The sequence below is a fragment of the Nonomuraea sp. B19D2 genome, assembly GCF_040137845.1.
Taxonomy (GTDB): Bacteria; Actinomycetota; Actinomycetes; order Streptosporangiales; family Streptosporangiaceae; genus Nonomuraea.
This window is the reverse complement of the sequence record NZ_JBEFAK010000002.1, coordinates 451,712-506,326: the sequence shown is the minus strand read 5'-3', so window position 1 is coordinate 506,326 and position 54,615 is coordinate 451,712. Positions and strand designations below refer to the sequence as shown.

Below are 54,615 nucleotides of genomic sequence, written 5' to 3'. Positions count from 1 at the left end.
ACGCTGTCCCGCGAGCGGCGGGCAGAAGGTGCGGAACTTGCGCGCAGGTTCTTCGTGGCCGCCGAGAGCGGCGATATGGAGGCCCTGCTCGGCATGCTCGCACCTGACGTGGTGCTCCACGGGGACGGGGGCGGCAAGGTGCGGATCTTCGGAAGTCGGCTGGCCGGGCGGCTGGCTGTCATACGGCTGCTCCTCGGCGTGTTCCGCCGGGGTGGGACCCTGGGCGTCTCCCTCCGGCCGGCCTGGATCAACGGCCGTCCGGGCGCTGTCAAGTACGACTCCGAAGGTCGCGTGATCGGTGTGGTCGAGCTCGACATCGCCGACGGTGTGGTCTGCGCGATCCACGCGGTGGCCAACCCCGACAAGCTTGCCCATATCGGGCCGGTATCCGATCTAGGGCGGCTGCCGGAGTAATGGCGCACCTCACGATCATCAGCAGGCCGCCTCAAAGGCGACTCGCCACATCTCTGGCAAGAGGGCGGCTGGGTCTTCACCCACGGCGACAGGCCAGCCCGTGAGTCCGTACACCGACTATCACGAGTGGAAGGCCCTGCCCAAGGTTGCTGGCCTACGGGACGGTCGTCTTCATGACGCCCGGCACACCGCCGCCACGGTGTTGCTCATTCTCGGCGTGCCAGAGCGCACCGTCATGGCCATCATGGGGTGGTACGGCTCTGGGATGGCAGCGCGGTATCAGCACGTGACAGATGGCATCCGGCAGACCGTGGCCAGGCAAATCGGGGGTCTCATCTGGGAGGCAGAAGGGGGCCTTGGAGAAGCCGACTGAGACCCGGCATAGCAAAAGGGGCCGACTTGGATGGGGTCGGCCCCTTTGCGTTTACTGCCTCAACCAGGCGCGGAGGATAGGGGATTTGAACCCCTGATAGGTTGCCCTATACACGCTTTCCAAGCGTGCGCCCTCGGCCACTAGGCGAATCCTCCGCCGACGAGCTTACCGGACTTCTGGACGTGCGCAGACCACCTTTTCCGGGGTGGAGCGAGCACTGCGGCATCCGGCTAGACTGTGGAAGGACCCCTCGCGCGGCGTCATCCTGTGAACCTCCCCAGGGCCGGAAGGCAGCAAGGATAAGCGGGCTCTGGCGGGTGTGCGAGGGGTCTCTTCGTTGGGAGCCCCCTCGCAGGCGGGATGGTCGCATGAGCCTTGCGCTTTACCGCAAGTACCGGCCCGGGACGTTCGCCGAGGTCAAGGGTCAGGAGCACGTCACAGACCCGTTGCGGCAGGCGTTGCGTACGGGCCGGATCAACCACGCCTATCTCTTCAGCGGCCCCCGCGGGTGTGGCAAGACCTCCAGCGCCCGCATCCTGGCGCGCTCCCTCAACTGCGAGCAGGGCCCGACGCCCGATCCGTGCGGCGTCTGCGAGTCGTGCGTCGCGCTCGGCCCGACCGGGCCCGGCCACCTCGACGTCATCGAGATCGACGCCGCCTCGCACGGAGGTGTGGACGACGCGCGCGACCTGCGCGAACGGGCATTCTTTGCCCCCGTCTCCGCGCGTTACAAGATCTACATCATCGACGAGGCGCACATGGTGACCCGCGAGGGGTTCAACGCGCTGCTCAAGCTCGTCGAGGAGCCCCCGCCGCACCTGAAGTTCATCTTCGCGACGACCGAGCCGGAAAAGGTCATCGGGACGATCAAGTCGCGTACGCACCACTACCCGTTCAGGCTGATGCCGCCCGCGACGCTCCGCGGGTTGCTGGAGGAGATCCTCACCTCCGAGAACGTGCCCTTCGAGCCCACCGCGCTGCCCCTCGTCGTGCGGGCGGGCGCGGGCTCCGCGCGTGACTCGCTCTCCATCCTCGACCAGCTCCTCGCCGGGGCCGAGGACGACGGCATCACGTACGCCAAAGCCGTCTCCCTGCTCGGCTACACCGACGGCGACCTGCTCGACGAGGTCGTCAACGCGTTCGCGGCACGTGACGGCGGACAGGTGTTCCACGCGGTCAACCGGGTGATCGAAGGCGGCCACGACCCCCGCCGCTTCGCCTCCGACCTGCTCGAACGCTTCCGCGACCTGGTAATCCTGGCGAACGTCCCCGAGGCGGCCTCGAGCGGCCTGCTCGACCGCCCCGCCGACGAGCTCGAACGCCTCGTCCAGCAGGCCGCCTCGATGGGTCCGGCCGAGCTGACCCGCGCGGCCGAGGTCTTCAATGCCGGTCTCACCGAGATGCGCGGTGCCACGTCGCCGCGGCTGCTGCTCGAGCTGATGTGCGCCCGCGTGCTGCTTCCCGGCGCCGCGCAGGGCGAGGAGGCTCTGCTCGCCCGCCTCGAACGCCTCGAACGCGGCGGTGCCGTCGCCCAGATGGCCGTCCGGGCCGCTTCCGGCGCATCCGTTCCGGCCGCCGCACCCGCTCCTGCCTCGGTGCCCATCCCGCGACCGGGCACCTCGTCGTCCGGCCAGGTCAGCACCCGGGTCCCAGCGGGGGCCGCCAACGATCCGGCCGGTGAGGACTCCCACGGTCCGGCCACGCAATCTGCCGCCGCTCCGGCTGCGCAGCCACACGCCGGTTCCGCCGCCCAGTCGCACGCCGGTTCTGACTCGGCGAGTGCGGGTGCGGGTGTGAGTGCGGGTGCCGGTGTGAGCTCGGGGGCTGATGACTGGCCTGAGCCCGTCCGCCCCGGCTCTCCGTCGGCGGGCGCATCAGGCGCTACGCAGACGGCCCCGGCGATGGGCGGCGCGCCGCAGACGTCCCAGGCGGGGAGCGGGGCACAGCAGGCTCCTCCGGTCGCCGGTGCTCCCGTGGGGAGTGGAGCCGGCGCCGTACAGGCGCAGTGGGCTGCCGTGCTCGCCGCGCTCAAGCAGCGCAGCATCGTGGTCTGGGCGAACGTGAGCACCAACGCCCAGGTGGTGGGCGTGGAAGGCAATATCGTCACGCTGGGCTTCACCCAGGTCGGCGCGATGAAGAACTTCACGGGCGGCGGCAAGGACGCCGTGGTGGCCGGGGCGCTCGGCGACGTGCTCGGCGGCACGTGGCGGGTCGAAGCAGTCGTCGGCGGCTCCCCGCCCCCTCCCCGAGGCTCTTCTCGTCCCCCTTCGCACAGCGGCCCGGCCGCGAGTCACGGCGGCCCGGCGGGTGGTCACAGTGGCCCGGCTGGTGGTCACGGTACGGCGGCGGGCGCAGCCGGGCCTCAGGGGGCGGCAGGCACACCTGCCACGTCCCAACCCCAGGGCCGTACGGCGTCGCACGGCGGTTCCCACGAGGACCGCGGCGCCCAGGAGCCAAGCCCCGGCCAACCTCCGGCCGCATCCCCTGGACACCAGACCACGGACGAGTCCTGGCCCGACGCTCCCGACGACTTCGGCCCCGGCTCCCCACCGAGCCCTGACCCGACGCACACCATGCCCGCCACACAACACGCCGCCGCACCGGCCGGGGGCTCCCCGGGAGGCGGCACGGGCTTGGCCGCCGCGAGGTCGGCGGCGCGAGCCGCCGCGCAGGCGGGACCCCGCGTCCCGTCCGCCCGTGGCGGTGCCGCGGCCTGGCCGGAGACGGTTCCCAGCCGCAACAAGGTGCCGGATTCGGACGACGTCGACCCGTTGAACGACGCGGACGCCGACGTGGACGCGGTCTCGGGCATGGCCCTGCTGGAGCGCGAACTGGGCGCTCAGGTGATCGGCGAAATCGACCACACCTGACCTGGCCGGGCCCTCGACGAGGCGACCCGCCGCCTGCTCTACGACGCCACGATGGGCCTGGGGAAGAGCGCGACGTCACAGCCTGAACTCGTGGCGAAGTGAGGGCCGCAGTGACGACGTCCCCTGAGAAACGGCCGTAAAGGGCTCAGACGCGCAGGCGGGAGCGCGCGGTGGCGGAGCGGGGGTCGGTGGCGGGGAGGGCGGCGAGGCGCTCCAGGACCTCGTAGTCGTCGTGGCCGTTGCAGGTCTGCGCATACGCCCACAGCTCGTCCGGCGAGCCGTGCCGCAGCAGGCAGGCCCGCACCTGGGCCTCCAGCTCGTCACGTTCGCGGCGGATCTCCGGCGACTCCGAGCGCAGCAGCAGCGGACCCGGGTAGGCGCGAGCCAGGGCGCGCGGGTCGTTCACCGACAGGTGGCGCCGCACCTCCAGGAAGTCGGCCTCCAGCGGGCAGGTCAGCCGGTAGGGCTTGGCCGCGATGGCCTCCCCGAGCTGGGCCCGCAACCGGTGGATCTCCGCCCTGATCGTCACCGGGTTGCCCTCGTCCCCGTAGAGGTAGAACGAGAGCTGCTCGGCCCTCAGCCCGTGCGGATGCAGCGCCAGTAGGGCCAGGATCTCCGCGTGCCGGAGCGACAGGGGCCGTTCGAGGTCGCCGAACGTGGCTCTGGGCGGCCTCTCGCCGAGGAAGGTGAGAGTGAGGGCGGCAGGCGCGGCGGACGGCGTGGGCCGCAGGAGGAAACCGTCGGAGAACGGCTCGACCAGGGCGACGGACCCGTCGGCGAGTATCACCCGGCGGCCGGTGAGGCGCAGGCGTTCGCCCAGGTCGCCCGCCGGGTCACCCAGAAGGACGCGGCCGGTGGACGACAGCAGCACCCCGGGCTGTCCGCGCAGGGACTCGTAGCGGCGGCGCAGGCGTTCGTCGCGCTCGTGCATGCGCAGCGCGAGCTGGGTCTCCGCGAGCTTGGCCGTGGCGGCGACCAGGGCGACGGTGGCCGGGTGCAGGCTGCGTGAGGTGCCGCTGACGTCGACGCAGCCGATGACCAGGCCAGAGTCGGGATCTGTGATGGGGGCGGCGCTGCACGACCAGATGTGCAGCACCCGCATGAGGTGCTCCTCGGAGTAGACGTGCACGGGCCGGCCGGCGGCGAGCGCGGTGCCGATGCCGTTGGTGCCGACGCTGTCCTCGGTCCATTGGTGTCCGTCTGCCAGGCCGATCTGGTCGGCGCGGCGCATGATCGTGTGGTTGCCGTCGCGCCACAGGATCCGGCCTTCACCATCCGTGACGATCAACACCTCGTCGGCCAGGCCGGTGAGCGTCTGCGCGATCAGCGGCACCAACGGCCGCAGCGGGTGGGCCTGGCGAACGTCCTTTATACGCGATACGTCGTAAATCAGGGGTGCACCCTTGCTTTCCGGGTCGATGCCGGCCTCCAGGGAGCGTTCCCAGGATGCGGTGATCAGGCTGCGGGGCAGCTCCGGCCAGGTGCGTCCGGTCGCCGCCGCTTCGTGTGCTCCGCGCAGAAGACGGGAGTACGCGTTGAGATGGCCGTAACTCATCGGTCACTCCAAGTAGTCAACTAGAGCATCCGTCTTGCGGGCGTTCCGCGCAAGTCATTCGGGGGGATTGCGGAGGGTGATTGAACGAACGCAACCTGTGTGCAACGTTCGGCTCGTTAGTGTCCTGGCTCAACGCGTCGGCGTGGTGCGGCCGCTCCGCCGACGTGGTGGCCGGGTCTCGGACGCTGGAGGGGGGCCGAGATCCGGCCAAAAACATCCCATAGGCGGGGCACCCCAGTACATGACGCCGCCCAAACCCCGTAGGCTCGTGGAGTCAAGAATGCGGAGCCACGAGGAGCGCACCACGGTGAACCCAGGGGATGTCAACCTGCAGCAGCTGCTGGAGCAGGCCCAGCTCATGCAGCAGCAGCTTGTGAGCGCCCAGCAGGAGCTCAACGACGCGCAGATCGAGGGCTCGTCCGGCGGCGGGCTTGTCACGGCCGTCGTCAACGGTTCGGGCGAGCTGCTCGAGCTCAAGATCGACCCGAGCGTGATCGACGCCGGGGACCCGCAGGACACCGCCGACACGATCGCCGACCTGGTGATCGCGGCCGTCCGCGACGCCGTACGCGCCGCTGCCGACCTGCAACAGGAGAAGCTCGGCCCGCTGGCCCAAGGGCTGGGCGGCGGCGGCCTCGGACAGTTGCCAGGGTTCTAGGCATGTACGAAGGGGTCGTCCAGAACCTGATCGACGAGCTCGGCCTGCTGCCCGGCGTCGGTCCCAAGAGCGCGCAGCGGATCGCGTTCCACCTGCTGGCGGCCGATCCAGCCGACGTCAAGCGACTGGCGCACGCGTTGCTGGAGGTCAAGGAGAAGGTCCGCTTCTGCCGGGTCTGCGGAAACGTGGCCTCGGAGGAAGAGTGCCGTATCTGCCGCGACCAGCGCCGCGACACGCACGTGATCTGCGTGGTCGAGGAGTCGAAGGACGTCGTGGCGATCGAGAAGACGCGCGAGTTCCGCGGCACCTACCACGTGCTCGGCGGCGCGATCAGCCCGATCGACGGCATCGGCCCCGATGACCTGCGCATTCGCGAGCTCATGACGCGCCTGGCCGACGGCCGGGTCACCGAGCTCATCCTCGCCACCGATCCCAATCTCGAGGGTGAGGCGACTGCTACCTACCTCGCCCGTCTGGTCAAGCCAATGGGCATCAAAGTGACACGACTGGCCAGCGGTCTGCCTGTGGGCGGTGACCTCGAGTACGCCGACGAGGTCACCTTGGGCCGCGCGTTCGAAGGACGGAGGCTGCTGGATGTCTGACCAGTGGAGCGCCCTTGCCGAAGAGATCTCCGGGCACGCGCAGGACTACGTCGACGGCCTGACCAGGGTCGCGGGCGGCGAGGGCGGCGACGCCATCTGGTCGCTGCTGCTGGTGGAGGTCGCTCAGGTGAGCCTGGCGGGCGCCAAGCTCGGGGCCAACCGCGACGTGATCCTCGCGGGCAACAACGAGCCGCCGATGAGCGAGGACCCCGACATCGACGGCGTGCGCACCGCGCTGGCCGAGCGGCTGGAGGCGGTCGACGACTACGCCGAGGTGTTCGACCCGTACAAGGACACCGCCGTCACGCCGTACCGGCTCTCCGACGACCTGACCGCGGTCGCCGCCGACCTCATCCACGGGCTGCGCCACTACCACGCGGGGCGCCCTTACGAGGCGCTCTGGTGGTGGCAGTACTCCTACTTCAACACCTGGGGCAACCACGCGGGCGCCGCGATGCGCGCGCTGCAGGCGCTGGCCGCGCACTCGCGCCTCGACGTGGCCGAGGAGACCACCGCGGTCTGATCATCCATATTCTGGAACGCCCCATCGGGCGCATGAGAGGCCCCCAGTAGACTGACAGCTCACAGTCCAAACCGGGAGACTCTCGTGGCGCTCGTTGTGCAAAAGTACGGTGGTTCGTCCGTCGCCGACGCGTCCTGCATCAAGCGGGTCGCGCAGCGGATCGTCGCGACGAAAAAAGCCGGCAACGACGTGGTCGTGATCGTCTCCGCCATGGGCGACACGACGGACGAGCTGCTCGACCTGGCCGAGCAGGTGTCGCCGCTGCCTCCGGGCCGCGAGCTCGACATGCTGCTGACCTCGGGCGAGCGCATCTCGATGGCCCTGCTGGCGATGGCGATCGCCAACCTCGGCCACGAGGCCCGTTCGTTCACCGGCTCGCAGGCAGGTGTGATCACCGACTCCACCCACGGCAAGGCGCGCATCATCGACGTGACGCCCAGTCGCATCCGTGAGGCGATCGACCAGGGCCACATCGCGATCGTGGCCGGGTTCCAGGGCGTCTCGCAGGACACGAAGGACATCACCACGCTGGGCCGCGGCGGGTCCGACACCACGGCGGTGGCGCTGGCGGCGGCCCTGCAGGCCGACGTGTGCGAGATCTACACCGACGTCGACGGCGTGTTCACCGCCGACCCGCGCATCGTGCCGGCGGCGCGGCAGATCCCCAGGATCTCGTACGACGAGATGATGGAGATGGCCGCCTGCGGCGCGAAGATCCTGCATCTGCGCTGCGTGGAGTACGCCCGCCGGTTCGACCTGCCGATTCACGTCCGCAGCTCGTTCAGCACCAGGGAAGGCACGTGGGTCGTCTCCGACCCTTACACCGAAGGAACCGAGATGGAGCAGCCGATCATCTCCGGCGTCGCGCACGACCGGAGCGAGGCCAAGATCACTGTTGTCGGGGTCCCCGACAAGGTCGGAGAGGCTGCCTCGATCTTCAAAACGCTGGCCGACGCCGAGATCAACATTGACATGATCGTGCAGAACGTCTCGGCCGCGGCCACGGGCCGCACGGACATCTCCTTCACGCTGCCCACGGCGGACGCCCAGACGGCGCTGTCGGCGCTGAAGAAGATCCAGGGCCAGATCGGCTACGAGTCGCTGCTCTTCGACGACCAGATCGGGAAGGTGTCGCTGATCGGCGCGGGCATGCGCTCGCACCCCGGCGTCACGGCGACGTTCTTCGCGGCCCTCGCCGACGCGGGGGTCAACATCGAGATGATCTCCACCTCGGAGATCCGCATCTCAGTGATCGTCGAGCAGGACGGCGTCGACGCGGCCGTGGCGGCCGCCCACCGCGCGTTCTCGCTCGACGCCGACCAGGTCGAAGCCGTGGTGTACGGAGGTAGTGGACGATGAGCAGGCCCACTCTTGCCCTGATCGGGGCGACCGGTGCCGTCGGCACCGTCATGCGCGACATCGTGTCGTCACGTGCGGACATCTGGGGCGAGATCCGTCTCGTCGCCTCGCCCCGCTCGGCGGGCAAGGTGCTCCAGGTACGCGGCGAGGACGTCGTGGTCCAGGCCCTCGCGCCCGAGGTCTTCGACGGCATCGACGTGGCCATCTTCGACGTGCCCGACGAGGTGTCGGCGGTGTGGGTGCCGATCGCGGCCGAGCGCGGCGCGATCGCGATCGACAAGTCGGGCACGTTCCGCATGGAGCCGGACGTGCCGCTGGTCGTGCCCGAGGTCAACCCGCTCGACGCGCGCAACCGGCCGCGCAACATCATCTCGACCCCCAACTGCACGACGCTGTCGATGATGGCGGCCATGGGGGCGCTGCACGCCGAGTTCACGCTCACCGAGCTGGTCGTCGCCTCCTACCAGGCGGTGTCGGGCGCCGGTGTGGCGGGCTCCGCGCGGCTCTACGACGAGGTCGAGGCGCTGGCCGGCGACCGTACGATCGGCCAGGCGGCCGGTGACGTGCGCAAGGTGCTGGCCAACAAGCTGCCGGAGGAGTCGCCGTTCCCCGCGCCCATCGCGTTCAACGTGGTGCCGTGGGCGGGCTCGTACAAGGATGGCGGCTGGGCCTCCGAGGAGCTCAAGCTCCGCAACGAGTCCCGCAAGATCCTCGGCATCCCCGACCTGAAGGTCTCGGCGACCTGCGTGCGCGTGCCGGTGGTCACGACCCACTCGCTGGCCGTGCACGCGCGGTTCGAGCGCGAGATCACGGTCGCCGACGCGCACCGCGTCCTTGAGGCGGCGCCGACGGTGGTGCTCGTGGACGACCCGGCCAACGGCGTGTTCCCGACGCCGCTCGACGTCGTGGGCACCGACCCGACCTACGTGGGCCGCATCCGGCAGGCGATCGACTTCCCCAACACGCTCGACCTGTTCGTGTGCGGCGACAACCTGCGCAAGGGCGCGGCGCTCAACGCGGCGGAGATCGCCGAGCTGGTCGCGGCCGAGCTGTAGTCCGTCTGATGGTGTGACGCCGTGCTTCCCAGCGCGGCGTCCGCCGTCTTACGGCCGTGTCACCGGAACATAATGTCCCAGTGGTCGCTCTCGTCGGCGAAGATCGTGCCTGAGTCGGCGCGGTACAGTCGCGCACCGTCGCTGCGCGTTCCGGCCTTCTCGTGATTTTTCGTGATGTACGGGTCGATGCAGCTGTTGTGGGAAATGTCGAGCTTGTAGCCGTTCCCGTGGCTGTAGACCCCAGGAGCGTGGCCCGCTTCCGTGCCTCCGGTGACCATGATCGGGCAGCCGCTCTCGCGCTTCAGGTCCATGATGCCGGCGATGGTCCCGGTCCGCACCGAGTCGAGCGAGGTGCAGTTGTGGACGTGCTTGCTCGTGCAGTTGCCGCTCGACTTCGTCTTCACGCCCCCGCTCTTCAGCCACCCGGCGGCGGTGGTGTGGGACATCTGTATGGCCCCCTGCCGCGGTAGGACGCGCGTCAGATCGACGCGAGCGTGCTTGCCCGTCAGGTGTGGCCGCGCCCGGGGGATTCGCGCCACCCGGACGTGTGCGGGCCTCCTGGCGGGCTTGACGGCCGCAGGGCGCGGCTTCCGCGGCCCGATCGGGCGCTCCATGGGCCAGCCCCGCGTGTCGGCCGATTCGCTCATCGGCGCGTCCAGGAAGGCCGCCAGCTCCTCGCGGTCCGTCATGAGCTGTTCGAAAGCCCATGGCTCGCCCAGGTGCGGTCCGACCTCGTAGTCCCAGTCGGTAAGTCCGGCCGTGTTGCGGCTGCTCGGCGCCGGCGACCCTCCGGGGTGGGAAGCGGCTGAAGCGGCCGAGGCCAGCGCGATTATGGAGATCTCAACGCCGATGAGTGCGACTACTGTGAGGCGCACTGTTCCACGTATCCACATGTCAATGCCTTTTCGCGGAAATAGCCCTTCCGCCTGAAACGACAATCCCACCATTCACGGGAGATAACTCATGCCGCGGTCGCAACTTTGCCCTGTGGCGGCGATCACCGTGCGGCTCCATGACCTACGAGTGGAAAACCACGTAAAGTGACGAACGTGTCCGAAGCCCGAAACCGAGGATCGGAGAGCACCCGAGAGGTCATCGTCGAGACGGCACTGCGGTTGTTCAGGGAGCGCGGCTTCGACGCGACCACAATGCGTGCCATCGCCGCCGAGGCCGGGGTGTCCGTGGGCAATGCCTACTACTACTTCGACAGCAAGGAGGCGTTGATCCAGGCGTACTACGACCGCGCCCAGGCCGAGCACGAGGAGGCCTGCGGGGAGTTCCTGGCCACCGAGACATCGTTCGCGGCCAGGCTGAGCGGAGTGCTACGCGAATGGGTACGCGTGTCCGAGCCGTACCACGAGTTCGCCGTCAAGTTCTACAAACACGCGGCCGAGCCGACCAACCCGCTGAGCCCGTTCAGCGAGCAGTCCTCACCTGCCAGGGAGGCCTCCATCGCGATCTACCGGCAGGTCGTGGAGGGGTCGCGCGACCGCATGAACGCCGAGCTGCGGGAGGAGCTGCCCGAGCTGCTCTGGCTGCTGTCCATGGGCATGGTGCTGTTCTGGGTGCACGACACCTCGCCGGGTTGTGCGCGTACGTACCGGCTGATCGAGGTGACGGTGCCGCTGGTGGACCGGCTGGTCGGACTGTCACATCTGCCGGGTTTGAGGGGGATCACGAAGGACTTCATCGCGGCGGTCCACGAGCTGCGCGCCTAGAAGCACATACCGGTCGGTTGGTACGGTGCGTGAATGAGTCAGAACTGGGGCATGACCATCCCGTTCTCCGATCGCTCGCTGTCGAAGTCGCAGGAGCTGATCGCGGAGCTGTCCGGGCTCGGCTACACCGACGCGTGGTCCGCCGAGGTCAACGGGGCCGACGGGTTCGTGCCGCTGGCCATGGCCGCGCAGTGGGCCCCGGGGATCAGGCTGGGCAGCGCCATCGTGCCCGTCTCGACGCGCGGTCCCGGGCTGCTGGCCATGTCCGCGGCCACGCTGGCCGACCTGGCGCCCGAGCGGTTCGTGCTGGGCATCGGCGCGTCCTCGCCGGCGATCGTCGAGCGATGGAACGCTGGGCGGTTCGAGCGGCCGTACGCGCGCACGCGGGACACGCTGCGTTTCCTGAAGAAGGCCCTGGCGGGGGAGAAGGTCTCGGAGGCGTACGAGACGTTCGAGGTCAAGGGGTTCAAGCTGGAGCGGGTCCCGGAGATCCCGCCCAAGATCGTGCTGGCCGCGCTGCGGCCCAGGATGCTCCGGCTGGCCGCAGAGGAGGCCGACGGCGCGATCACGAACTGGCTCTCGCCCGACGACGTACGCAAGGTGCGCGCCGAGATAGGCGAGGGCACGGAGCTGATCGCCCGTTTGTTCGTCTGCGTGAGCGAGGACGTCGACCGGGTGCGCGAGATGGCCAGGTGGATGCTGGCCAGTTACCTGACCGTCCCGGTGTACGCCGCCTTCCACGACTGGCTGGGCCGGGGCGAGGTGCTGCGTCCCATGCATGAGGCGTGGCGGGCCGGCGACCGGCAGGCGGCGCTCAAGGCCATCCCCGACGAGGTGGTGGACGCCCTGATCGTGCACGGCGACGCGGCCACCTGCCGGGCCAGGATCCAGGAGTACGTGGACAACGGGCTCGACACCCCTGTCCTCGCGCCCGTCCCGGGCGGAGAGGTCTCCATCGAGCAGGCCGTGCGGGCGCTGGCCCCCGGGGCATAGGAGCGGGCATGGACGACGTACTCGGGCTGGACGCGGTCGGTCAGGCCCAGGCGGTCAGGGACGGGCAGGTGTCGGCGCGGGAGCTGGCCGCGGCCGCCATCGCGCGCATCGAGGCCCACGACGGCGAGCTGAACGCGGTCATCCACCGCCGGTTCGAGCGGGCGCTGGCCGAGATCGACTCCATCCCGGAAGACGCGCCGTTCCGCGGCGTGCCGATCCTGCTCAAGGACCTCGGCTGGCGGCAGGCGGACGAGCCGTACAGCGCGGGCTCGAACGTGCGTGACGGCGTCGAGCCGGGCATGGACGGGTACGGCGTCGTGCGCCTGCGCGAGGCCGGCTTCGTCATGCTCGGGCGGACGAACACCCCCGAGTTCGGCAGCACGATCACCACGGAGCCGGTGGCGTTCGGGCCGACGCGCAACCCGTACGATCCCGCGTACTCGCCGGGAGGCTCGAGCGGCGGGTCGGCGGCGGCGGTGGCGGCCGGGATGGTGGCGCTGGCCACCGCGAGCGACGGTGGCGGCTCGATCCGCATCCCGGCGTCCCTGTGCGGTCTGGTGGGGCTCAAGCCGTCGCGCGGGCGCGTGAGCGCGGGGCCGGCCATGGGCGAGGGGTGGAGCGGGTTCTCGTGCGCGGGATTCGTCAGCAGGAGCGTGCGTGACACGGCGGCGGCGCTCGACGTCGTGTCCGGCATGTACCCCGGCGACCCGTACGACGCCCCTGCCCTGCCCGGCCCGCTGGCCGCCGAGGTGGGCAGGGAGCCGGGGCGGCTGCGCGTCGGGTTCCTCACCAGTCATCCCAACAGGGCCGTGCCCGACTCGCCCGAGCTCACCGAGGCCGTCACCAGGGCCGCCGCGCTGCTGGAGTCGCTCGGTCACGACGTGGCGCCCGGCGGTCCCGAGGCGCTCGCCGAGCCGAACTTCGCCCAGCAGTTCGGCGCCATCGTGGCGAACAACCTGGCCGCGCACGTGGCGAGCCTCGGCGAGCTGCGCGGCAAGCCCGTGCAGCCGGAGGAGCTGGAGCCGCGCAACGCCGCCATGCTCGCCGCGGCGGTCAAGCACAGCGCGGCCGACCACATCCTGGCCACCCAGTGGGTGGACGGCTTCCGCCGCCGCATGGCCGCGTGGTGGAGCGCGGGCCACGACCTGCTGCTGATGCCCTCGCTGGGCGTCGCGCCGTTCCCGCTGGGCTGGATCCCGCCGGACGACCTCAGCACCGCGTTCGGCAGGACCGGGCACGCCGTGTCGTACACCTCGCCGATCAACGCGACCGGACAGCCGGCCATCTCGCTGCCGCTGCACACGACCGATGCGGGTCTGCCGGTGGGCGTGCAGTTCGTGGCGGCGGCAGGGCGGGAGGATCTGCTGATCAGGGTGGCCGCGCAGATCGAGCTGGCCAGGCCGTTCGTGCACGCGGCCATGCGCTGATCGCCAGGAACTCGTGGCCCTGCTGACGCGTTATGTCGTGAGAGGTCGGGGGTAGGGGGTTTCTCATGATGGCGAAGCCAGCACGGGCAGCGGCGGCGTGGCGGACGTACCGCGAGGTGACCAAGCCAGGCTCGCCCAGCCTGATGACCAGGGTCAGGGCGATTCCGCGGATGATCGGCGCGGTCATGCGCGGGCAGTACGAGGGCATGGGAAAGGGCAGGCTCGCCCTGCTCGGGCTCGGGGTGGTCTACATCCTGTCGCCCGTCGACGTGGTGCCCGACTTCCTGATGCTGATCGGCGTGGCCGACGACTTCGGCGTGTTCCTGTGGCTCGTCGCCTCGCTGCTCGGCGAGAGCGGGCGCTACGTCGAGCACGAGCGGCACGTCATCCAGGGGCGGCTCCTGGAGGAGGAGGCCTAGATCTCCTCCATCCGCAACCAGGCGCGTGAGGGCAGCGGGTGGCCGAAGAGGCGGGCCGCGTTGCCGTAGGCGACCCTGGCGATGTCGGCAGGCGGGAGCGTCCCGAGGTTGCGCGCCACGGACTTCTGCGTGTCCGGCCAGGTCGAGTCGGAGTGCGGGTAGCCGCTCTCCTGCAGCACGTGGTCGAGCCCGACCGCGAGGCGCACGCCCGACAGCGCGTGGTCGTCGAGGGTGCCGAAGAAGAAGTTGCGGCGCAGCACCTCGCTGGGCTTGAGCCCGCCCTCCCAGGACGCCTCGCCGGCGACCGGGTGGTCGAGGGCGTAGTCGGCACGCTCGGCGAGCATCGGCAGCCAGCCCACGCCGCCCTCGACGATGAGGATGCGCAGCGCGGGGAAGCGCAGCGGCACCCCCGACCAGAGCCAGTCGGCGCAGGCGAACATGGCGGTGGTCGGCATCAGCGTGGTGATGGCCTCGATGGGCGTGTCGGGAGAGGGCACGGGAGACCACGAGGAGTCGCCCGCGTGCAGGGCGATGACCGTGCCGGTCTCCTCGCAGGCGGCGAAGAACGGGTCCCAGTGGCCGGAGTGGATCGACGGCAGCCGGAGCCGGGTCGGGAACTCGGGGAAGACGACGGCCTTGAAGCCGCGGGCGGCGTTGGCGCGGATCTCCTTGGCGGCCACGTCGGGGTCGGGCAGCCACGGCAGCTGCAGGCCGATGATGCGCTCGGGGTAGGTGCCCGCCCAGACGTCGATGTGCCAGTCGTTCCACGCCTTGACCAGCGCCAGACCGAGCTCCTGGTCGCGCGTCCTGGCGAACGGCATGCCCGACTGCCCGGCCAGCATGCCGGGGAAGCACATCGCGGCCCAGATGCCCGCGATGTCCATGTCCTGGATGCGGGCCTCGATGTCGTGGCAGCCGGGGCGCATGTGCTCGAACCTGACCGGCTCGAGCGTGCGCTGCTCGCGGGGCAGCCCGGCGCCCACGTCGATGCCGGCGCACGGGTAGGTCGCCCCGCCGTAGCGCCAGACCTGATGACCCGCCTCCGTCTCCACGACCTTGGGCGCGACCTCGGCATATTTCTCCGGCAACCGGCCTTCGAACAAGTCGGGAGGCTCGATCAGGTGATCGTCGGCGGAGATGATCACGTAGTCGCGCCGCCTCGGGTCAGGGTCGGGGAGCAGCGGCGTAGTCACGCAGGTAACCGTACGACGGCGGGATAACGTCGAACAAGCTGCGACGTATCCGTTGGGTCTCCAAGATTTTTGACCCGGGACCGCCGGGAGGGGGATGGCGGGCGGTCCCAGGCCCGGGATGGGCCGCTCGTCTGGACGCAGCAGACGGGACCCGGCCTGCCACTACCCGCTTGTCCTCGGTTCAGTCAGCAGGTGGTCGCGCAGTTCGGCGATGGTGGCGGGGGAGACGTTCAGGACCTGTGTGACGTACCTCTCGATCGAGCCGTGCCGCGCCGACAGATCGGTGAGGAAGAACCGCATCGCCTCCGCGGGCGCCGCGCCGAACCCCGGCCAAAGGGACGCGTCGGGATGCCTCCTGCGCCAGTCGGCGATGAAGGCCTCGGTGGCCAGGCCGGTGAGCGCATAGTCCGCCACGATGTCGTCCTCGCCGACGCCCGCCAGCGACAGGACCAGCGCGGTGAGCACGCCGGTGCGGTCCTTGCCCGCGGCGCAGTGGATCACCACGGGGGCGTTCTCGGCCCGCGCGATCGTCTCCAGCGCGGTCCTGAGGTTCGCGACGCCGTCCTCGCTCACCTCGAGGTAGCGGTCGGCGAGGTATCTCCCGACCCCGATCTCCTCGCGGTACGGCGTGCGCTCCCAGCGGCGTCCCTCGATGGGCAGGTTGTGGTAGTGCTGTCCCTCGGTCTCGGGAACCCGTCCCGCCTTCTCGATCTCGAACGAGTGCCGCAGGTCGATGACCGTGCGCACGCGTAAGGCGCGGAAGGCCGCGAGATCGTCCCCGGCCAGCCAGCCCAGCGAGTCGGCCCGGTAGAGCCGCTGCCATTGGACGGTGCGCCCGTCCTGGGTGGCATATCCACCTACGTCGCGAAAATTACGGATACTGGCGAACTCAATGTGGCGGATCACCCTCAATACCTTAATTGGCGGCGGCTACGGAGTCCTTGGAGTGCTCCCCGGCCTTCCGCTCGGCCACCTCGCGCCGGATCAGCAGGATCCACCCGGCCACGGCGATGCCGATGAACAGCCACCACTGGATCCCGTATGCCAGGTTGAGTCCGCCTCCGGCGCCCACGTCCGGCTCGGGCACCGGCGCCGGCGCCGCGGCGGGCCTGGGCGACTGCTCGGTCAGCTCCACGTAGCCACCCACGAGCCGGTACGGCAGCCCCTGCCCGATCTTGTCGGCGTTGATCAGCAGTACTTGGCCCGGCGGCAGCCCGGAGCGCTCTCTGATGCCGCTGGACTCCTCGGTCTCGCTGAGCCGTAGCCGTCCGGTGACAGTTACCTGCCCGGTGGGCGGAGCGGGCACCTCAGGGGCGGCGTCGGCGGTGGCGCCTGCCTTCACCCAGCCCCGGTTCACGATCACCGCCGTGCCGTTGCCGGTGACGAGGGGCGTCAGGACGTAGAAGCCGTTCTGCCCCTCCTGGGGGCGGCGGCGTACGAGCAGCGCGTGGGCCGGGTCGTACGCGCCGGTGACCTCGACCTGCCTGAACCGGTCCGCCTCACGGACGGGCTGCCCAGGGGTCGCCAGCTTCTCCAGCGGCACGGGCCCGGCCTCGATGTTGGCGGTGACCCGTTCGCTGTTGGCCGATCGCTCCTCGAAGCGCCCGAACTGCCACCGCCCGAGGAACACGAAGGCGGGGATGACCAGCAGCACCACCACGTGGAGCGCGAGCCATCTGGGCGTCAGCAGGAACCGGTACACGCTCTCAAGACTAGGCACCAGCAGGGGTGCCCCCGCACCCGACTACGCGCTCCTGAGCTCGGCGCCTGACCCCGGAACCGGGGTCACCTCGCGTGGCCCGCCCACCTCGTGGCCGTCGGCGCACCGGAAGTGCTGCTCGATGGGGGCCCCGCAGTCGCGGTGGGTGAGCACCACGGCCGGGCCCTCCTCGTCGGCCAGGTATTTGTCGCCCCAGTGCATGAGCGCGACCAGCAGCGGATAGAGGTCCCGGCCCTTTTCGGTGAGCCGGTATTCGTCGCGCTGCCGCTGCCCCGGCTCGCGGTAGGGCTCCTTGCGCAGCAGGCCCTCGTCGACCAGCCGGGCCAGCCGGGCGCTGAGCACCTGACGGGGGGCGCCGGTGACCGCCTGCATGTCGGCGAACCTCCGCACGCCGCTGAACGCCTCGCGCAGCACCAGGAAGGTCCACTTCTCCCCGACGATGTCCAGGGTGCGCTCGATCGAGCAGTTGTTCACCCGGAAGTCCACCCGGAAGGGAACGTTCATCTTTGTATTATACCTGAGTTCAATTGACAGACTCAGCCTCTGCTGGGAGTCTGAGTCTATGTGTGGAACTCAGATCCGCCCCGCACGCGTGGGCGACGAGGAGCGGATCAGGCGCTTCCTGGCGGGGCTGTCGCTGCACACGCAGACGCTCCGGTTCTTCACCGGCGTCAGCACCCCCGCAGCCGGGCTGGTGCGCACATTGCTCGCGACGGACGAGCGCCGCGACGCGCTCGTCGCCACCACCGTGGAGTGCGGCGAGATCGTCGGGCACGCCATGAGCTTCAAGGGCGACTGCGCCGACGTGGAGATCGCCGTGGTCGTGGCCGACCGGTGGCAGGGGCGAGGGATCGGGCCCCGGCTGATCGACACGCTGCTGCTGCGGGCCTCCGTGCGGGGCGCGATGACCGTGGGCATGGACGTGCTGGGCGAGAACCGGCGCGTGCTCAGGCTCATCCGCAGGTTCTGGCCGGACGCCCGGATGGCGGTCTCCTCCGGATCGGTGGAGGTGACCGCCAGGATCGATCCGGCCGGTCTATTTGCGGAACAAGGTTCTGGTAGCACACCATTGACAGCGTGAAGAGTGCCAAGAACGGACGCGACGGCCGGACCCGCATCATCGAGGGTGCCCTCCGCCGCTTCAGCCAGGACGGGGTGTCGGCCACCACGCTGGCCAGCCTCCGCGAGGAGAGCGGCGTCAGCGTCGGCAGCTTCTACCACCACTTCGCCAGCAAAGAGCACGTCTTCGGCGTGTTGTACGCCGAGATCCTCACCACGTACCAGGACGCCTTCCTCGCCGAGCTGGTCAGCCACCAGGAGGCCCGCGACGGCATCGAGGCCGTCGTGGCCTTCCACATGCGCTGGGCCGGCGAGCACCCGGAGAAGGCCAGGCTGCTGGTCAGCGAGCGGCCGCCGCGCAAGCACGAGCCGGGCGGCGCGGAGGTGGCCGAGGCCAGGCGCGCGTTCTTCCGCCAGGTGTCCGACTGGTGGCGGCCGCACATGAAGAACGGCCTGCTCCAGCCCGTTCACCCGACCATGTGCTACGTGCTGTGGCTGGGGCCGGCGCAGGAGATGTGCCGCCTGTGGTTCGCCGGTGCGCACACGCCCACGGAGGAGGAGATCAAGGGACTGGGCGCGGCGGCCTGGCAGAGCCTCCGCCAGCAGTGACGCCTGCCCCGTCGGTGCCGCGTGCTCCCTAGAGCGGCTGCCGTGAGGCCGGACGGCGGACGGTCAGGGCGGTCGGCCGGAGCCGGGTGGGGACGCGCCAGCTCGCACGGTCGAGCGAGATGTCCAGCCGCAGGTCACCGCGCTGCCTGCGCAGACCGGGCACACGCACCCGGGCGTGCACGTTGAACCTGCCCCGATGCGGATAGCCGAAGCCCAGCTCGCCGGGGAGCACCCGCAGCTCGTCGTGGTTGCCGCAGTGTGGGCACGTCCAGGACACGAGGTCCAAGCCGCGGTTGTAGTCGGAGCAGGCGCTGAAGTACTCGTCGGGTCCGAATCGGGCCCCACAAGCCAAGCAGGGGATCAGCATCGGTCCGCTCCTCGGGACGGTGTGGTGACTTCCCTAGAGATACCGCTCACCGCTTGTCCGCCGCTTGCAGAACGCTTGGCACCTTAGTAACAGTATGAACACGCAGCGGAGCGACGAGCCTGGGGCGGAGAGCGGCAGCTTGCGTGACCAGCGGAGCCCCGTGCGAGTGCGACCATCAGCACTGCGTTGGATCATGCGTAAGGGTTCGCAGTGAAAGGATGGGGCTGTGGAACGACTGCGCCATCACCTCCTGGAGTCCGGTTACACCATCGACGGCGTACGCGATCGGCTCGGCAGCGTGGCCGCCTCGGCGCTGGCCCGCGAGGAGCTGGTCCCGGCCCTGCGGGCGACCGCTGACGGCGATCCCCTGGCCACGTTGATCAGGTTGTGGTGGCTCGGCGTTCCCGTCCCGGCCAAGTCCGTCGCGCCGGAAGTGCTCGACTCCGGGCTGGTCAGCGCCGACGGCGACCAGGTGAGCGCGACCGTGCACCTGCAGCCCTGGGAGACCGGCGGCTACCTGGTCTCCGACCGCAAGGTGCGCCCGGGCGACCCGGCGCTGCGGCCCGACCACGTCGTCGGCGCGGGCGGCGCCTCGGCCAACCTGGCCCAGCTCGTCACCCGCCGCCCGGTGGGCCGCGCGCTCGACCTGGGCACCGGGTGCGGGGTGCAGGTGCTGCACCTGGCGGGGCGGGCGGAGCGGATCGTGGCCACCGACGTCAACCCGCGGGCCGTGGAGCTGGCCAGGCTGAGCTGGGAGCTGTCCGGCATTTCCGACGTGGAGGCGCGTACGGGGTCGATGTTCGAGCCGGTCGAGGACGAGCTGTTCGACCTGATCGTGAGCAACCCGCCGTTCGTCATCGGCCCCAAGGGCGAGCTGACCTATCGCGAGACAGGCGGCGACGGCTTCTGCCGCGATCTCGTACGCCGCACGCCCCGCCACCTCAACCCCGGCGGCCAGGCCCACTTCCTGGCCAACTGGCTGCACGTCGAGGGCGAGGACTGGCACGACCGCGTGGGCGGCTGGCTGCGCGAGACCGGCTGCGACGCGTGGGTGGTCCAGCGCGACGTGCAGGACCCGGCCGAGTACGTCGAGCTCTGGCTCAGGGACGCCGCCGAGCAGGGCACCAAGGGCTACGCCGAGCACTACGACCGCTGGCTCGCCTGGTTCGACGAGCGCAAGGTCGAGGGCGTCGGGTTCGGCTGGATCACCATGCGCAACTCCGGCACGCTCGACCCGGTCGTACGCGTCGAGCACCTGGACCACCAGGTCGCGCTCCCGGTCGGCGACTACGTGGACTCCGTGGTCGACGCCATCGCCGCCGCCCACCGGGCCAAGGGCCTGGAGGCCGCGCGCCTGCGTACCGCGGACGGACTGCTGGACGAGCGCATCGGCCTGCCGGGCGCGGAGGACCCCATCCGCATCGTGCTGCGCCAGACGCAGGGGCTGCGCCGCAGCCGGGAGGTCGGCACGGTGGAGGCCGCGCTGGCCGGCGTGTGCGACGGCGAGCTGGCGCTCGGCCCGCTGCTCAACGTGATCGCCGAGCTCGTCGGCGACGGCGAGATCGCCGACGCCGACGCGATCAGGCCCCTGATAGCCGAAGGTTATTTCCTGCTTTAATCGGCCGTTGATTCTACGTTGACGCCTCGGGTGGAGGCTCAGGCCAGGACACGGACCTGGGGGGTTCGAGGGCCGTGTCAGGTCCGGCCGGTCGTCTGGAGTGAGGCGGCTGGCCGTTACGCGGAGCATCCGGACAACCGGGCCCCCTAGCGACGCGTGGCGGTCAAAGATGACCGGCCGGGCTGCTTTCGAAAGGACAGCCTTGATCAACCATGTGTGGATGACACGTCTGGACGACGAGCTGTACTCAGGACTCGACGACGGCGGGCTCGGTGACGATCTCGGCTACGGGGATGCCGTCGAGCAGGACTTTGAGATCTCCGGCCTCGGGGGCGCCGAGCCGGGAGAAGATGTCGAACGCCTGCCGTAGGCAGTCCAGGCTCTTCATGGTGTTGCCGAGACCGTGTAGCGCCTTGCCGAGCACGGTGAGCGACAGCGCCTCGCCGTAGGGGTGGCCGATCTCGCGGGAGACCACCAGGGCCTGCTCGGCGTGGCGGACGGCTTCGGGGTGGCGCTCGGCGGCGATGAACGTCTCGGCCAGCCGGGAGCAGACCCGCTGCTCCCAGACCCGCTGCTTGCTGGCCCGGAAGAAGGCCAGGCACTCGGCGTGGTGGTGGACGGCCTCGGTGAGCCGGCCGACCCGGGACAGCACGATGCCGAGGTGGTAGCGGGCGCGGGCGGTCCCGGCGCCGCTGCCGATCTCGGTGAAGATGGCCAGGCCCTTCTCCGCCGCCGCGATCGCGTCCTCGGGGCGGCCCAGGCCCAGGTGGTCGCGGGCGGAGTAGCTGAGCACGAGAGCCTCGCCGGCCGGCACGCCGTTCTCCCGGTAGAACCGCATCGCGGAGTCGAACAGCTCGAGCGCCTCGACGTGGCGGCGCTGCCTGCCGACGACGACGGCCAGGGCATTGAGCACCTCGCCGGTGACGATCTTCTCGCCGCGGGCCGTGGACAGCTCGTACACGATCCTGAAGTGCTCCTCGGCCTCCTTCAGTCGGTTGCCGGCGAACAGGACCCGGCCCAGCACGTACCGGACACGCAGCTCGGCGGCCGGGTCGCCGAGCCCCTGCGCGGCGGCCAGCACGGCGCGGGTGGCGTGGCCGAACTCGCGCGTGTGCGTGCCCGACTCCAGCAGCGGCTCCATCGCCAGCAGCAGGTCGGCGGCGGGCAGCAGCTGCTCGGCGGTGCGGGCCGCGGCGGCGGCCTGGTTGATGGTCGCGAACAACGAGTCGCCCTCGGCTGTCAGCCAGGCCACGGCCTCGTCGGCGGAGCCGAAGGCGCGCCCGCCGCCGATCATCACGAGATTGCCGGGGATCATGCTGCCCTCGTACGCCAGCCGGTGCGCGGACTGGGCCGAGGCGAGGTAGAAGCCGAGCAGCCGGCGCAGTGCCAGTGTCCTGGCCTGCGGCCGCTCGGTCTTGTCCAGCTCGCGCCTGGCGAACAGCTTGAGCAGGTCGTGGAAGCGGTAGCGGCCGGGCGCGGGGGCCTCCAGCAGGCTCGCGTCCACGAGGAACTCCAGCACGGACTCCGCCTCGGACTCGCTCACCGCCAGCACGGCGGCGGCCGCGCCGGTCGAGACGTCGGGTCCGTTGGGCAGCGAGAGCAGGCGGAACGCACGCGCCGCGGTGGGGCCCACCTGTCCGTACCCGAGCGCGAACGTGGCCTCGACGGCCAGGTTGCCCACCCGCAGCTCGTCGAGGCGGCGCTGCTCGTCGGCCAGCCTGGGCACCAGCGAGGCGATCGTCCAGGAGGGCCGCGCGGCCAGCCTGGAGGCCACGATCCGCACCGCCAGCGGCAGGAACCCGCAGGCCGCCACCACGTCCATGGCCGCCCCGTGCTCGGCCGACACGCGCTCGGCCCCGGCCACCGACGCGAACAGCGACAGCGCCTCGCCCGGCTCCATCACGTCGAGATCGATCAGCCTGGCAGAGGGCAGATCGGCCAGTTTGCCGCGGCTCGTCACGATCGCCGCGCACCCGGGCGAGCCCGGCAGCAGCGGGCTGACCTGCTCGGCGTCGCGGGCGTTGTCCAGCAGTACGAGGATGCGGCGCTCGGCCAGGATCGACCGGTAGAGGGCGGATCGTTCCTGCAGCCCCGCGGGAATGACGTCAGGCGGGATGCCGAGCGCGCGCAGGAACCCGCCGAGCGCCGACTCGGGCGCGGTGGGCTCGTCGGCGTAGCCGCGCAGGTCGGCGTAGAGCTGGCCATCCGGATACAGGTCATCGGCCAGGTGGGCGACGTGTACGGCCAGCGCGGTCTTGCCGACGCCGCCGATGCCGGAGATCGCCACCAGAGGCACGCCCTCAGGCGTCGACAGCAGGGTACGCAGGCGTGCGGCGAGCTCCTGGCGGCCGGTGAAGTCGCTGACGGCGGCGGGGAGCTGCGCGGGGCGCGGAAGCTGGGGCGCCGGCCGTGGCTCTTGTGCTTCGGCGGGCTCCTCCTCCTCGGTCCCCCCGGAGTCGGCCGGCACAGGGGCGGCCAGCGTGGGGTCGGCGGCCAGGATGCGCTGGTGCAGCGTGGCCAGCTCCGGGCCGGGCTCGATGCCCAGCTCGTCGATCAGGGCCTCGCGCGTCTCCGTGAAGACGTTGAGTGCGTCGCCCTGCCGCCCGCACCGGTAGAAGGCCAGCATGAGCTGGGCACGCAGCTTCTCGCGCAGGGGGTGGTCGGCGGTCAGCGCGATCAGCTCCGAGACGATCTTCGCGTGGTTGCCCAGCTCGAGGTCCACGTCCATGAGCGTCTCGACGACGTTGATGCGGCGCTCGACCAGCCGGTCGCGCTGGTGCTCGGCGTACGGGCCGACGGTCCCGGCCAGCGGCTCGCCCTCGAACAGCGACAACGCGGCCCGCAGCGCCCGGGCGGCCTCGGACAGCCGGCCGGCCTTGCGCGCGCTCTCGGCCTCCTGGACGCCGCGTTCGAAGCGGACCAGGTCGAGCGAGCCGTCGGGCAGTCGCAGCGCGTAGCCCCTGCCGATGGACGTGAGCAGCTCCGGGCGGGAACGGGCGGGCCTGTCCGGCTCGAGCACCGTGCGGAGCCTGGAGACGTAGGTGCGCAGCGCGCCGAGGGCCCGCGGTGGCGCTTCCTCGCCCCACACCGCGTCGATCATCTCGTTGGGGGTGACCGCATGGCCCTCGCGCAGGAGCAGCATGCCGAGAATGGAACGCTGCAGCGGGGTGCCCAGATCGAGCTCCTGGCCGTCACGCCACGCGCGGACAGGACCGAGCACGGCGAACCTCAGTCCGCCCTCAACGCTCTGACCAGCCATGCCGTATGTCTCCAAGCCAATGGATCGTTTTGTGGCCAAATGATAGATCCAATGTCGTTTGTCACCTAGATTCGGACTGATCGTTAAATGTGCCGTTAATCCGTCTTTGATCTGGTGTTGAGCGCGCCCCTGGATGGTGAAGGTCGGCTACGCATGACTCACACCGCGGGGGCGTGTCATGTAGAGCACCTGCAGGCAGGAAAAAATACGGCCCCGCCCGAACTTTCTGGGGCGGGGCCGTGGTGGACGTGTTCTCAGGCTGCCTCGACCAGTCCGAGCCGCATGGCCAGCCGCTCGCGCACTGCCGGCCATTCGGAGTTCAGGATCGAGTAGAAGGCGGTATCTCGGACCGTGTTGTCGGCGCCTCGGCTATCCGCTCGCCGCACCCCGTCGAAGTGTGCGCCGAGGGCCTCGATGGCGGCCCGGGATCTGGTGTTGCGTACGTCTGCCTTGAGAGTGATGCGGTGGACGTTCCATTCCTCGAAGGCGAGCGAGAGCATCAGGAACTTGCTCTCACGGTTGACACCCGTGCCCTGGGCGCCGGCGCCCAGCCAGGTGTAGCCGATGTCCGCCACGGACGGGATCTCGCCCACCGCACCGCGTGTACCCGGTGGCCAGGGCATGGGGCCCTGCCAGTACTCCAGGTGCATGAGACGGGTGGCACCGACCACGCGGTCGGTGTTCAGCCACCGGATGGCGAAGGGCATACAGCGGCCCTCCGCCTGCTCAGCCATGGCGGCCTCCACGTAGGAGACCATCTCGTCCCGGCCTTCCGGGACACGAGTGAAGGCGTAAGTGGAGCGGTCTTCACTCGCCGCGGCGACGAGGTCGTCGATCACCGCGAGGCTGAGAGGTTCCAGGCGCACGGAGCGCCCGGACAAGGTGACAAGAGCGGGCATGTGCACATGATGGGGGGAAGGAGGGGTGCACGTAACCATGCCATCAGGAAGATCTTTTGCAGGTTTCTGCAGAGAGGGTGTTTCCGCAGGTCAGAGGCCCCTTTTGGGGGACGGTAAACCAGTCCTTGGGGAAAGATTCGCCTAACTGTGACATGGCGTCGGCACGAACGCGAGATGCCGTTCACGCACCGCGCCGTGCCGCACGAGGGCCAGCTCTTTCAGGCCCGTCGACAGGAAGTCCAGATTGGCGGAGATCCAGGGGAGTTGGAGCGGATTTGGGCTGTTCAGGGCGGTCAGTCGCTCTTCGGCTGTGTCGCCGTAGAGCAGGCTCACCGCGACCCGCACCCTGGCCGCCGCGGGGTCGTCGCCGAAGGCGTGTCCCGGCAGGACGCCGATGCCGTGCTCCTCCAACAGGATCTTGGTGATCTCGGCGGAGCCGCCGAGTCGCAGGTGGCTCAGGTCGGGGTAGATGTAGAAGCCGCCTTGAGGCAGGGGCGCGACGGCCCCGATCTCGGCGAACCTCTCGTGTACGGCCCTCGCGACCGTGCCGTGCAGCCTGCGGCTGCGCTCGATGCGGTCGGTCAGCTCGGGCGGCTCGCTGAAGGCGTACGCCGCGGCCTCCTGTACGGGCGCGGCGGGCGCCGACCAGATCTCGCTGGCCACCGCGAGCAGGCTCCTGTGCAGCGTGTGGGCGCCCGCAGGCAGCCTGGCCACGCCGATCCGCCAGCCGCCCAGCGCCAGGCTCTTGCTCAGCCCGGTGGTGATGATCGTGCGCTCCGGCGCGAGATCGGCAGGCGAGGTGTACGGCACGTCCGGGTCGTGAATGATGTCGCGGTAGATCTCGTCCGAGATGATCATCAGATCGAGCTCGCGGGCGATCTCCGCCAGGCGGCCGATGGTCTCGGGCCTGGCCAGGCGACCCGTCGGGTTGTCCGGCAGCGTCACCAGCAGCGAGTTCACGGTCCTGCCCTGTGCTCTGGCGCGCCTGACCTCGTCGGCCACCAGATCGGGATCGGGCGCTCCGCCCTCTCCTGGCGGTGCGGGCACCAGGATGGGGCGCGAGCCCACCAGATCGGCCTGCGCTGCGTAGCTGACCCAGCTGGGCATGGGCAAGACGATGTCTCCCCCGATCGCCAGGAGCAGGCCGTACAGCAGCGACTTGCTGCCGGGCCCGCAGACGACCAGTTCGGGGTCGGTGATGAGCCCCCGTCGTGTCCAGTAGCCCGCCGCCGCCGTCCTGAGCTCGGACGCCCCCGCGACCGGCCCGTAGCCGTTGCGTTCTGATGCGGCGGCCAGCCTGTCGCGCAGCGCCGGGTGGACGGGCAGTCCTGCCTCACCGAAGGCGAGGTGCAGCACGCGTTCCCCGGCGCGCCGTCTTCGGTCGATGTCTTCGTTTGCCGCCAATGTGGCGGAGAGGGTAACGGCCATGTTTGTCACGTTCCCAGGGTGGTTGGATGAAGGCATCAGCACAAGCGAGGCTTTTTGTGGGTAGGCGTAAGGAAGACTGATGCTTGAATTGCGGCGTTTGGTCCTGATCTGCGAGTTTGCTCGTCGCGGCAGCATCGCCGCGGCCGCCGCCTCGCTGGGGTACAGTCCGTCGGCGGTCTCGCAGCAACTCGTCGCGCTCGAACGCGAGACAGGCACGGCCCTCATCGACAGGACCGCGCGCAGCGCCGAGCTCACCGACGCCGGGCGACGGCTGGTGGCGCACGCGGAGCGCATCCTGTCCATGGTCGAGGAGGCCGAGTCGGACCTGTCCGCCCACGCGGGCACCCCCGCGGGGCGGGTCGTGGTCACCGCTTTCCCGACAGCCGCGGTGGCGTTCGCGCCGGCGCTGGCGCGCTCGCTGCGCCGCCACACGGAGCTGACGCTCCGGCTGGGGCAGAGCAGGTCGGGGCGGGGCATGCGGGAGGTGCAGTCGGGGGAGGTGGACATCGCGCTCGTGGACGACTGGTACGGGCGGGCGCGCGACAGCGAGAGCCTGCGGGTGTTCCCGCTGCTGCGCGACCCGCTGGTGCTGGTGGTGCCGCGCAAGCACCGCCTCGCCGACCCCGACGTGCCGCTGGACCTGCGGGAGCTGCGGGACGAGCCGTGGATGGCGACGCCCGACGGTGAGCCGTCGCGGCTGGCGGTGGACCGGATCTTCGCGGACGTGGGCGGCGCCCGGCCCACGCCGTGGGAGTTCGAGGGTCTGGGAACGATCCTTTCGCTCGTGGCCAAGGGGATCGGCATCGCGGCCGTGCCCGCCCTCGCGCTGGCGGCCGGGGTGCGGGGCCTGGCCGTGCGCCACTTCCCAGGTAACCCGGTGGGACGCGACGTGCACGCGGTCGCCCGCCGCTCCAGCGTGCACCGGCCCTCGGTGTCGGTGACGCTCCGGGCCATCCACGTGGCCGCCCGCTACATCGCCGCCGACCTGGATCCGGTACGCGCCGCGGAACGCCGCCCACCGGAGGACCCTCTGGACGGGTAGCGTTTGCCGTTATGGCGCCGACGTACGACATCGAGCACCTCCTGCTCTCCCAGCCCAGCATCCGGACGGTCGCGGGCGTCGACGAGGTGGGCCGCGGCGCCTGGGCGGGGCCCGTCACGGTGTGCGCGGTCGTCACCGACCTGTCAGAGCCGCCGGCCGGCCTGACGGACTCCAAGCAGCTCTCGGCCGCCAGGCGCGTCCCGCTCGCCGAGGAACTGGCCGCCTGGGCGATCGGCATCGGCTACGGCGAGGCCACCCACACGGAGATCGACACGGTGGGCATGACGGAGGCCCTGCGCAGGGCGGCCCGCAGGGCGCTGGAGGCACTGCCGGTCCGCCCGGACGCGGTGATCCTCGACGGCAAGCACGACTACATCGGCCCGCCCTGGCCGGTGCGCCTCGAGGTCAAGGGAGATGGCGCGAGCATCTCGGTCGCGTCCGCGTCCGTCCTGGCGAAGGTCCGCCGCGACACGTACATGGGCACGATCGGCTGCGACGAGTACGGCTTCGCCGAGAACGCCGGCTACCCGTCACCCCTGCACCAGGAGGCCCTCGCCCGGCTCGGCCCGACCGCACACCATCGGCTGTCGTGGTCGTACCTGGACGATCTGCCCCAATGGCGGCACCTCAAGCACCATCGGGACCCGCTGGTGGGCGAGGGCCAGGAAGCGCTTTTCGGCTGATATGCGGATCGGCGTCTTTGTCGTCGCGGCGCAGTTCCCGGGCCAGGAGTCCGGGCACGTGCTGGCGAATGCCGTCGAATTGATCGTGGCGGCGGAAGAGGCGGGGTTCGACGATGCGTGGATCGCCGAGCACCATTTCATGTCCTACGGCGTGTGCCCCTCTGCCACCACCCTGGCGGCGGTCGCGCTCGGCAGGACCTCGCGGATCGGGCTCGGCACGGCTGTGAGCGTGTTGTCCACACACCATCCCGTGGCGCTGGCCGAGCAGGCGGCCATGCTGCACCACCTGTCCGGCGGGCGGTTCACGCTAGGGGTCGGCAGGGGCGGGCCGTGGGTGGATCTGGAGGTGTTCGGGACCGGGCTGGAGCGGTTCGAGCGGGGGTTCGGGGAGTCGCTCGATCTGCTGCTCGGCGCCCTCTCGGGAGATCCCGTGGCCGCCGACGGGGAGTTCTTCCGCTTCAGGGAGGTCCAGGTGGTGCCCGGCGCGCGGATGCGGCCCGTGGTGGCGTGCACCTCGGAGGCGACCGTGGGGATCGCGGCCGAGCGCGGGCTGCCGATGCTGCTGGGGATGCACATCGGGGACGCGGAGAAGGCCGCCCTGGTCAAGGATTACGCGGCCCACGGCGGTACGGCTCGCGATCATCTCGCCGCCGGGGTCGCCTACGTGGCCGACTCCACGGCGCAGGCGGTACGTGAGCTCAAGGGATCCTTGCCTCGGTGGCTGGAGCCGGGGCTGGCCGGGTATGTGCCGGTGGACGGCCGGCGCAGACCTTCACGAAATATCTCGGCATATGCGGATTTGTTGACCAGCATTCATCCCGTCGGCTCGGCCGAGCATTGCGCTGAGACGATTCTGCGCACCGCGGAGAACACCGGGATAGAGCGGTTCATTTTGCTGGTCGAGGGCCTGGGGGAGCATCGGCGGACATTGGAGAACGTACGGCGGTTCGGGGCCGAGGTGCTGCCGATGCTGCGCCGGTGACCCAGGAGCGGGCCACCGGCGCGCGGGTTCAGCAGTCCACCAGCTCCGGCTTCTGGTTCAGGAGCTGAGCCCTCGGCGTGACGAAGTCGCTCAGGGCCTTCGTGGCCGTCGGGTCGAAGACGGCGACCCGGTGGCAGTTCTGGAAGGCCAGGCGTACCCCGTAGTGGCGCTCGAGCGCGCCGCGCATCGCGTCGCTGGCCAGGCAGCGCAGGAGCTGGCCGCGGGCCTCCTCTGACGGCGGCGGCACCTGGTTGTCGGCGAACTCTGCTCCGGTCTTCTCGCGCTGCTCGACCAGCTCGCTGATCAGCGACCACGCGTACGGGAGCGAGTCGCGGACGCACGCGAGGAACGCCGCGTCGTCCACGTCACCGGCTCTGGCCTGGTCGAGCAGATCGTTCGGAACGGTCAGCGACATGCTGTCTCCTCTCGAAACGGATCAAATTTGACGCTATGCGGGGATACGTTCTTGCTCCAGATGGCTTGAGGGGGGCACTCAGGGGCCGTACACGAAATCCGGGTCTATCTGCGAGGCCAGGTCGGAGCCGGTCCGCTCGTTGCCCCACGCGCGGGCGTTGCGCAGGTGGAACTCCACGGTCTGCCGGCCGAAACGCTCCCAGTCCTTGTCCTGCTCGTCGAGGGCCTTGTGCAGCACGGCCAGCGCGTCGGCGTTGGCCGGCTCCAGGTCGTCGAGGGTGAAGTGGCGGCCCTGCTCCATGGCGCGCACTGCGGCCGAGTGCTCCATCCAGGTGAGCAGGTCGTCGCCCACGTGCTCGCGCAGGAAGTCGACGTCGGACTGGTTGTGGACCTTGTTGCCGACCACGGCGAGCGCGACGTCGTAGGAGGCGGCGTGGTCGCGGTACTGCTGGTAGACGCTCACGCCCTGCCTGGTCGGCTCGGCGACGAGGAACGTCAGGTCGAACCGGGTGAAGAGCCCGGAGGCGAAGGAGTCGGCCCCCGCGGTCATGTCGACCACGACGTACTCGCCGGGACCGTCGACCAGGTGGTTGAGCAGCAGCTCCACCGCGCCCACCTTCGAGTGGTAGCAGGCCACGCCCAGGTCGTCCTCGCTGAACGGGCCCGTCGCCAGCAGGCGCAGGCCCTCGGGGGTGGTCAGCGCGTACGGGTCGGCGGCCAGGTCGTCGAAGCTCAGCAGCCGGGAGCCGCGGCCGGGCGGGGTCGTCTTGATCATGGCGTCGGCGGAGGGGATGCGCGGGTTGTCGCCGCGCAGCCGCTCCTTGATCTCGGTGAGACGGGCGCCGAGCGGCTCCGGCTGCCGGTCGAGGCCGAGCACCATGGCCAGGTGCTGGTTGATGTCGGCGTCGATGGCCACCACCGGCCCGCCCTGCCTCGCCACGTGCCGGGCGAACAGCGCGGACATCGTCGTCTTGCCGCTGCCGCCCTTCCCGACGAACGCCACTCTCACAGCCCCTCCATATGAGCATGAAAACCGTTACCGTTCCTGGTCGGCACCATCATGCCACACTGCGTGCATGAGAGATGACGAATTGGCCAGGGGAATGCGACTACGGGAGGAGGGCAAGCCGGAGGAGGCCAGGGAGGTGCTGGTCGAGCTGGCGCGCCGGCATCCGGACGACGCCGAGGTGGCCTACCAGACGGCCTGGGTGCACGACGTGCTCGGCCTGGAGGCCGAGGCGGTGCCGTACTACGAGAGAGCCCTGGCGGGCAAGGAGCTGAGCAACCGGCTCGGGGCCTACACCGGGTTCGGGAGCACGTTGCGCGTGCTCGGGCGGTACGACCAGGCGTTGGAGACGTTCGTCAGAGCGCTGGCGGAGTTCCCTGGTGACCCGGGGCTGCGGACGTTCATGGCGATGACCCTGTACAACCTCGGCCGCTCGCAGGAGGCGGTCTCGACGTTGCTCAAGGTGGTCGCCGAGTCGGGGCAGGTCGGCGGTTACCGGCGGGCCGTCGAGTACTACGCGGACAACCTGGACGAGACGATCTAGGTGCAGGTCGCGTCGAGGTTGACCGGGCTGTCCAGGCCCGGCGTCCGTGCCGGGCGGCCGGCCGAGTGGCGCTCCTCCAGGGCGTCGGCGACCTTGTGGCGGATCTGGAACCAGTCGGGGTACACCGTGTCGATCAGCGGCGGCACGAAGTTGAGGCTGCGGATCTTCGCGTCCTTGACCTTCTGCGCCAGCTCCACGACGGCCGGCAGCAGCTCCTGCGGGAGGTCGGTCGAGATGGCCCGCTTGGTGGCCGCGGCCAGCCGCTCGAAGCTGTTGAGCACGGTCATCGGGTCGGCCTGCTTGGCGACCGCGTTGAGCAGGCACTTCTGGCGTCCCATGCGGACGTAGTCGTCGCTGTCGGTACGCGAGCGGCCGTACCAGAGGGCCTCCTCGCCGGACAGCCTGCGGGTGCCGGCGGGCAGCAGGCCCTCGCGGTACTTGCCGTAGACGATGGGCTCCTTGATGGTGACCTTCACGCCTCCCATGGCGTCGACGATCTCCGCGAACCCCTTCATGTCCACCAGGGCGTAGTAGTCCACGTCGATGCCGAGGATGTCGCCGATCGTCTGCTTGAGCAGGGTCGAGCCGCGCTTGCCCTTCGCCACGCCCGGCACCATGTCCGGATTGTCCTCGGCGAACTGGTAGACCTCGTTGAGCAGGCCGGGAGTGTCGGTGCCGCTGCCGGTGAAGCCGAAGGGGAAGCGCGCCCTGGCCGGGCCGTCGGGGAACTCGATGTGCTGGAGGTTGCGCGGCAGGCCGAACAGGGTGGCGGCGCCGGTCTCGATGTCCACGCTGGCCACGGTCATGCTGTCGGTACGCACGCCGGGCCGGCTCGGCGCCGAGTCCCCGCCCAGGAGCAGGAAGTTGACCCGGCGGGCGCCGTTCCACGGGTCCTGGGCCATGACGGGCGCGCTGCTGGCGGGGGCGAACAGGGTGTTCACGACGTCCCGCGACAGGTACGTGAGCCTGGCGGCGTACACGGTCGGGGCCAGGACCAGCGCGCACAGGGCCATGGTCAGCGCGGTGGTCAGGAAGCGGCCCACGATGTCCGCGCGCGGCGGGCGTACCAGGAGGAAAGACCAGACGATCACACCGGTCCAGGCGAGCGCGAGAACCACCAGCGCCACCGTGAGCCCGATGAGCCAGCGGGGCTGCACCGCCAGCGACAGCAGGTTGGCGCTGTACGCGGTGAACATGGTGAGGGTGCCGGCGAGCATCGCGATGTAGCCGAACATGAGCGCCAGGCCCGTCTTGCTGCGTTCGGTGGCGAGATGCGCGATCCCCCACAGCAGTGCCGAGGCGAACGTGATCGCCAGGCTCGCCCCCAGGCCGAATCCCCGCCGGTTCTCTGTCATGCCTGGTCAAACCCCCATTGCGCGCCTATCCAGGTCACCGTAGTAATGCGCTGAGCGGGAAAGACGGTAGGAAGGAGAGAAGTTCGGTCAATTCCATGTCAAGACCACCTTGAGATATAACGTGAATGTGCGCAAGCGACACGGAAGCTATGGATTCGACGCACCCGGGGCGCTGGCCGGTTTGCTCTTGGGCGCGATCGCGCTGCTGGGTCTCGCGGTGATCTCCTTCCTGCTCGACATCCCCGTGGCGGGGATCGCGTTCCTGTTCGGCGGGCTCTACACGCTGGCCAGCGCGGCCAGCTACCTCTACACGACGCGGCGCGGCAAGTTCGCGGTGTGGGCAGAGGAGCTCCAGCAGCTGAAGGGTGACGAGCGGCTGCTCGACCTCGGCTGCGGCCGTGGCGCGGTGCTGCTGATGGCGGCCGGACGGCTCGAGCACGGCAGGGCGACCGGCCTCGACCTGTGGCGCTCCAAGGACCAGTCAGGCAACCACGACTCCACGACCAGGGCGAACGCCGAGGCCGAGGGCGTCTCCGACCGGGTCGAGCTGGTGACCGGCGACATGCGCGACCTGCCGTTCGGCGACGGCGCGTTCGACGTGATCGTGTCGAGCCTGGCCATCCACAACATCCCCGACGCCGAGGGGCGCGCGCAGGCCGTGCGCGAGGCGCACCGGGTGCTGCGGCCCGGCGGGCTGATGGTGCTCGCCGACTTCCAGCACACGCCCGCGTACGAGGACACCTTGCGCTCGCTCGGCGTGGTCGACGTGCGGCGACGCGACGCGGGCTGGCGGTTCTGGTACGGCGGGCCGTGGTTCAGCACGGGCATCCTGGAAGCCAGGAAGTCTACCTAGCAAGAACGCGGGTAGCCACAAGTGCTTATGAGCGACGTGGAAACCGGCACCACAACCACCAAAGTGCCCGCGCGCCTTGATCGGCTCCCCTGGTCCCGCTGGCACTGGATGATCGTCATTGGACTCGGCACCGTCTGGATACTCGACGGGCTCGAGGTCACCATCGTCGGCAACCTCTCCGCGCAGCTCGCCAAGCCGGGCAGCGGCCTGGAGATCACCCAGGCACAGGTCGCCGGCGTGGCCGCCGCGCTCTATGTCGCGGGAGCCTGCTCGGGGGCGCTGTTCTTCGGCTGGCTGACCGATCGGTTCGGCAGGAAGAAGCTCTTCCTCATCACGCTGGTCGTCTACCTGGCGGCGACCCTGCTGACCGCGTTCTCCTTTCACGCGTGGTGGTTCTTCCTGTTCAGGTTCATGACGGGGTTCGGGATCGGCGGCGAGTACGCGGCCATCAACTCCGCCATCGACGAGCTCATCCCGAGCCGGCACCGGGGGCGCATCGACATCATCATCAACGGCAGCTACTGGCTCGGCGCAGCCGGCGGCGCGCTGCTGACCGTGCCGCTGCTGAGCGACCTGCCGGTGAACATCGGCTGGCGCGTCGCGTTCGGCCTGGGCGTGGTCCTGGGCCTGGCGATCCTGCTGGTACGGCGGAACGTGCCGGAGAGCCCGCGCTGGCTGTTCATCCACGGCAGGGACAAGGAGGCCGAGGGGATCGTCGACGGCATCGAGCGGGAGATCGGCGTGGACCTGCCGGAGCCGTCGGAGTCGATGACCGTGCACCAGCGCAAGTCCATCGGTTTCATCCGGATCGCGCACACAATGGTGGCGCTCTACCCCAAACGCACGGTCCTCGGCCTGTCGCTCTTCGTCGGGCAGGCGTTCCTCTACAACGCGATCACCTTCGGGTACGCGCAGATCCTGAGCACCTTCTACAAGATCGACACGCACGCCGGCTACTACTTCGCCGTGATCGCGGTCGGGAACTTCCTCGGCCCGCTGCTGCTCGGCCGCCTCTTCGACACCGTGGGCAGGATCCCGATGATCTCGGCCACGTACATCGGGTCCGGGCTGCTCCTGCTGGGCACGGCCTGGCTGTTCAACGAGGGCATGCTGACCGCCGTGACGCTGACCGCGTGCTGGTCCGTGGTGCTCTTCGTGGCCTCGGCGGGGGCCAGTTCGGCGTACCTGACCGTCAGCGAGATCTTCCCCATGGAGACCAGGGCCCTCGCCATCGCGTTCTTCTTCGCGATCGGCACGGCCGCCGGCGGCATCGCCGGGCCGCTCGTCTTCGCCTCCCTCGTCGAGAGCGGGGTGCCCGGGGACACGGCGCTCGCGTTCTTCATCGGCGGCGTCGTGATGATCGTGGCGGGGCTGATCGAGCTGCTGTTCGGGGTCAAGGCCGAGCGCAAAGGCCTGGAGGCCATCGCGACCCCGCTCACCGCGGTGACATGAGCGTCGGCCGGGCCTGGCCCCCTCCACCCACGACGCGCTGTCAGCCCCATCGGGCGCACGTGTAGCTTTGGGCCGCGTGACGGAATCGCCGAGCAAGGAGCTCTACATCATCGTGTGCGCCGCCGGACCGGCCGCGGACGCCGGCCGGCTCGTCGCCATGGCTCAGGAACGAGGGTGGATCGTCCAGGTCGTCGCCACCCCGCCGGCCCTGGACTTCATCGACGTGCCCGCGCTGGAACGCCAGACCGGCCGCCCGGTCCGCAGCCGCTACCGCAAGCCGGACGAGCCGAAACCGCCCCGAGCCGGCGCGATCGTCGTCGCGCCCGCCACCTACAACACGGTCAACAAGTTCGCCCAGGGCATCGCCGACACCTACGCCCTGGGCCTGCTGGCCGAGGCGCCCGGGCTCGGCATCCCCGTCGTCGTGCTGCCCTTCGTCAACAACGCCCTGGCCGCCCGCCGGCCCTTCCTGCGCAGCATCGACTTGCTGCGCGGCGAGGGCGTCCGGGTCGTGCTCGGGCCGGGGCAGTTCGCCGACGAGCCCGGCTCCGCACCCTTTCCATGGGGGCGTGCGCTGGCGGAGCTCGGTGGTTGAGTCTGACACCGTGTGAGGCTGTATCCCAGGATGTGCCGACTTTAGGAGAAACATCGTGGCATTGGCTGAACAGGTGGACGAGATCCTGCGTGCGGGCAAATCGCCGCACTTCCATGGGCTCGTGGTGATGCGGAGCGGGGAGGTCGTCCTCGAGCGGTACGGCTCCGGGCCTGACTACCGGCTGGGCGACTCGCTGGGGCACGTCGAGTTCGACCGGGACACCTTGCATGACCTCAGGTCCGTGTCCAAGAGCGTGGTGGCGCTGCTGTACGGCATCGCGCTGGGCGAGGGGCTGGTGCCGGAGCCGGGGGCGGGACTGGTGGCGCAGTTCCCGGAATATGAGGACCTGGTGGCGGATCCCGCGCGGGCCCATCTCACCATCGAGCACGCCCTGACCATGACGCTCGGCCTCGAATGGAACGAGGACGCCCCCTACACCAGCCCCGCCAACAGCGAGATCGCGATGGAGCTGGCGCCCGACAGATACCGGTACGTGCTGGAACGGCCGGTCATCGAGGAGGCGGGGAAGCGGTGGCTCTACTGCGGCGGCGCGACCGCGCTGATCGGCGGGCTCATCGCGCGCGGTGCGGGGAAACCGCTGGAGGAGTACGCCGCGACCGCCCTCTTCGAGCCCCTCGGGATAGGCGCCTTCGAGTGGTCCAAGGGCGAGCACGGGACGGTGAGCGCGGCGGCCGGGCTCCGGCTGCGGCCGGTCGACCTGGCCGCCATCGGGCAGCTGGTGCTCGACGGCGGCCGGGACATCGTGCCCGGTGAGTGGCTCCAGGAGCTGCTACGGCCGCGAGTCGTGCTCGGCGAGGGGTTCGAGTACGGCTACCAGTGGTACGTGAGCACCGGGGAGAGCCGCTGGGCCGGTGGCATGGGGAACGGCGGGCAGCGCCTGCTCATCCGGTCGGAGGACGAGCTGGTCGTGGCGGTGACCGCCGGTGAGTACGACCAGGGCGCGGCGAGCACGGCAGCCGTGCTCGACGCGGTGCTCGACGCCTGACGCTCAAGGGAGGAGCAGGACCCGGCCCGTGACCGCCCGGCTCTCCAGGAGGCGGTGGGCCTGCGCCGCCTCCTCCAGTCGCAGCGTACGGTCGACATAGGCCCTGCTCGTCCCGGCGGCGAGCCGGTCGAGGATCGCCGGGAGGTGCGTCGCGAACACCTCCCCGGCCCACCCGGGACCGCTGCAGCCGATCACCGTCACCCCGCGTTCCATCAGGTCGGCGGCCGTGACGGCGGCGGGTTCCCCGCTCAGCATGCCGTAGTAGAACATCCGGCCGGTGCCCGGAGTGAGGTGGTCGAGCACCCGCCTGGCCACCGTGCCGCCGACGGACTCGAAGACGACGTCCACGTCCGGCAGCTCGCCGGGCCAGTCGGGCGAGCTGTGGTCGATCACGAGGTCCGCGCCCATGAGAGCGGCCCGGTCCCGCTTGGCGGCCGTGCCGGCGGTGGCGATCACCCGCCCGGCCCCGAACTCCTTCGCGTGCTCGACCAGATAGGTCCCCACCGAGCTGCTGCCCGCCTCCACCAGCACGGTCTCTCCGCCGTCGAGGCGCGCTTTGCGCAGCAGGGCGAGGGCTATCGCGCCGGGCGCCGCCGCGGCCAGCGCGTCCACCGGGCTCACGCCGTCCGGCACAGGGGCCGTCATGGCGGCCGGGAGCAGGGCGTACTCGGCGTACGACCCGAGCCCGCCGGTCACCCCCACGAGCGTGCTCCCGAGCAGCTTCGTGTCCACCCCCTCTCCCACCTCGACCACCTCGCCGGCGGCCTCCGCGCCGATCACGGCGGGCAGCGGCAGCGGGAAGGGCAGCGTGCCCGCCCGGATCTGCGTCTCGGCGTAGCTGACGCCGATGGCCTGCGTACGGATGAGGACCTGGCCCGCGCCGGGACTCGGCTGCGGCAGGTCGGCCACTTCGAGCCGCTCCGGGCCGCCCTTCTCGGACAGGACGATCGCGCGCATGCTTGCACTCCCTAAACTGAACCATTGGTCCAGTTAATATATGGACCACTGGTCAAGTTTGTCCATGGGAAAGAATGTCCGGATGGAACGTCGAGAGCGGGCCGACGCCGCGCGCAACAGGCAGGCCATCCTGCGGGCGGCCGAGGAGCTGCTGCGGCGGCACCCGCCCGAGCAGGTCTCCGTCGAGCGCGTCGCGGCCGCCGCCGGCGTGGGCAAGGGGACGGTGTTCCACCGGTTCGGGAGCCGTACGGGGCTCATGCTGGAGCTGATGAGCGAGCGGGCGCGCGAGCTCGAGCAGGCCTTCACCGAAGGGCCGCCGCCGCTGGGCCCGGGCGCGGATCCGGCCGGGCGGCTGCTCGCGTTCTTCGCGGCGCTGGCCGAGCTGGCCGCACGCAACGGAAACCTGATGAGCGCCATCGAGCACGCCATGGTCACCAGCAAGAGCCACGGCGAGCAGTCCAGGGAGAGCAACCCGATCTACCTGTCCTGGCACCGGCACGTGTCCGGGCTGATCGCCGAGGGGCGGCCCGACGTGGACGCCGAGCAGATCGCTCACATGCTGCTCGGCACGCTCCACATGGAGCCGATCGCGAGCCGGTTGCGGGCCGGTGAGCACGAACGGCTGGCCGCCGCCTTCGCCGACCTGGTCAACGGGCTGCTCAGAGGGGGAGATGGGTGATCGCCCCGTGGAAGGCGGCGACGGCCGCCCTGATCGCGGGGTGCTCGCCGTTCCCCCGCCGGAACGCCGCCAGCGTGCGGCGGCTCAATGGCAGGCGGGTGAGCGTCACCCCCTCGGGCGGGTCGATCGCCGCCAGCCGGGGTACGAGCGCAACCCCCTGACCGGCCGCGACGAAGGCGAGCACGGTGTCGAAGTCGTCGATGTGGTGGCGTACGAGCGGCTCGAACCCGGCCGCCTGGCACGCCCTGATCGCCATGGTGTGGCAGAGGGTGCCCGGCCTGTCGGTGATCCACGAGTCGGCGCGGGCGTCGGCGATCGAGGGCCGGTCGGTGAGGTACATCGGCTCGGTGAACAGCGGCTCCGTCTCGATGGACGCGTCGGTCACCGGCGGCACGAAGTCGTACTCGTGCACGAGCGCCACGTCCAGCCCCCCGGCCCGCAGCGCGGCCGAGACGTCGGCGGGGTCGATCTCGGAGACCATCGGCACCAGCCCGGGATGCGCCTCGGCCAGGTCGACAAGGGCTGGGGGGAGGAGCACGCGGGCCGCCGTCGGGAACGCCCCGATCCGCAGCGGCCCCGAGGGTCCGCCACGGGCGGCGGCGAGCGCCGCCGACGCGCGTTCGAGCTGCTCCAGCACAGCGTGCGCGTGCTCGACCAGGAGGCGGCCCGCGGAGGTCAGCGTCACGGTCCGGCCCGTGCGCTCGAGCAGCGGCACGCCCGCCTCCCGCTCCAGAGCGCTGAGCTGCTGTGAGACGGCCGAAGGCGTGAACGTGACCGCCTCCGCGACGGCGGCGATCGTGCCGCGCCTGGCGAGTTCGCGGAGAAGGTGGAGCTTGCGCGGGTCGAGCATAAGTCAAGCTTAAGCTCAAGCGAAGAAATCCGCGCTGGACCTAACGTATCGGGGCAGGGCACGCTCGAAGCATGCTGAGAGGAATCCACATACCGCTGGTCACCCCGTTCACCTCGTCCGGAGAGGTGGCCGTGGACACGATCGAGAAGCTCGCCTTCCACATGCTGGACCAGGGCGCCGCCGGGCTGGTCGCGCTGGGCACGACGGGCGAGGTGGCCGCGCTCGACCCCGACGAGCGGGCGCAAGTGATCGAGACGTGCGCGCGGGTCTGCGCGGAGCGGCAGGCGCTGCTCACGGTTGGGGTGACGGGCAACGACACGCGTTCGACGGCCCGGGCCCTGCGCGACCTGCCCGAGGGGGTCGGTGCCGCGCTGGTGACGGTGCCGTACTTCCTGCGGCCCGGGGAGCGCGGCGTGATCGCGCACTTCGAGGCACTGGCGGAGGAGACGCCGGTGCCGCTGGCGATCTACCACATCCCGTACCGGACGGGGCAGGCGGTCGGGGCCGCGGCATTCCGGCGCCTCGGCGCCCACCCGATGATCGCGGGCATGAAGTACGCGGCGGGCGGGATCGACCAGGACGCGGTGGACCTGCTGGGCGACCTGCCCGAGGGGTTCGAGGTGGTGGGCGGTGACGACGCGTTCGTCTCGCCGCTGCTCGCGCTGGGGGCCGCCGGCGGGATCCTCGCCTCCGCGCACCTGGAGACGGGGAGCTACGTCGAGCTGGTAGACGCCTGGCACGCGGGCGACGTGACCAGGGCGAGGACGCTCGGGCACCGGCTGGCCCGGCTCTCGGCCGCGCTCTTCGCCGAGCCCAACCCCACCGTGATCAAGGGAGTGCTGCACGCCCGGGGCCTGATCCCGACCCCGGACGTGCGGTTGCCGCTGCTGCCCGCCAGTGAGGCGGCCGTGTCACACGCTCTCCTGGGCGATTGACGTATCAGCGGTCGGACTCCCGGATGGCGGTGCCCACCTCGCTCACGCGGTCGGCCAGCAGGCCGAGCGCGCCCACGGCCCTGGCCATCGGGTCGTCGTCCGCGCCACCCAGCGCCTTGGCCCTGAGGTACGCGGCCTTGATCTCCGCCCACCGTCCGGCCTGGGCCGGGGTGAGGCGGCCGCGGAGCTCGGCCAGCTTGAGCAGGTTGGCCTCGGCGTCCGTGGCCAGGGTCTGGGCCTCACCCAGGTAGTGGTCGTCGATCACCGCCTCCAGCTCGGCGTCGTTCATGGCGGGGACGATGCGCTCCGCCAGCTTGTTCATGTTCCGGTACGACCCCTGCAGCCGGTACGGGGGCTCCGTGCGGGCGGCGTCGGACTGGGCGGCGGAGGCGATGTAGGCCTGGTTGTTGGCCAGCACGACCTCCTGGACGCGCACCAGCTTGGCCAGCACGCTGAGGATCTGGTCCAGCTCCGGCTTGCTGTACGGGTGCGCGAGCTGGTCCGGCCTGACGGTGGTGTCGCCCTTGGCGAGCCGTACGAGGAGCTCGACGTCCGCGCGGTCGCGGCCGGAGAGCGGCGCGAGCACGGGGTTCGAGGTGAGGGCGTTGCCGATGTAGCTCAGCGCGAACAGGTCGTCCTTGCCCGACAGCACGTCGCCCAGGTTCCACACGTCGGCGCGGTTGGCCAGCATGTCGGGGATGCGGAAGCGCCGGCCGGACTCGGTGTACGGGTTGCCCGCCATGCACACCGCGAACCGCTTCCCGCGCAGGTCGTAGGTGCGGGTGCGGCCGTTCCAGACACCTTCGATGCGGCGCTGGGCGTCGCAGAGGGAGATGAACTTCTGCAGCAGCTCCGGCGAGGTGTGCTGGATGTCGTCGAGGTAGAGCAGCGTGTTGTTGCCCGTCTCCAGCGCGAACGAGATCTTCTCCACCTCCTGCCTGGCCGTCGCGTCGGGCGCGTCCGCCGGGTCCAGCGAGGTCACCCCGTGGCCCAGTGCCGGGCCGTTCACCTTGACGAACATCAGGCCGAGGCGGCTGGCGACGTACTCCATGAGGGTCGTCTTGCCGTAGCCGGGCGGTGAGATGAGCAGGAGCAGGCCCATCTGGTCGGTACGCTTGCCCGCGCCCGCCGCGCCGAGCTGCTTGGCCAGGTTGTCGCCGATCAGCGGCAGGTACACCTCGTCGAGGAGGCGGTTGCGGACGAAGGCGCTCATGACCTTGGGCTTGTACTCGTCCAGGCGCAGGCGGCGCCGCTCCGCCTCGACCAGCTCGCCCCTGCGCCGCTGGTAGGCCCGGTATGCGGGGACCCGCTCCTGCCTGAACTGGCGCGCCCTGGGGAGGATCTCGTCCAGCCTGATGTCGAGCTTGCGGTCTTTGACGCGGGGGTGGCTGCCCAGGAGGTCGCCCACGGTCTCCTGAGTGGCGGCGCTGGAGTCGTGCCGGGGGACGTCGCACAGCTGTACGGCGATGGCCTCCGCCACCTCGGGGCCCTGGTGGTAGGCGGCCATCCAGGCGTGGGCCAGCTGCAGCCGCTCGGCGAGCGGCACGCTCCTGAGCTCCTCCTCGAACTCCCGCACCTTGGCCGGCCCCAGGGTCTTTCTGAACCCGTCGAGGACGTCGCGGGCCGCTTTGCTCGTCACGAACCCGAACGGGCTGCTGCCCAGCTCCTCGACGAGGTACTCGCCCGCGAGCCCCGCCGCCACCGGCGCGCCCGGCCGGAGCCCGTCCAAGAAGCCCGCGATCAGCGTCCCCAGCTCGGCGGCCAGCGAGTCCACGGCCGGAGTGGCGCCGAAGACGGCGCGGACACGGAGCAGCGACACGGCCCGCGTGGTGAATGTTTTACGTGAAACGTCGTCCACGCCGAAGGCCCAGAACAGCTGAGCCGCCGCCCGCACGTCGGCCGGATACCGCAGCAGCCCCGCCCCCGACCGCAGCCGCACCAGCACGTCCAGGATGGCCACGGCGTCATGGTCGTGGACCCCGCGCTCGTACCCCTCGTCATAGCGCGACTCCGCCGCCTGCCTGACCACGTCCTCGAGAGAGGCCCCGGGAGCCAGGGAGTCGAGGAGCGAGGCCGCCAGGTGCTCGGCCCGGTAGACCTCGGGCGTCTCCGACACCAGCAGCTGGTCCCAGAAGGGCCGGGTGTCGGCGAAGGAGGCGGGCACCGGCGACCGGTAGTCGGTGCCCGTGATCGCGAAGTGCATGGAACTGTCGTGCGGCACCAGCGTCAGGTCGATGGGCTGGGTGTTGACGGCGAAGCGGTGGTGGCCGAGCCGCAGCGTCTCGCCGCCGTCCGAGAAGAGGTCGAGCCGGTCGCGGAGGGCCCGCGAAGCCTCCTGCTGGGTGGACTTGATGCGCCCGTCCAGCTCCTCGGCCCGTACGGCGTCCCCGAGCGAACGCAGCTCCGCGGCGGCCGAGCGGACCTTGGCCACCATCGGGTCCGTCGCGAAGTACGTGTTGACCTCGTCCATGGAGCCGAGGGAGCCGAGGCGGCGCGTGATGCCGCCCAGGATGCGCTCGGCCGAGGTGAAGACGCGGTCGGCGCGCCGGGCCAGGGCGTCGAGCTGGGACTGCTTGCGGGCCGAGAACGCCTCGTAGACGTCGTCCCGCTTGGCCGACAGCTGCGCCGCGAAGTCGTCGAACTCGCCGAAGCGCGACTCCAGGGTCTCCAGCTGCAGCATCAGCCGCCCGAGCTGCTCATCGCATTCGGCGGGGGTGCCCGCCATGGCCAGCGCACCCGTGATGGCCTGGCCGAGCAGCGCGAACTCGGCGGCGAACGCGGCCCGCCCCTCCGCCCCGAGCAGCTCACGCCGCCGCCCGTCCAGGATGGCGCGCGCCCGGTTGACCCCGCCGAGCACCTCGGCGATCCGGCCCAGGATGGACGTGCGTACGGTGGCGTCGGCGATGTCCAGCGAGCCGACGACCTCCGTCACCACCTCCAGCCCCTCCGCCTGCTCGGCCAGCCGGTCCGACACGGGGGCGGCCGCCGCGACCGTCGCGATCGCGGCGGCGGAGGCGGCGAGCTCCTCGACGGCCGCGTGATAGGCGGTGAACGCCTCCGCGCCCTGCAGGAACGCGACCGCCCGCGTTCCGACCGACGCGAGCTCCTCCGTCACGGAAGAGGACAGCGCGTCCAGGGCGGCCAGATCGATGTAGCGGGTCTCGCGCAACGTCACCAGGCGGCCCTGGGCCCGCCGCAGCGTGGCCAGCATCCTGACCCAGGCGTCCGCGGTGACCGGATTGTCGGCCCGCGCCTGCCGTACCAGCTGGGTGGTCTCCTCGGCGGCGCCGGCGAGCGCCTCGGCGGCCTGGCGGGTGAGCTGCTCGACGTTCTCGTACTCGTCCAGCACCTGCTCGGCCGTGGCCCGAACGTCGGCGAGCGGCTCGCGCAGGCCCTGCTCCCCGAGCCAGTGGTAGGAGTCGAACGCCCGCGTGCAGGCGGCGATCAGCCCCTCGAACGTCCCCGTCGAGGGCGCCATCTCCTCGATCATCCGGGACACGGACAGGCAGTCGGAGATGCCGCGGACCAGCTCCGCGTTGCCGATGCGCTCAAGCGGCCCCGTCCCGGCGGGCTGGGCGGCGGCGTACGTGTCGGAGACGTACGGTGTCTGCCAGACCTGCATCGGGTGGACCCGGGTCGGCTCGTCGGAGGTCGCGCGGAAGACCACCATCGTGCCGTCGTCGAACAGCGAGTAGCCGTGGCAGACGATGGGGTTGGCGACCTCCTTCCTGATCACGTTGTACGGCAGCAGCAGCGAGCGCCCGTCGCCCCTGGCGTGGAAGACGTACAGGACGTCCTCGCCGTTGGGCGAGCGGACCACCCGCTCGAACTCCAGGTCCGTCACGTCCGTGTCGAACGTCTTGCTGACGCCGGTCGCCAGGTAGTAGCCGCCGGGGAAGATCAGCCCCTGGTCCTCCGGCAGGCGCTGGCACGCCTGGCCGATGCCGTCGAGCCTGATGACGGCCTTGGTGCGGATGTTGAAGACCAGGTGGCGCGAGTCGCTCTCCTTGTACGGCCTGATCCGCATGAGGATCAGCGGCCCCACTCTGGCGTACTCGACGTCGGCGTCCGCCAGGCTCTGCAGCGGCTCGGCGACCGGCTCGGCGTAGATGCCGGCGCCGGTCTCCGTGTTGTTCTCGATCTTGATGGTGAGGTCGCCGCCGACGGTCTCGACGAACACCTCGTCCTCGATCGAGATGTGCGGGTGCCGGCCGAGGACGTGGTCGTCGCGTGTGGTCGGCGTCCACTCGAAGTCGTGGGACGGGGGGAAGACGTGGTCCCGCTCCCCCCTGTTGTCCAGATATTTCGGGACCCCGCCGTTGTTGACCGCCCACCGCAGCACCCGCAGGTCCGCCGGACCCGTCTGGAACACCGCCAGCAGCTTGCCCTCGACCCGCCGGAGCTGCTGCAGCCTGGTCTCCTTGTAGTACCGGTACAGCTCGGCGAAGTCCTTCTTGAACGCCGGATCGTCCAGCGTCTCCAGCTTGTCGGCGTCGAACCTGAACGCGTCGCCGTCCCTGGAGAACCGGTGCACCGCGAACACGTCCGCCACCGCCGTCTCCGGCTTGAGCCCGATGAAGACGTTGTAGCCGAAGAGCATCACGTCGCCCAGGGAGACGATGTCCCTGGGGACGCAGTTGTTCTCGGTACGGATCCGCTCGGTGCCCAGCAGGCGCAGCTCCGCGCCGCCGAAGACCTTCAGCCGCTCGCCGTTGAGCCGCTCGGCCGCCGCCGTCAGCGCCTTGGCCTGGGACTGGAGGCGGTTCCTGAGGACCTCGTACGTCCCCGCTTCCAGATCGGTCACCGATCAGCTCCGGCCAGGGCCGCCACAGGGGAGTCGGCCACGCCCAGCCGGCGGGCGGTCTCCAGCAGCTCACCGAGCGCCGTCGCCTGCGGGCCGCCGTCCTGGATGAGCCGCATGAGCAGGGCGGAGACGGTCAGGTTCTTGATGTCCTCGGTGCGTACGCCGCTGACCAAGCTCGCCAGGTCGGCCGCCAGGCTCGCCGTCCCGTTGACGTACGGCGAGACCAGCGCCCCGGCCACCTCGGAGTGGTCCACGAAGCCGTCGACCACCTTCCCGGCGGTGATGGAGCCGACCACCTTGTCGAAGAACATCGTGTCGCCGCCGACGATGTCGATGTTGGCCTTGGCCAGCCCGGCGGCAAGCACGCTCGCCTGCGACTCCGCCACCTGCCGCGACACGTCGATGTGCTTGAGCCTGATCTCCTTGTCGGCCTCCAGGCGCAGGCGGTACTCCTCGTGCTCCCTGCTGGCCTCGTCGAGCGCCGCCATCGCGGCCGCCTTCGCCGTGAGACCCTCGGCCTCGGCCTTCAGCTTCTCGCCCACCGCCGCCGCGCCGGCCAGCGCCATCGCCTGCTCGCCCTCAGCCTGCGCCTTGATCCGGTCGCCCTCGACCAGGGCCATGGCCTTGGCGCCCTCGGCCTCGGCGGCCAGCCTCTCCTTCAGCACCAGGGCCTCCGCGCGGCCGACCTTCTCGATGGCCTCGGCGTCGCGCTCCTTGACCTGCACCTGCGCCAGACCTGCCGCGGCCGACTCCGCCTGGACGCCCTCGGCCAGCCGGATCTTGGCCCGCGCCTCCAGCTCGGCGGCCTGCTGCCTGGCCTCGGCGAGCACCAGTTCCTCACGCGCCTTGAACTTGGACGCGGCCTCCGCGGCCTCGGCCGCCTTGATGTCCTTGACCAGGTTCTCCTGGGCCTCGGCCTCGGCGGCGATGATCACGGTCTGGCGGGTGCGCTCGGCCTCCTCGACCACGCGCAGCCGCTTGATGCTCTCCTCCTGCTCGGCCACGGTCTTGTCGACCGCGATGCGCTCGCGGATGACCTCGGCGATGGCCCGCTTCTCGGTCTCGACCTCTTTGTCCTTGGCGATGCGCGACAGCTCGGTCTCCCGCTCGCGGGCGATGACTTCCAGCACGCGGTCCTTCTCGATCCGCTCGGACTCGATGGCGATCACGCGCTCGCGGTTCTTCTCGGCGACGGCGATCTCGCGGGCCCGGTTCTCGTTCTGGACGCCGAGCTGCTCGTCGGTCTTGATGTGCGCGGCCTGGGCGCGCAGCCGCTCCTCGGCCTGCACGCGGGCGATCTCCGCCTCCTCGCGGGCCTTGACGGTCTCGATCTCGCGCTTCTGCTTCAGCTCGGCGTCGGCCTGGCGGCGCTGCAGCTCAAGGATGGCCTCGCGGGCGTCGACGTTCTGGCGGGTGATCTCCTTCTCCTCGTTGCGCTGGAACTCGTTCGTGCGCACGTGCTCGATCGCCGTCAGTTCGGTGATCTTGCGGATGCCCTGCGCGTCGAGGATGTTGCTCTTGTCGAGCTGCATCAGCGAGGTCTGCTCGAGGTAGTCGATGGCGGCGTCCTCGAGGCTGTAGCCGTTCAGGTCGGTGCCGATGAGCCGGACGATCTCGTCCCTGAACTCGTCGCGCTTGGTGTAGAGGTCCACGAAGTCGAGCTGCTTGCCGGCGGTCTTGAGCGCCTCGGAGAACTTCGCGTTGAACAGCGCCTGCAGCGTCGTCTCGTCGCTGGCTCTGGCGGTGCCGATGGCCTGGGCGACCTTGATGACGTCCTCGGCGGTCTTGTTCACGCGGACGAAGAACGTGATCTTGATGTCGGCCCTGATGTTGTCCCGGCAGATCAGGCCCTCGCGGCCGGTCCGCTCGATCTCGATGGTCTTGACCGAGATGTCCATGATCTCGGACTTGTGGATGACGGGCAGGACCACGGCGCCGGTGAACGTCACGTCCACCTTGTTGACTTTGGAGACGATCAGCGCCTTGCCTTGCTCCACCTTGCGGAAAAGGCGGCCGATGACGGCGAGCAAGCCAATCACGATGACCAGGATGACGGCGAGAAATATGCCGAAGCCGGTGGAGACGATGTCCATCAGTGCTCACTTTCGTAGGGCATGACCCAGAAGAATTCGCCGTCTTTGTCGTATTCGAAGATGAGGGCGTTGTCGCCGCGGGCCAGCCGGTCCTGGCCGGTCGTACGTACCTGCACGACCGCGGACGAGCCGTCGGCGGCGGTGACCTCGGCCTGGCCGAAGTCGGGGGTGGCCGCGCCGGTGCGGATCACGCACATCTGGCCGACGAAGTCGCCACGCGAGTGGCGATCCCCTTCGGGGAACAGCCGGCGCAGCGGAACCAGCAGGCCACGGGTGGCGAGCCAGGCCCCGCCCAGGGCGGCGAAAGGGACGGCGAACAGCAGGCCGCCACTCGCCGCCACCACACTGCCGATGAGGCAGAGCAGCCAGGCCAGCGCGATCAACAGCGAGAGCGCGACTCCGGCGGGGACTCCCCCGAGGCCCAGCCAGACGGCGTCATCTTCCAGCTCGAACAGCCCAATGATCACGGTCAGCCAATAACCGACGACCACGACGAGAAGGAAAGTAAAAATGATGGTCGGAAAGCTCAGTACGGTGTCTAAGAACTCGGTCATCCCGCCTCGGTTTGCGATCCCCCGTTGACGTCCTGACGGACTATATACAGATAAAGCACGGGTAAAGCGGAAAGTTCCCACCGAGTCTGGCGATTTTTCCCGGCTTGACCTCAACCTCGCTTGAGGTTGCAGGCTTGTGCCCATGACTGAAGTGATGAGAGCGGCCGCCTTCGCCGAGCCGGGCGGTCCCGAGGTGCTGAAGGTGATGGAGCTGCCCGCGCCCCAGGCGGGTCCGGGAGAAGTACGGGTGCGGGTGCGGGCGGCCGGCGTGCAGCCCTTCGACACGGCCGTACGGCAGGGATGGCTGCCGGCGTACATGTCCGCGGCCCCCTTCCCGCGCATTCCCGGCAACGAGTTCGCGGGCGTGGTGGACCAGGTGGGCGACGGAGTCACCGGGGTGTCGGTGGGCGACGAGGTGCTCGGGTTCTCGCTGCTGCACGCGTACGCCGAGTACATCGTGGTGCCGGGGACAGACGTGGCGCCCAAGCCCCCGGAGGTGCCGTGGGAGGTGGCGGGCGGGCTGACCTCTGGCGTGCAGACCGCCGAGCTGGCGATCGACAGGTTCGGCCTGGCCGAGGGCGAGACGCTGCTCGTGCACGGCGCGGCCGGGTCCGTGGGCACCGCGGCGGTGCAGATCGCCCGGCGGCGCGGGGCCACCGTGATCGGCACCGCCCGCGAGGCCAACCACGACTACCTGCGCGACCTCGGCGCCGTACCGGTGGCCTACGGCGAAGGGCTCGCTGACCGGGTGCGCGCGCTCGCCCCGGGCGGCGTGGACGCGGCGCTGGACGGCGCCGGGGGGCACGCGCTGGAGGTCTCGCTCGAGCTGGTCAAGGACCCCGGGCGGATCGTCACCCTGGTCGAGCACGGGAAGGCGGCCGAGCTGGGCGTCCGGGTCGTCCAGGGGACCCGCACCGCCGAGCGCCTCGGGCGCTACGCCGCCCTGATCGCCGAGGGGGCCTTCAAGTTCGCGGTACGCAGGACGTACCGGCTGGAGGACGCCGCGGAGGCGCACCGGGAGATCGAGGCCGGACACGGCCAGGGCAAGGTCGTCCTTCAGGTCCGCTGACGTATGGCCTCGGCGACGGCGAGGCCGATCTCGTTGAGCTCGCTCTCACCGTCCTCGACGTCCCACAGGGCGTTCTGCAGCACCCGGCCGAGCGTCCACCCGGCCGCCCGCTGCGGGTCGAGGCCGAGCCGGTCCACCATGAAGTCGAAGCGGCGCAGCACCGCACGCGTCACGTCGCCGGTCGCGAGCACGTCGTCCCACCGGTTGTGCAGGGCGGGCAAGAGGTCGAAGCACGGGTCGCCGGCCAGCGGCTTGGGGTCGATGCTGAGCCACGGCTCCCGGTCGGCGGCCAGCACGTTGTCGTAGTGCAGGTCCCAGTGCAGCAGCCGGTCGCCGGGCTCGGAGACGAGCTCGGCGACGGCCGACGCGCACCACTGCATCCAGTGGCGGTCCCGCTCCCGCGGCAGGCTCTTCACCGCCTGGTCCACGTCGTCCAGCATGGCCTGTGCGATGTCGCCCAACCGGCGCAGCCCCTCCGGCGCCGGATGGGACACCAGGCGGGCCAGCAGCTCGGCGAGGATGCCCAGCGCCTCCATGTCGTCCGGCAGGCTCGACAGCGACCGGTCCGCCTCCAGCCGCTCGAGCAGCAGGGTGCCGGTGCCGGGGTCCGAGTCGAGCAGGAGCACGGAGCCGTCGCCCGCCCAGGCGCGCAGTCCGTGGGCCTCGGTGGCGTTCTCGTCGGTGACGGGCTGGAGCTTGAGCGCGGCTTTCGTCCCGTCCTCGCGTACGACGGGCAGCACCAGGGACACCACCCCGTGCCTGGGCTCCCCGTCGAGCCGCAGCCCCCACTCCTCCAGGTAACGCTCGCCCAGCGCGGGCAGCCCGGCCGACCACGCGCGGCCGGCCTCCCCGTCGTACTTCACATGCGACTCGGTCAACGCCGTCGGCACCTGGATCCTCATGGCCCCAGTCTGCCCGCGGGTGCCGGCCCGCGGCGCCTCCTTATTCGCCCCGCCCCGGCCACCGCACGGCCGGGGAAGTCAGTAGTGCCAGGGGAACGGCGACCAGTCGGGCTCGCGCTTCTCCAGGAACGAGTCGCGCCCCTCGGCCGCCTCCTCCGTCATGTATGCCAGCCGCGTCGCCTCTCCCGCGAACACCTGCTGCCCGACCAGCCCGTCGTCGATCGCGTTGAAGGCGAACTTGAGCATCCGCTGCGCCGTCGGCGACTTGCCGTTGACCTTGCGCGCCCACTCCAGGGCGGTCCGCTCCAGCTCCTCGTGCGGGATCACGGCGTTGACCATGCCCATGCGGTGGGCGTCGGCCGCCGTGTAGGTCTCGCCGAGGAAGAAGATCTCGCGGGCGAACTTCTGCCCGACCTGCCGCGCGAGGTAGGCCGAGCCGAAGCCGCCGTCGAAGCTGGCCACGTCGGCGTCGGTCTGCTTGAAGCGGGCGTGCTCGGCGCTGGCCAGTGTGAGATCCGCCACGACGTGCAGGCTGTGGCCGCCGCCCGCGGCCCAGCCGGGCACCACGCAGATCACGATCTTGGGCATGAACCGGATGAGCCGCTGCACCTCCAGGATGTGCAGGCGGCCCGTCGAGGGCGTGCCGTCGGCGTACTGGTAGCCGTCCTTGCCCCTGATGCGCTGGTCGCCGCCCGAGCAGAAGGCCCAGCCGCCGTCCTTGGGCGAGGGGCCGTTGCCGGTGAGCAGCACGCACCCGACGTCGGTGCTCTGCCGGGCGTGGTCGAGCGCGCGGTAGAGCTCGTCGACGGTCTGCGGGCGGAACGCGTTGCGCACCTCGGGACGGTTGAACGCGATCCGCACCGTGCCCTGGTCGACCGCCCGGTGGTAGGTGATGTCGGTGAAGTCGAATCCCTCGACCGCCTGCCACGCCTTGGGATCGAACAGCTCGGAGACCATGGGCCAGAGCCTAACGGATCTGACCTTCGGCCCATTCGGCCCACTCCGCTTGCGCTTTGCCCAGGCGAAGGCCGTATTCGAGGCTCATGCGCCCGTACACCGACCCCCGTCACCGAACGACGTCGCCCCGGGCGACGACGCTGGTCATCGCCATCAAGGTGCTCACGTTCGTGCTGCCCGCCGTCTTCACCGCCTGGTACCCCAGGCGTGTGCGGCGGGCGCTCGCTAGGTGACCTCGGCTCGCAGCTCCGCGAGCAGCTCCCCCTGGTCGGCGAGCATGTCGGTGAGAATCCGGCGGGCAGCCCCGAGTAGATCGGCCAGCTCGGGGGTGGCCAGCGTGTAGACGACGGTGCTGCCCTCGCGAATCGCGCTCACGATCCCGGCCCTGCGCAGGACGGCGAGCTGCTGGGAGAGGCTCGAGGCCTCGATGTCGATCTGGGCCAGCAGATCCCTGACGGGGAGCGGCCCTTCCTGGAGTAGCTCCAACACCCGGATGCGAGCGGGGTGGCCGAGCGTTCGGAAGAAGTCGGCCTTGGCCTGGTGGACCTCCACGTGCATATAGCCCAGACTAGTCCAGCGGAGTTGCATAATTCTTCAAGTCGTAACGTTGTTGGATAGCATTACAGCGGGGACTAGGGAGTAGCCATGGGCCGAGGAAGAGCCAAGGCGAAGCAGACGAAGGTCGCTCGCCAGCTGAAGTACACCAACCACAACATCGACTACGACCGGCTTCGCGAGGAGCTGGGCGCGGACACGCGGGGGGCGGAGGAGATCTACCCGCCTACCGCGTCCGAGCAGGAGTCCGAGCGCGCGCAATGACGCGGGTCAGGTTCGCGGGTGCGAGGGTGACGTTCTTCAGCCGCCTGGCCTCCGGCGCCTGATCGGGCGCCGCGAGCTCCAGGCGGTGCAGTACCTCGCGGATGATGACGCGCATCTCCAGCAGGGCCAGTTGCGCGCCGACGCAGAAGCGCCGGCCGCCGCCGAACGGCATCCAGGCCCGGTTCTGGGGCCCGTCAAGAAAGCGCTCCGGGCGAAACTCCTCCGGCTCGGGGAAGGCGGCGGGGTCGCGGTGCACGAGCGGGATGTACGGTCCGGCGTACCATCCGGCCGGGATCTCGTACCCACCCAGTTCGAGCGGGGCGTCGAGCAGCCTCGGCGCCTCATAGACGACGGGCCGGACCCGCAGCACCTCCTTGACCACCGCGTCGAGGTAGGCCTCGTCGTCGGGCAGCCGTTCGAGGATCTCGGGCATGCGCAAGATGCGCTCGAATGCCCAGGCCAGGCCGGTGGCGGTGGTTTCGTGCCCGGCGATGAGCATGGTGATCAGCTCGTCGCGGATCTCCTGGTCGGCCAGCTCGGTGTCCAGCAGGCGGCCGAGCACGTCGGTCCCGCCCGGCGCGGCCCGGCGACGGCGGATCTCGTCGAACAGGATCGCGTCCACCTGGGCGCGCAGCCGTACGAACCGGGCGTAGGGCCCGTACGGCACCCTGCGGAGCTTCTCCGGAAGCATGGTGGCCAGCATGGAGCCACCGGTCTCGATCAGCTCGGGAAGCAGCGCGCGTAGCCGGTCGACGCGCCCGGCGTCCCGAATGCCGAAGATCAGCCGGATGATGATCTCCAGCGTGATGTCCTGCATGCGATCGCGCAGCGCGAACGGCCTGCCCAGCGGCCACGTCGCGATCTTCTCGGCGGCGATGGCCGCGATGTCGTCGTGGTAGCCGGCGACCTGCTTGGCGCGGAGCGGCGGGTTGAGCAGCTTGCGGTGCCGCCACCACGGGTCGCCGTCCAGCGTGAGCACGGAGTGCGAGCCCACGATGTGCTCCAGGAAGTCGCGCCGCGCCTCGCCCGCGCGCCCGCCGCCCTGGTCGGTCCGGTAGACCTGCTCGGCGAGCTCCGCGGTGGTCACGTAGACCTCCGGCGGGAAGCCGGTGTAGCGCACCGCGAAGATCGGGCCGTACCTGCGCTGAAAGCGGGCGAGCATGCCGGGCGCGTCCCGCATGAACCACGCGGTCTGCACCACCGACGGAAGCCTTGGCCCGGGAGGGAACATCTTCGTGCCTCCTTGTAGATGTACGTACGTCATATACATTTGTATATATCTGTAGCATGGATCCCGTGGCACGAACAGAGGCCGGTGGATACCGGGAGAGATTGCTGGCAGGAGCGATGGCCTGCCTGCAGGAGAAGGGCTATGCCCGCACGACGGCCCGTGACCTGGTCGCCGCCTCGGGCACCAACCTGGCCTCCATCGGCTACCACTTCGGCAGCAAGGACGCGCTGCTCCATGAGGCCATCGCCGGGTTCTTCGACCGGTGGATCGCCCGGGTCGAGCGGTCGATGTTCGACACGGAGGCGCGCAGCCCCAGGGAGATGCTGGAGCGCGCCATGATGGAGCTGGTCGACGTGTTCGAGGAGCTGCGGCCACAGCTCACGGTCTTCGTCGAGGCCTATCCGGCGGCGCTGCGCGAGGCCGCGCTGCGGGAGAAGCTGGCCGACTCGTACGCGCGCTGCCGCCAGGTGGGGGCCGACATGGTGCGCCGGGCGGTCGCACAACTGGGCGTCGAGCTGCCGACGGCGCCGGAGGTCATCGTGTCGGTGCTGGTGGCCATCACTGACGGGCTGCTGCTGCAGTGGCTGCTCGACCCCGCCGCCACGCCGGACGCCCGCCAGGTCGTGGACGCCCTCGCCGCGCTCTCGGTGCTTTTCGCGTAGCGAGCATCCGACAAGGGGAGGAATGTCACCAGCCCCTCTGGGCAGTTCCCGGTTTCGAGGTGATCAAGGCATGCGTGTGGGAATCGTGGGTGCTGGGAGGCTCGGCGTGCCGCTCGGACGCCTGCTCTCGATGGCCGGACACGACGTGTTCTTCAGCGACGCCGACCCCGCCCGGGTGGAGGCGGCCACCCTGGCGGCGGACGGCCAGGCCCGGGGCGGCTCGCCCCTCGAGGCCACGCGGTTCGGCGACGTCGTGATCATGGCGGTGGGCTGGGAGGCGTTCCCGGCCGTGGTCGCGGAGCTCGGGGGCACGCTCCCCGGCAAGATCGTCATCGATCCCAGCAACCCGATTGCCGAGCGCGACGGGCTCTCCGTCGTGGTGGCGGTCCCCGGCGGGCTGACGAGCCCGCAGTACCAGCAGCGCGTGCTGGGCGCCGATGTGCGGCTGGTGCGCACGTTCAACACGAAGTACCCGCGGGAGCTGCTGGAGCTCGGCACGGCGGGGCAGCGCGGCGGGTCTCGTGCCGACATGCCTTACTGGGGCGACGACGACGAGGCCAAGAAGGCGGTGCTGCCGCTGATCGAGGACGCCGGCTTCACCGCCATCGACGGCGGCGGCCTGTCCGACGCCCGCTGACCCGAGGTCAGGCGGCGCAGGTGTCGTGGGTGGCGTCGAAGCCCTTGATGGACTCCGTGTCGTCGGCGCGCAGGGGCTTCAGGCCCTTCCAGTCGTCGCCGATCACCAGCACCAGCCGGTTGGTACGCGCCGCGGCGACATTACGGGTGACGGCCGAGAGCAGGTCGTTGGTGAGCGTGGGCACGCGGGTCTCGCCGTTGGGCCCGTACAGGATGGTGGTCCTGGGTTGCGGCTTGCGGGCCGAGTCGCCGATCTTGGTGATGTGGTAGCCGCGCTGCTCCAGAAAGGCGGCCACCTGGGTGCCGAGGCCGCTGCGCCAGGTGCCGTTGCGCAGCTCGATCTGGATCTTGGTCCGGCCCACCTTGGCCTGCCCGCCCTTGACGCCCTCGACGCTCTCGTCCTTGGCCACGATCTGGAACAGCCGCCCGGCCTGCGGCTCCACCCACTCCACCCGCCCTGGCTGGGTGAGTGAGTAGTGCCACGGCGTGGTGATGAAGCGGATCTGCCCGGCGTTCAGGCCCTGGAGGCTGGTCGCGAGGTCCTTCATGACGCCGAAGGTCAGGCCGCGGTCGGTGGTGACCGCCTTGGTGCCGGCGTCCAAAATGCCGAGCAGCTTGGCCGGGTCGGTGAGCGTCTCGCCGCTCATCACCTTCTTGACCATCGACGCGATGAACATCTGCTGCCGCTGGATGCGCCCGATGTCCGAGCCGTCGCCCATGCTGTAGCGGGCGCGGACGTAGCCGAGCGCCTGCTCGCCGTTGAGCGTCTGCCGCCCGGCGGACAGGTGCAGCAGGGCCTTCTTGTCGTTCACCGGCTCGGGCAGGCAGATCTCGACGCCGCCGACGGCGTTCACCATGCTCTTGAACCCGGTGAAGTCGACCTTCACGAAGTGGTCGATGCGGATGTGGGTGAGCGACTCGATCGTCTTCCAGGTGCAGGCGATGCCGCCGGAGTTGAACGACTCGTTGATCATGCCGAGGTGCGGCCGCTGGCCCGGCAGGGTGCCGGTGGCGCGGCAGGCGGGCAGTTGTACGAGCGAGTCGCGCGGGAAGCTGACGACCATCGCGCCGTCGCGCTTGGACGACACGTGGACCAGCATGATCGTGTCGGTGCGCTCGCCCGCGATGTGGTGGCCGTACTTGGCGTTCTTGCCGTCGCGCTGGTCGGAGCCGACCACCAGGACGTTCATGGCGGTGCCCGCGACCTTGGGCGGGCGGGTGGCGCCGAGGTCGTCATCGGTGACGTCGATGTGCTTGACGTTGCCGTTCAGCTTCGCCAGCACGCCCACGGCGACGCCCGCGATCAGGAGCACGACGGTCACGGCGACCGCGATCACCCAGCGCAGCCAGTGGCGGCGACGCCGGGATGGCACGCTCGGCTCGGAAGGCGGCGCGTCGACAAGCCCGCTGCTCACGT

General features: G+C 70.3%; 53 protein-coding genes, 1 tRNA gene and 1 other RNA gene (1 of these 55 running past the window's edge). 31 read left to right on the top strand and 24 right to left on the bottom strand.

Translation table 11 applies throughout. From position 1 onward, the window contains the following. Positions 1–414: the end of an RNA polymerase sigma factor SigJ gene (gene sigJ / locus ABN273_RS06040; RefSeq protein WP_349447625.1), read on the top strand. 516 nt of this gene lie to the left of the window's left edge; the window shows 414 of its 930 coding nt (coding positions 517–930); its start codon lies beyond the left edge, outside the window; its stop codon occupies positions 412–414. A 100-nt stretch (positions 415–514) separates the two neighbouring features. After that, positions 515–787, top strand: a complete 273-nt coding sequence (locus tag ABN273_RS06035) for a tyrosine-type recombinase/integrase (RefSeq protein ID WP_349447624.1) — start codon at positions 515–517, stop codon at positions 785–787. A 70-nt stretch (positions 788–857) separates the two neighbouring features. Here the strand turns inward: ABN273_RS06035 and ABN273_RS06030 are convergent. Further along, a tRNA-Ser gene (locus tag ABN273_RS06030) sits at positions 858–942 on the bottom strand. Positions 943–1,028: 86 nt separating this feature from the next. Between ABN273_RS06030 and ffs the strand changes: the two genes are divergently transcribed. Continuing rightward, positions 1,029–1,124: signal recognition particle sRNA small type (gene ffs, locus ABN273_RS06025), an RNA gene on the top strand. 31 nt (positions 1,125–1,155) lie between these two features. Continuing rightward, positions 1,156–3,657 (top strand): DNA polymerase III subunit gamma and tau, encoded by a 2,502-nt coding sequence (locus tag ABN273_RS06020; RefSeq protein ID WP_349447623.1) that lies wholly within the window; start codon positions 1,156–1,158, stop codon positions 3,655–3,657. Between the two features lie 145 nt (positions 3,658–3,802). Here ABN273_RS06020 and ABN273_RS06015 read toward each other — a convergent pair whose 3' ends face one another. Next, complete coding sequence (locus ABN273_RS06015; protein ID WP_349447622.1) at positions 3,803–5,212, bottom strand: helix-turn-helix domain-containing protein; 1,410 nt, start codon at positions 5,210–5,212, stop codon at positions 3,803–3,805. A 280-nt stretch (positions 5,213–5,492) separates the two neighbouring features. Between ABN273_RS06015 and ABN273_RS06010 the strand changes: the two genes are divergently transcribed. The 5 genes from ABN273_RS06010 to ABN273_RS05990 all read left to right on the top strand — a co-directional run bounded on the left by ABN273_RS06010 (position 5,493) and on the right by ABN273_RS05990 (position 9,409). After that, a complete protein-coding gene (locus tag ABN273_RS06010) occupies positions 5,493–5,870 on the top strand; it encodes a YbaB/EbfC family nucleoid-associated protein (protein ID WP_397133777.1) in 378 nt (125 codons plus the stop codon). Positions 5,871–5,872: 2 nt separating this feature from the next. Further along, complete coding sequence (gene recR / locus ABN273_RS06005) at positions 5,873–6,472, top strand: recombination mediator RecR (RefSeq protein ID WP_349447621.1); 600 nt, start codon at positions 5,873–5,875, stop codon at positions 6,470–6,472. Beyond that, complete coding sequence (locus ABN273_RS06000; RefSeq protein WP_349447620.1) at positions 6,465–6,995, top strand: DUF5063 domain-containing protein; 531 nt, start codon at positions 6,465–6,467, stop codon at positions 6,993–6,995. The genes recR and ABN273_RS06000 overlap by 8 nt, the downstream gene beginning before the upstream one ends. A gap of 84 nt (positions 6,996–7,079) precedes the next feature. Then, a complete protein-coding gene (locus ABN273_RS05995) occupies positions 7,080–8,354 on the top strand; it encodes an aspartate kinase (protein ID WP_349447619.1) in 1,275 nt (424 codons plus the stop codon). Then, the gene (locus ABN273_RS05990; RefSeq protein ID WP_349447618.1) at positions 8,351–9,409 is read left to right on the top strand and encodes an aspartate-semialdehyde dehydrogenase; all 1,059 of its coding nucleotides are present in this window, start codon (positions 8,351–8,353) and stop codon (positions 9,407–9,409) included. Before ABN273_RS05995 ends, ABN273_RS05990 begins: the two co-directional genes overlap by 4 nt. Positions 9,410–9,468: 59 nt before the next feature. Here the strand turns inward: ABN273_RS05990 and ABN273_RS05985 are convergent, their stop codons facing one another. Further along, on the bottom strand, positions 9,469–10,284 hold the full coding sequence (locus ABN273_RS05985) for a hypothetical protein (protein WP_349447617.1): 816 nt from the start codon (positions 10,282–10,284) through the stop codon (positions 9,469–9,471). Positions 10,285–10,458: 174 nt separating this feature from the next. Here ABN273_RS05985 and ABN273_RS05980 point away from each other — a divergent pair, with 174 nt between their 5' ends. The 4 genes from ABN273_RS05980 to ABN273_RS05965 all read left to right on the top strand — a co-directional run bounded on the left by ABN273_RS05980 (position 10,459) and on the right by ABN273_RS05965 (position 13,966). Further along, positions 10,459–11,127: a TetR/AcrR family transcriptional regulator gene (locus ABN273_RS05980; RefSeq protein WP_349447616.1), complete on the top strand. Its 669-nt coding sequence runs from the start codon at positions 10,459–10,461 to the stop codon at positions 11,125–11,127. Positions 11,128–11,160: 33 nt separating this feature from the next. Then, positions 11,161–12,120: an LLM class F420-dependent oxidoreductase gene (locus tag ABN273_RS05975; protein WP_349447615.1), complete on the top strand. Its 960-nt coding sequence runs from the start codon at positions 11,161–11,163 to the stop codon at positions 12,118–12,120. An 8-nt stretch (positions 12,121–12,128) separates the two neighbouring features. After that, positions 12,129–13,547: an amidase gene (locus ABN273_RS05970; RefSeq protein WP_349447614.1), complete on the top strand. Its 1,419-nt coding sequence runs from the start codon at positions 12,129–12,131 to the stop codon at positions 13,545–13,547. Positions 13,548–13,612: 65 nt separating this feature from the next. Continuing rightward, complete coding sequence (locus ABN273_RS05965) at positions 13,613–13,966, top strand: YkvA family protein (RefSeq protein WP_349447613.1); 354 nt, start codon at positions 13,613–13,615, stop codon at positions 13,964–13,966. On the opposite strand, the gene ABN273_RS05960 is transcribed toward ABN273_RS05965, so the two are convergent. The 4 genes from ABN273_RS05960 to ABN273_RS05945 all read right to left on the bottom strand — a co-directional run bounded on the left by ABN273_RS05960 (position 13,963) and on the right by ABN273_RS05945 (position 17,383). Next, positions 13,963–15,159: an amidohydrolase family protein gene (locus ABN273_RS05960; protein ID WP_349447612.1), complete on the bottom strand. Its 1,197-nt coding sequence runs from the start codon at positions 15,157–15,159 to the stop codon at positions 13,963–13,965. The two genes, ABN273_RS05965 and ABN273_RS05960, sit on opposite strands and share 4 nt — an antisense overlap. Positions 15,160–15,321: 162 nt before the next feature. Continuing rightward, positions 15,322–16,065 (bottom strand): tyrosine-protein phosphatase, encoded by a 744-nt coding sequence (locus tag ABN273_RS05955; protein WP_349447611.1) that lies wholly within the window; start codon positions 16,063–16,065, stop codon positions 15,322–15,324. A 10-nt stretch (positions 16,066–16,075) separates the two neighbouring features. After that, positions 16,076–16,861 (bottom strand): SURF1 family cytochrome oxidase biogenesis protein, encoded by a 786-nt coding sequence (locus tag ABN273_RS05950; RefSeq protein ID WP_349447610.1) that lies wholly within the window; start codon positions 16,859–16,861, stop codon positions 16,076–16,078. Positions 16,862–16,903: 42 nt separating this feature from the next. Next, on the bottom strand, positions 16,904–17,383 hold the full coding sequence (locus ABN273_RS05945; RefSeq protein WP_349447609.1) for a winged helix-turn-helix transcriptional regulator: 480 nt from the start codon (positions 17,381–17,383) through the stop codon (positions 16,904–16,906). 58 nt (positions 17,384–17,441) lie between these two features. Between ABN273_RS05945 and ABN273_RS05940 the strand changes: the two genes are divergently transcribed. Beyond that, positions 17,442–17,960 (top strand): GNAT family N-acetyltransferase, encoded by a 519-nt coding sequence (locus ABN273_RS05940; protein ID WP_349447608.1) that lies wholly within the window; start codon positions 17,442–17,444, stop codon positions 17,958–17,960. After that, the gene (locus ABN273_RS05935; RefSeq protein ID WP_349447607.1) at positions 17,957–18,547 is read left to right on the top strand and encodes a TetR/AcrR family transcriptional regulator; all 591 of its coding nucleotides are present in this window, start codon (positions 17,957–17,959) and stop codon (positions 18,545–18,547) included. Before ABN273_RS05940 ends, ABN273_RS05935 begins: the two co-directional genes overlap by 4 nt. 28 nt (positions 18,548–18,575) lie before the next feature. Here the strand turns inward: ABN273_RS05935 and ABN273_RS05930 are convergent, their stop codons facing one another. After that, positions 18,576–18,914, bottom strand: coding sequence for a hypothetical protein (locus ABN273_RS05930; protein ID WP_349447606.1), 339 nt, complete (start codon positions 18,912–18,914; stop codon positions 18,576–18,578). A 226-nt stretch (positions 18,915–19,140) separates the two neighbouring features. Between ABN273_RS05930 and ABN273_RS05925 the strand changes: the two genes are divergently transcribed. Then, positions 19,141–20,532, top strand: a complete 1,392-nt coding sequence (locus tag ABN273_RS05925) for a DUF7059 domain-containing protein (protein ID WP_349447605.1) — start codon at positions 19,141–19,143, stop codon at positions 20,530–20,532. A gap of 247 nt (positions 20,533–20,779) precedes the next feature. Here ABN273_RS05925 and ABN273_RS05920 read toward each other — a convergent pair whose 3' ends face one another. From ABN273_RS05920 to ABN273_RS05910, 3 genes are all read right to left on the bottom strand, one after another. Next, positions 20,780–23,791 carry an AfsR/SARP family transcriptional regulator gene (locus tag ABN273_RS05920; RefSeq protein WP_349447604.1) on the bottom strand — a complete coding sequence of 1,004 codons (3,012 nt, stop codon included), beginning with the start codon at positions 23,789–23,791 and terminating at the stop codon, positions 20,780–20,782. A gap of 254 nt (positions 23,792–24,045) precedes the next feature. Continuing rightward, complete coding sequence (locus tag ABN273_RS05915) at positions 24,046–24,690, bottom strand: GNAT family N-acetyltransferase (protein ID WP_349447603.1); 645 nt, start codon at positions 24,688–24,690, stop codon at positions 24,046–24,048. A gap of 141 nt (positions 24,691–24,831) precedes the next feature. Then, on the bottom strand, positions 24,832–26,118 hold the full coding sequence (locus ABN273_RS05910; protein WP_349447602.1) for a pyridoxal phosphate-dependent aminotransferase: 1,287 nt from the start codon (positions 26,116–26,118) through the stop codon (positions 24,832–24,834). 79 nt (positions 26,119–26,197) lie between these two features. Between ABN273_RS05910 and ABN273_RS05905 the strand changes: the two genes are divergently transcribed. The 3 genes from ABN273_RS05905 to ABN273_RS05895 are packed head-to-tail and all read left to right on the top strand — an operon-like array spanning position 26,198 to position 28,825. Then, positions 26,198–27,160 carry a LysR family transcriptional regulator gene (locus ABN273_RS05905; RefSeq protein WP_349447601.1) on the top strand — a complete coding sequence of 321 codons (963 nt, stop codon included), beginning with the start codon at positions 26,198–26,200 and terminating at the stop codon, positions 27,158–27,160. Between the two features lie 11 nt (positions 27,161–27,171). Then, positions 27,172–27,843: a ribonuclease HII gene (gene rnhB, locus ABN273_RS05900; RefSeq protein WP_349447600.1), complete on the top strand. Its 672-nt coding sequence runs from the start codon at positions 27,172–27,174 to the stop codon at positions 27,841–27,843. A gap of 1 nt (position 27,844) precedes the next feature. Continuing rightward, on the top strand, positions 27,845–28,825 hold the full coding sequence (locus ABN273_RS05895) for an LLM class flavin-dependent oxidoreductase (protein ID WP_349447599.1): 981 nt from the start codon (positions 27,845–27,847) through the stop codon (positions 28,823–28,825). A 28-nt stretch (positions 28,826–28,853) separates the two neighbouring features. Here the strand turns inward: ABN273_RS05895 and ABN273_RS05890 are convergent, their stop codons facing one another. Beyond that, positions 28,854–29,240, bottom strand: coding sequence for an SCO5389 family protein (locus ABN273_RS05890; RefSeq protein ID WP_349447598.1), 387 nt, complete (start codon positions 29,238–29,240; stop codon positions 28,854–28,856). 78 nt (positions 29,241–29,318) lie between these two features. Next, complete coding sequence (locus ABN273_RS05885) at positions 29,319–30,248, bottom strand: ATP-binding protein (RefSeq protein WP_349447597.1); 930 nt, start codon at positions 30,246–30,248, stop codon at positions 29,319–29,321. A gap of 67 nt (positions 30,249–30,315) precedes the next feature. Between ABN273_RS05885 and ABN273_RS05880 the strand changes: the two genes are divergently transcribed. After that, positions 30,316–30,789, top strand: a complete 474-nt coding sequence (locus ABN273_RS05880; RefSeq protein ID WP_349447596.1) for a tetratricopeptide repeat protein — start codon at positions 30,316–30,318, stop codon at positions 30,787–30,789. On the opposite strand, the gene ABN273_RS05875 is transcribed toward ABN273_RS05880, so the two are convergent. After that, a complete protein-coding gene (locus ABN273_RS05875) occupies positions 30,786–32,144 on the bottom strand; it encodes an LCP family protein (protein ID WP_349447595.1) in 1,359 nt (452 codons plus the stop codon). The two genes, ABN273_RS05880 and ABN273_RS05875, sit on opposite strands and share 4 nt — an antisense overlap. A gap of 127 nt (positions 32,145–32,271) precedes the next feature. Between ABN273_RS05875 and ABN273_RS05870 the strand changes: the two genes are divergently transcribed. From ABN273_RS05870 to ABN273_RS05855, 4 genes are all read left to right on the top strand, one after another. Next, positions 32,272–32,997 carry a class I SAM-dependent methyltransferase gene (locus ABN273_RS05870; protein ID WP_349447594.1) on the top strand — a complete coding sequence of 242 codons (726 nt, stop codon included), beginning with the start codon at positions 32,272–32,274 and terminating at the stop codon, positions 32,995–32,997. Positions 32,998–33,024: 27 nt separating this feature from the next. Beyond that, positions 33,025–34,449: an MFS transporter gene (locus ABN273_RS05865; protein ID WP_349447593.1), complete on the top strand. Its 1,425-nt coding sequence runs from the start codon at positions 33,025–33,027 to the stop codon at positions 34,447–34,449. 76 nt (positions 34,450–34,525) lie between these two features. Further along, a complete protein-coding gene (locus ABN273_RS05860; protein ID WP_349447592.1) occupies positions 34,526–35,044 on the top strand; it encodes a flavoprotein in 519 nt (172 codons plus the stop codon). 55 nt (positions 35,045–35,099) lie between these two features. Next, on the top strand, positions 35,100–36,050 hold the full coding sequence (locus tag ABN273_RS05855) for a serine hydrolase domain-containing protein (protein ID WP_349447591.1): 951 nt from the start codon (positions 35,100–35,102) through the stop codon (positions 36,048–36,050). A gap of 3 nt (positions 36,051–36,053) precedes the next feature. Here ABN273_RS05855 and ABN273_RS05850 read toward each other — a convergent pair whose 3' ends face one another. Next, positions 36,054–37,007, bottom strand: coding sequence for a quinone oxidoreductase family protein (locus ABN273_RS05850; protein WP_349447590.1), 954 nt, complete (start codon positions 37,005–37,007; stop codon positions 36,054–36,056). Between the two features lie 82 nt (positions 37,008–37,089). Here ABN273_RS05850 and ABN273_RS05845 point away from each other — a divergent pair, with 82 nt between their 5' ends. Then, entirely contained in the window at positions 37,090–37,686 is a 597-nt protein-coding gene (locus tag ABN273_RS05845; RefSeq protein ID WP_349447589.1) for a TetR/AcrR family transcriptional regulator, read from the top strand. Here ABN273_RS05845 and ABN273_RS05840 read toward each other — a convergent pair. Next, on the bottom strand, positions 37,667–38,536 hold the full coding sequence (locus tag ABN273_RS05840; protein ID WP_349447588.1) for a LysR family transcriptional regulator: 870 nt from the start codon (positions 38,534–38,536) through the stop codon (positions 37,667–37,669). The two genes, ABN273_RS05845 and ABN273_RS05840, sit on opposite strands and share 20 nt — an antisense overlap. A gap of 71 nt (positions 38,537–38,607) precedes the next feature. Between ABN273_RS05840 and ABN273_RS05835 the strand changes: the two genes are divergently transcribed. After that, positions 38,608–39,471 carry a dihydrodipicolinate synthase family protein gene (locus ABN273_RS05835; protein ID WP_349447587.1) on the top strand — a complete coding sequence of 288 codons (864 nt, stop codon included), beginning with the start codon at positions 38,608–38,610 and terminating at the stop codon, positions 39,469–39,471. Positions 39,472–39,475: 4 nt separating this feature from the next. On the opposite strand, the gene ABN273_RS05830 is transcribed toward ABN273_RS05835, so the two are convergent. From ABN273_RS05830 to ABN273_RS05820, 3 genes are read right to left on the bottom strand one after another with little or no spacing between them, the layout of a single operon-like run. Beyond that, entirely contained in the window at positions 39,476–44,275 is a 4,800-nt protein-coding gene (locus tag ABN273_RS05830; RefSeq protein ID WP_349447586.1) for a DNA repair ATPase, read from the bottom strand. Next, positions 44,272–46,368, bottom strand: coding sequence for a flotillin family protein (locus ABN273_RS05825; protein WP_349447585.1), 2,097 nt, complete (start codon positions 46,366–46,368; stop codon positions 44,272–44,274). The genes ABN273_RS05830 and ABN273_RS05825 overlap by 4 nt, the downstream gene beginning before the upstream one ends. Next, positions 46,368–46,922: a hypothetical protein gene (locus ABN273_RS05820; RefSeq protein ID WP_349447584.1), complete on the bottom strand. Its 555-nt coding sequence runs from the start codon at positions 46,920–46,922 to the stop codon at positions 46,368–46,370. The genes ABN273_RS05825 and ABN273_RS05820 overlap by 1 nt, the downstream gene beginning before the upstream one ends. Positions 46,923–47,064: 142 nt before the next feature. Between ABN273_RS05820 and ABN273_RS05815 the strand changes: the two genes are divergently transcribed. Continuing rightward, positions 47,065–47,991, top strand: coding sequence for an NADP-dependent oxidoreductase (locus ABN273_RS05815; RefSeq protein ID WP_502910942.1), 927 nt, complete (start codon positions 47,065–47,067; stop codon positions 47,989–47,991). Here the strand turns inward: ABN273_RS05815 and ABN273_RS05810 are convergent. After that, positions 47,979–48,893, bottom strand: a complete 915-nt coding sequence (locus ABN273_RS05810; protein ID WP_349447583.1) for an aminoglycoside phosphotransferase family protein — start codon at positions 48,891–48,893, stop codon at positions 47,979–47,981. The genes ABN273_RS05815 and ABN273_RS05810 overlap by 13 nt on opposite strands. 78 nt (positions 48,894–48,971) lie before the next feature. Beyond that, the gene (locus ABN273_RS05805) at positions 48,972–49,850 is read right to left on the bottom strand and encodes a 1,4-dihydroxy-2-naphthoyl-CoA synthase (RefSeq protein WP_349447582.1); all 879 of its coding nucleotides are present in this window, start codon (positions 49,848–49,850) and stop codon (positions 48,972–48,974) included. An 86-nt stretch (positions 49,851–49,936) separates the two neighbouring features. On the opposite strand from ABN273_RS05805, the gene ABN273_RS05800 reads away from it, so the two are divergent. Continuing rightward, positions 49,937–50,083, top strand: a complete 147-nt coding sequence (locus ABN273_RS05800; RefSeq protein WP_349447581.1) for a hypothetical protein — start codon at positions 49,937–49,939, stop codon at positions 50,081–50,083. Here ABN273_RS05800 and ABN273_RS05795 read toward each other — a convergent pair. Continuing rightward, on the bottom strand, positions 50,076–50,408 hold the full coding sequence (locus tag ABN273_RS05795; RefSeq protein WP_090938046.1) for an ArsR/SmtB family transcription factor: 333 nt from the start codon (positions 50,406–50,408) through the stop codon (positions 50,076–50,078). The two genes, ABN273_RS05800 and ABN273_RS05795, sit on opposite strands and share 8 nt — an antisense overlap. Before the next feature lie 87 nt (positions 50,409–50,495). Here ABN273_RS05795 and ABN273_RS59405 point away from each other — a divergent pair, with 87 nt between their 5' ends. After that, positions 50,496–50,669: a DUF3073 domain-containing protein gene (locus tag ABN273_RS59405; RefSeq protein WP_502910941.1), complete on the top strand. Its 174-nt coding sequence runs from the start codon at positions 50,496–50,498 to the stop codon at positions 50,667–50,669. On the opposite strand, the gene ABN273_RS05785 is transcribed toward ABN273_RS59405, so the two are convergent. Beyond that, a complete protein-coding gene (locus ABN273_RS05785) occupies positions 50,632–51,900 on the bottom strand; it encodes a cytochrome P450 (protein WP_349447580.1) in 1,269 nt (422 codons plus the stop codon). The genes ABN273_RS59405 and ABN273_RS05785 overlap by 38 nt on opposite strands. A 65-nt stretch (positions 51,901–51,965) precedes the next feature. Here ABN273_RS05785 and ABN273_RS05780 point away from each other — a divergent pair, with 65 nt between their 5' ends. Together ABN273_RS05780 and ABN273_RS05775 are read left to right on the top strand one after the other, a co-directional pair. After that, entirely contained in the window at positions 51,966–52,562 is a 597-nt protein-coding gene (locus ABN273_RS05780; protein WP_349447579.1) for a TetR/AcrR family transcriptional regulator, read from the top strand. A gap of 70 nt (positions 52,563–52,632) precedes the next feature. Beyond that, a complete protein-coding gene (locus ABN273_RS05775; RefSeq protein ID WP_349447578.1) occupies positions 52,633–53,199 on the top strand; it encodes an NADPH-dependent F420 reductase in 567 nt (188 codons plus the stop codon). A 7-nt stretch (positions 53,200–53,206) separates the two neighbouring features. Here ABN273_RS05775 and ABN273_RS05770 read toward each other — a convergent pair whose 3' ends face one another. Next, positions 53,207–54,613: an LCP family protein gene (locus tag ABN273_RS05770; RefSeq protein ID WP_349447577.1), complete on the bottom strand. Its 1,407-nt coding sequence runs from the start codon at positions 54,611–54,613 to the stop codon at positions 53,207–53,209. Positions 54,614–54,615: the final 2 nt, after the last annotated feature.

Excerpts from the sequence above, each read along its gene's own strand:
- ABN273_RS06020 (WP_349447623.1), top strand. The coding sequence starts at position 1,156 with ATGAGCCTTGCGCTTTACCGCAAGTACCGGCCCGGGACGTTCGCCGAG.
- ABN273_RS06015 (WP_349447622.1), bottom strand. The coding sequence starts at position 5,212 with ATGAGTTACGGCCATCTCAACGCGTACTCCCGTCTTCTGCGCGGAGCA.
- ABN273_RS06010 (WP_397133777.1), top strand. The coding sequence starts at position 5,493 with ATGCGGAGCCACGAGGAGCGCACCACGGTGAACCCAGGGGATGTCAAC.
- recR (WP_349447621.1), top strand. The coding sequence starts at position 5,873 with ATGTACGAAGGGGTCGTCCAGAACCTGATCGACGAGCTCGGCCTGCTG.
- ABN273_RS06000 (WP_349447620.1), top strand. The coding sequence starts at position 6,465 with ATGTCTGACCAGTGGAGCGCCCTTGCCGAAGAGATCTCCGGGCACGCG.
- ABN273_RS05990 (WP_349447618.1), top strand. The coding sequence starts at position 8,351 with ATGAGCAGGCCCACTCTTGCCCTGATCGGGGCGACCGGTGCCGTCGGC.
- ABN273_RS05975 (WP_349447615.1), top strand. The coding sequence starts at position 11,161 with ATGAGTCAGAACTGGGGCATGACCATCCCGTTCTCCGATCGCTCGCTG.
- ABN273_RS05970 (WP_349447614.1), top strand. The coding sequence starts at position 12,129 with ATGGACGACGTACTCGGGCTGGACGCGGTCGGTCAGGCCCAGGCGGTC.
- ABN273_RS05965 (WP_349447613.1), top strand. The coding sequence starts at position 13,613 with ATGATGGCGAAGCCAGCACGGGCAGCGGCGGCGTGGCGGACGTACCGC.
- ABN273_RS05945 (WP_349447609.1), bottom strand. The coding sequence starts at position 17,383 with ATGAACGTTCCCTTCCGGGTGGACTTCCGGGTGAACAACTGCTCGATC.
- ABN273_RS05940 (WP_349447608.1), top strand. The coding sequence starts at position 17,442 with ATGTGTGGAACTCAGATCCGCCCCGCACGCGTGGGCGACGAGGAGCGG.
- ABN273_RS05930 (WP_349447606.1), bottom strand. The coding sequence starts at position 18,914 with ATGCTGATCCCCTGCTTGGCTTGTGGGGCCCGATTCGGACCCGACGAG.
- ABN273_RS05920 (WP_349447604.1), bottom strand. The coding sequence starts at position 23,791 with ATGGCTGGTCAGAGCGTTGAGGGCGGACTGAGGTTCGCCGTGCTCGGT.
- ABN273_RS05915 (WP_349447603.1), bottom strand. The coding sequence starts at position 24,690 with ATGCCCGCTCTTGTCACCTTGTCCGGGCGCTCCGTGCGCCTGGAACCT.
- ABN273_RS05910 (WP_349447602.1), bottom strand. The coding sequence starts at position 26,118 with ATGGCCGTTACCCTCTCCGCCACATTGGCGGCAAACGAAGACATCGAC.
- ABN273_RS05905 (WP_349447601.1), top strand. The coding sequence starts at position 26,198 with ATGCTTGAATTGCGGCGTTTGGTCCTGATCTGCGAGTTTGCTCGTCGC.
- rnhB (WP_349447600.1), top strand. The coding sequence starts at position 27,172 with ATGGCGCCGACGTACGACATCGAGCACCTCCTGCTCTCCCAGCCCAGC.
- ABN273_RS05895 (WP_349447599.1), top strand. The coding sequence starts at position 27,845 with ATGCGGATCGGCGTCTTTGTCGTCGCGGCGCAGTTCCCGGGCCAGGAG.
- ABN273_RS05890 (WP_349447598.1), bottom strand. The coding sequence starts at position 29,240 with ATGTCGCTGACCGTTCCGAACGATCTGCTCGACCAGGCCAGAGCCGGT.
- ABN273_RS05880 (WP_349447596.1), top strand. The coding sequence starts at position 30,316 with ATGAGAGATGACGAATTGGCCAGGGGAATGCGACTACGGGAGGAGGGC.
- ABN273_RS05875 (WP_349447595.1), bottom strand. The coding sequence starts at position 32,144 with ATGACAGAGAACCGGCGGGGATTCGGCCTGGGGGCGAGCCTGGCGATC.
- ABN273_RS05865 (WP_349447593.1), top strand. The coding sequence starts at position 33,025 with ATGAGCGACGTGGAAACCGGCACCACAACCACCAAAGTGCCCGCGCGC.
- ABN273_RS05850 (WP_349447590.1), bottom strand. The coding sequence starts at position 37,007 with ATGCGCGCGATCGTCCTGTCCGAGAAGGGCGGCCCGGAGCGGCTCGAA.
- ABN273_RS05845 (WP_349447589.1), top strand. The coding sequence starts at position 37,090 with ATGGAACGTCGAGAGCGGGCCGACGCCGCGCGCAACAGGCAGGCCATC.
- ABN273_RS05840 (WP_349447588.1), bottom strand. The coding sequence starts at position 38,536 with ATGCTCGACCCGCGCAAGCTCCACCTTCTCCGCGAACTCGCCAGGCGC.
- ABN273_RS05835 (WP_349447587.1), top strand. The coding sequence starts at position 38,608 with ATGCTGAGAGGAATCCACATACCGCTGGTCACCCCGTTCACCTCGTCC.
- ABN273_RS05825 (WP_349447585.1), bottom strand. The coding sequence starts at position 46,368 with ATGGACATCGTCTCCACCGGCTTCGGCATATTTCTCGCCGTCATCCTG.
- ABN273_RS05820 (WP_349447584.1), bottom strand. The coding sequence starts at position 46,922 with ATGACCGAGTTCTTAGACACCGTACTGAGCTTTCCGACCATCATTTTT.
- ABN273_RS05815 (WP_502910942.1), top strand. The coding sequence starts at position 47,065 with ATGACTGAAGTGATGAGAGCGGCCGCCTTCGCCGAGCCGGGCGGTCCC.
- ABN273_RS05810 (WP_349447583.1), bottom strand. The coding sequence starts at position 48,893 with ATGAGGATCCAGGTGCCGACGGCGTTGACCGAGTCGCATGTGAAGTAC.
- ABN273_RS05805 (WP_349447582.1), bottom strand. The coding sequence starts at position 49,850 with ATGGTCTCCGAGCTGTTCGATCCCAAGGCGTGGCAGGCGGTCGAGGGA.
- ABN273_RS05800 (WP_349447581.1), top strand. The coding sequence starts at position 49,937 with ATGCGCCCGTACACCGACCCCCGTCACCGAACGACGTCGCCCCGGGCG.
- ABN273_RS05795 (WP_090938046.1), bottom strand. The coding sequence starts at position 50,408 with ATGCACGTGGAGGTCCACCAGGCCAAGGCCGACTTCTTCCGAACGCTC.
- ABN273_RS59405 (WP_502910941.1), top strand. The coding sequence starts at position 50,496 with ATGGGCCGAGGAAGAGCCAAGGCGAAGCAGACGAAGGTCGCTCGCCAG.
- ABN273_RS05785 (WP_349447580.1), bottom strand. The coding sequence starts at position 51,900 with ATGTTCCCTCCCGGGCCAAGGCTTCCGTCGGTGGTGCAGACCGCGTGG.
- ABN273_RS05775 (WP_349447578.1), top strand. The coding sequence starts at position 52,633 with ATGCGTGTGGGAATCGTGGGTGCTGGGAGGCTCGGCGTGCCGCTCGGA.